Source organism: Streptomyces sp. NPDC026589, assembly GCF_040638385.1.
Taxonomy (GTDB): Bacteria; Actinomycetota; Actinomycetes; order Streptomycetales; family Streptomycetaceae; genus Streptomyces.
The window spans coordinates 397,795-441,018 of the sequence record NZ_JBEZYG010000004.1; the positions used below are offsets into that span (position 1 = coordinate 397,795).

Annotated in this window: 31 protein-coding genes and 1 pseudogene (1 of these 32 only partly in view); 18 read left to right on the forward strand and 14 right to left on the reverse strand. The window is 72.8% G+C overall.

Features of this window, described 5'->3' with window-relative positions:
• On the forward strand, positions 1 to 664 hold the 3' portion of the coding sequence (locus AB0F29_RS09945) for a polyprenol monophosphomannose synthase (protein WP_361869482.1). It extends 104 nt beyond the left edge of the window; 664 of the gene's 768 nt are visible here — the last part of the coding sequence; its start codon lies beyond the left edge, outside the window; the stop codon is at positions 662 to 664.
• A 172-nt stretch (positions 665 to 836) separates the two neighbouring features.
• Positions 837 to 1,445, forward strand: a complete 609-nt coding sequence (gene fxsA, locus AB0F29_RS09950; protein ID WP_361869484.1) for an FxsA family membrane protein — start codon at positions 837 to 839, stop codon at positions 1,443 to 1,445.
• Positions 1,446 to 1,583: 138 nt separating this feature from the next.
• Here the strand turns inward: fxsA and AB0F29_RS09955 are convergent, their stop codons facing one another.
• The 4 genes from AB0F29_RS09955 to AB0F29_RS09970 all read right to left on the reverse strand — a co-directional run bounded on the left by AB0F29_RS09955 (position 1,584) and on the right by AB0F29_RS09970 (position 5,122).
• Positions 1,584 to 1,958 (reverse strand): RNA polymerase-binding protein RbpA, encoded by a 375-nt coding sequence (locus AB0F29_RS09955; protein WP_003959706.1) that lies wholly within the window; start codon positions 1,956 to 1,958, stop codon positions 1,584 to 1,586.
• Positions 1,959 to 2,224: 266 nt separating this feature from the next.
• Positions 2,225 to 3,598: an MFS transporter gene (locus tag AB0F29_RS09960; protein ID WP_361869486.1), complete on the reverse strand. Its 1,374-nt coding sequence runs from the start codon at positions 3,596 to 3,598 to the stop codon at positions 2,225 to 2,227.
• A gap of 46 nt (positions 3,599 to 3,644) precedes the next feature.
• Positions 3,645 to 4,406 (reverse strand): glycerophosphodiester phosphodiesterase, encoded by a 762-nt coding sequence (locus tag AB0F29_RS09965; protein WP_361869488.1) that lies wholly within the window; start codon positions 4,404 to 4,406, stop codon positions 3,645 to 3,647.
• Entirely contained in the window at positions 4,403 to 5,122 is a 720-nt protein-coding gene (locus AB0F29_RS09970; protein ID WP_361869490.1) for a hypothetical protein, read from the reverse strand. Before AB0F29_RS09970 ends, AB0F29_RS09965 begins: the two co-directional genes overlap by 4 nt.
• A 102-nt stretch (positions 5,123 to 5,224) precedes the next feature.
• On the opposite strand from AB0F29_RS09970, the gene AB0F29_RS09975 reads away from it, so the two are divergent.
• Complete coding sequence (locus tag AB0F29_RS09975; RefSeq protein ID WP_361869494.1) at positions 5,225 to 6,724, forward strand: PLP-dependent aminotransferase family protein; 1,500 nt, start codon at positions 5,225 to 5,227, stop codon at positions 6,722 to 6,724.
• Between the two features lie 92 nt (positions 6,725 to 6,816).
• On the opposite strand, the gene AB0F29_RS09980 is transcribed toward AB0F29_RS09975, so the two are convergent.
• On the reverse strand, positions 6,817 to 8,502 hold the full coding sequence (locus AB0F29_RS09980) for a hypothetical protein (RefSeq protein ID WP_361869496.1): 1,686 nt from the start codon (positions 8,500 to 8,502) through the stop codon (positions 6,817 to 6,819).
• 37 nt (positions 8,503 to 8,539) lie between these two features.
• A complete protein-coding gene (locus AB0F29_RS09985) occupies positions 8,540 to 8,734 on the reverse strand; it encodes a hypothetical protein (protein ID WP_003970432.1) in 195 nt (64 codons plus the stop codon).
• A 327-nt stretch (positions 8,735 to 9,061) separates the two neighbouring features.
• On the opposite strand from AB0F29_RS09985, the gene AB0F29_RS09990 reads away from it, so the two are divergent.
• The 7 genes from AB0F29_RS09990 to AB0F29_RS10020 all read left to right on the forward strand — a co-directional run bounded on the left by AB0F29_RS09990 (position 9,062) and on the right by AB0F29_RS10020 (position 23,289).
• Positions 9,062 to 9,454, forward strand: coding sequence for an ankyrin repeat domain-containing protein (locus AB0F29_RS09990; protein ID WP_359767710.1), 393 nt, complete (start codon positions 9,062 to 9,064; stop codon positions 9,452 to 9,454).
• Between the two features lie 290 nt (positions 9,455 to 9,744).
• Positions 9,745 to 11,163 carry a HEAT repeat domain-containing protein gene (locus AB0F29_RS09995; RefSeq protein WP_361869500.1) on the forward strand — a complete coding sequence of 473 codons (1,419 nt, stop codon included), beginning with the start codon at positions 9,745 to 9,747 and terminating at the stop codon, positions 11,161 to 11,163.
• Positions 11,164 to 11,287: 124 nt separating this feature from the next.
• Positions 11,288 to 11,860 (forward strand): DUF4240 domain-containing protein, encoded by a 573-nt coding sequence (locus AB0F29_RS10000; protein ID WP_361869502.1) that lies wholly within the window; start codon positions 11,288 to 11,290, stop codon positions 11,858 to 11,860.
• 96 nt (positions 11,861 to 11,956) lie between these two features.
• Entirely contained in the window at positions 11,957 to 15,652 is a 3,696-nt protein-coding gene (locus tag AB0F29_RS10005; protein WP_361869504.1) for a hydantoinase B/oxoprolinase family protein, read from the forward strand.
• 70 nt (positions 15,653 to 15,722) lie between these two features.
• The gene (locus AB0F29_RS10010) at positions 15,723 to 17,252 is read left to right on the forward strand and encodes a hypothetical protein (RefSeq protein WP_361869506.1); all 1,530 of its coding nucleotides are present in this window, start codon (positions 15,723 to 15,725) and stop codon (positions 17,250 to 17,252) included.
• 175 nt (positions 17,253 to 17,427) lie between these two features.
• On the forward strand, positions 17,428 to 18,372 hold the full coding sequence (locus AB0F29_RS10015) for a hypothetical protein (RefSeq protein WP_361869509.1): 945 nt from the start codon (positions 17,428 to 17,430) through the stop codon (positions 18,370 to 18,372).
• A gap of 144 nt (positions 18,373 to 18,516) precedes the next feature.
• The gene (locus AB0F29_RS10020) at positions 18,517 to 23,289 is read left to right on the forward strand and encodes a hypothetical protein (protein ID WP_361869511.1); all 4,773 of its coding nucleotides are present in this window, start codon (positions 18,517 to 18,519) and stop codon (positions 23,287 to 23,289) included.
• A gap of 167 nt (positions 23,290 to 23,456) precedes the next feature.
• On the opposite strand, the gene AB0F29_RS10025 is transcribed toward AB0F29_RS10020, so the two are convergent.
• Positions 23,457 to 23,810 carry a hypothetical protein gene (locus AB0F29_RS10025; protein ID WP_361869570.1) on the reverse strand — a complete coding sequence of 118 codons (354 nt, stop codon included), beginning with the start codon at positions 23,808 to 23,810 and terminating at the stop codon, positions 23,457 to 23,459.
• A gap of 623 nt (positions 23,811 to 24,433) precedes the next feature.
• Here AB0F29_RS10025 and AB0F29_RS10030 point away from each other — a divergent pair.
• From AB0F29_RS10030 to AB0F29_RS10045, 4 genes are read left to right on the forward strand one after another with little or no spacing between them, the layout of a single operon-like run.
• Entirely contained in the window at positions 24,434 to 27,595 is a 3,162-nt protein-coding gene (locus tag AB0F29_RS10030) for a nitrate- and nitrite sensing domain-containing protein (RefSeq protein ID WP_361869514.1), read from the forward strand.
• Positions 27,592 to 28,035: a roadblock/LC7 domain-containing protein gene (locus AB0F29_RS10035; protein ID WP_018960626.1), complete on the forward strand. Its 444-nt coding sequence runs from the start codon at positions 27,592 to 27,594 to the stop codon at positions 28,033 to 28,035. Before AB0F29_RS10030 ends, AB0F29_RS10035 begins: the two co-directional genes overlap by 4 nt.
• 11 nt (positions 28,036 to 28,046) lie before the next feature.
• Positions 28,047 to 28,484: a DUF742 domain-containing protein gene (locus AB0F29_RS10040; RefSeq protein WP_018960627.1), complete on the forward strand. Its 438-nt coding sequence runs from the start codon at positions 28,047 to 28,049 to the stop codon at positions 28,482 to 28,484.
• Positions 28,465 to 29,073 carry an ATP/GTP-binding protein gene (locus AB0F29_RS10045; RefSeq protein ID WP_018960628.1) on the forward strand — a complete coding sequence of 203 codons (609 nt, stop codon included), beginning with the start codon at positions 28,465 to 28,467 and terminating at the stop codon, positions 29,071 to 29,073. Before AB0F29_RS10040 ends, AB0F29_RS10045 begins: the two co-directional genes overlap by 20 nt.
• 224 nt (positions 29,074 to 29,297) lie before the next feature.
• Here AB0F29_RS10045 and AB0F29_RS10050 read toward each other — a convergent pair whose 3' ends face one another.
• From AB0F29_RS10050 to AB0F29_RS10065, 4 genes are all read right to left on the reverse strand, one after another.
• Entirely contained in the window at positions 29,298 to 30,500 is a 1,203-nt protein-coding gene (locus tag AB0F29_RS10050) for a lipid-transfer protein (RefSeq protein WP_361869518.1), read from the reverse strand.
• Positions 30,497 to 30,964, reverse strand: a complete 468-nt coding sequence (locus AB0F29_RS10055) for a zinc ribbon domain-containing protein (RefSeq protein WP_361869520.1) — start codon at positions 30,962 to 30,964, stop codon at positions 30,497 to 30,499. Before AB0F29_RS10055 ends, AB0F29_RS10050 begins: the two co-directional genes overlap by 4 nt.
• Positions 30,965 to 31,116: 152 nt before the next feature.
• Positions 31,117 to 31,518, reverse strand: coding sequence for a DUF962 domain-containing protein (locus AB0F29_RS10060; RefSeq protein ID WP_361869523.1), 402 nt, complete (start codon positions 31,516 to 31,518; stop codon positions 31,117 to 31,119).
• A gap of 132 nt (positions 31,519 to 31,650) precedes the next feature.
• The gene (locus tag AB0F29_RS10065; RefSeq protein ID WP_361869526.1) at positions 31,651 to 32,457 is read right to left on the reverse strand and encodes a M15 family metallopeptidase; all 807 of its coding nucleotides are present in this window, start codon (positions 32,455 to 32,457) and stop codon (positions 31,651 to 31,653) included.
• Between the two features lie 319 nt (positions 32,458 to 32,776).
• Between AB0F29_RS10065 and AB0F29_RS10070 the strand changes: the two are divergent.
• Positions 32,777 to 33,989: pseudogene (locus tag AB0F29_RS10070) on the forward strand (IS110 family transposase).
• Positions 33,990 to 34,139: 150 nt separating this feature from the next.
• Positions 34,140 to 34,706: an NUDIX domain-containing protein gene (locus AB0F29_RS10075; RefSeq protein WP_361869528.1), complete on the forward strand. Its 567-nt coding sequence runs from the start codon at positions 34,140 to 34,142 to the stop codon at positions 34,704 to 34,706.
• Positions 34,707 to 34,814: 108 nt separating this feature from the next.
• On the opposite strand, the gene AB0F29_RS10080 is transcribed toward AB0F29_RS10075, so the two are convergent.
• Complete coding sequence (locus tag AB0F29_RS10080) at positions 34,815 to 37,178, reverse strand: glycoside hydrolase family 31 protein (protein ID WP_361869530.1); 2,364 nt, start codon at positions 37,176 to 37,178, stop codon at positions 34,815 to 34,817.
• Between the two features lie 219 nt (positions 37,179 to 37,397).
• Between AB0F29_RS10080 and AB0F29_RS10085 the strand changes: the two genes are divergently transcribed.
• Together AB0F29_RS10085 and AB0F29_RS10090 are read left to right on the forward strand one after the other, a co-directional pair.
• Positions 37,398 to 39,386, forward strand: coding sequence for an acetoacetate--CoA ligase (locus AB0F29_RS10085; protein ID WP_361869533.1), 1,989 nt, complete (start codon positions 37,398 to 37,400; stop codon positions 39,384 to 39,386).
• A 75-nt stretch (positions 39,387 to 39,461) separates the two neighbouring features.
• Positions 39,462 to 40,415 (forward strand): hypothetical protein, encoded by a 954-nt coding sequence (locus AB0F29_RS10090; RefSeq protein ID WP_361869536.1) that lies wholly within the window; start codon positions 39,462 to 39,464, stop codon positions 40,413 to 40,415.
• A 75-nt stretch (positions 40,416 to 40,490) separates the two neighbouring features.
• Here the strand turns inward: AB0F29_RS10090 and ptsP are convergent, their stop codons facing one another.
• Together ptsP and AB0F29_RS10100 are read right to left on the reverse strand one after the other, a co-directional pair.
• Positions 40,491 to 42,161 carry a phosphoenolpyruvate--protein phosphotransferase gene (ptsP, locus tag AB0F29_RS10095; protein ID WP_018960636.1) on the reverse strand — a complete coding sequence of 557 codons (1,671 nt, stop codon included), beginning with the start codon at positions 42,159 to 42,161 and terminating at the stop codon, positions 40,491 to 40,493.
• Positions 42,162 to 42,237: 76 nt separating this feature from the next.
• Positions 42,238 to 42,687: a PTS glucose transporter subunit IIA gene (locus AB0F29_RS10100; protein WP_018960637.1), complete on the reverse strand. Its 450-nt coding sequence runs from the start codon at positions 42,685 to 42,687 to the stop codon at positions 42,238 to 42,240.
• Between the last annotated feature and the right edge of the window lie 537 nt (positions 42,688 to 43,224).

Below are 43,224 nucleotides of genomic sequence, written 5' to 3' on the forward strand. Positions count from 1 at the left end.
GCGTACCGCCGTCCCGGATGCCGACATCCTGGTGGCCGACGACAACAGCCCCGACGGCACCGGCAAGGCGGCCGACGAGATCGCCGCGGCCGACGACCAGGTCCACGTCCTGCACCGCAAGGGCAAGGAAGGGCTCGGCGCCGCCTACCTCGCGGGCTTCGCCTGGGGCTCCGAGCACGGCTACGGCGTGCTCGTCGAGATGGACGCGGACGGCTCCCACCAGCCCGAGGAGCTGCCCCGGCTGCTCACCGCGCTGAAGGGCGCCGACCTGGTCCTCGGATCCCGCTGGGTGCCGGGCGGCCGCGTGGTCAACTGGCCCAAGAGCCGTGAGGTGATCTCGCGCGGCGGCAGTCTCTACTCCCGGCTCGCCCTCGGTCTCTCCGTCCGGGACGTCACCGGCGGCTACCGCGCCTTCCGCACCGGGACGCTCGACGGCCTCGGACTGGACGAGGTCGCCTCGCAGGGCTACTGCTTCCAGGTGGACCTCGCCCGCCGTGCGGTCGAGGCGGGCTATCACGTGGTCGAGGTCCCCATCACCTTCGTCGACCGGGAGGTCGGCGACTCCAAGATGAGCCGGGACATCCTCGTCGAGGCGCTGTGGCGGGTCACCGGCTGGGGCATCACCTCCCGCGCGAACAAGGTCATGGGCCGCAAGACCCTCTAGTACTCCAGCAGGACTCCGCTGTCTGAACTGCGGGTTTCGCGGGGCGGCTGGAGTACTAGGCCCCGCACCGGCGAACGCCGAAGCTCCGGACCGGCGAACGAGGGCGCGGCCCGACCGGCTTCATGATCACCCGCTTACGCCGTTCGCACGCCCGTACAGGCACACTGGGGACATGACGACCGGCACTCCGCCCCCGACCCGTCCCCGGCGCTCGCGCGCCCGTAGATTCCTGCCGCCGGCCCTGGCCGCCTGGCTGGTCCTGGAGATCTGGCTCCTGACCCTGGTCGCCTCGGCCGCCGGCGGCCTCGTCGTCCTGCTGATCCTGGTGGCCGGGGCCGCGCTCGGCGCCGCGGTCATCAAGCGCGCGGGCCGACGCGCCTTCAAGAACCTGACCGAGACCCTCCAGCAGATGCCGGGGCAGCCCGGCGCCCCGGCCACGCCGCCGGCCGCCCCCGCGGGCGGCAAGGGCTCCCGGGGCAACGGGCTGCTGATGCTGGGCGGGCTGCTGCTCCTGATCCCCGGCCTGATCTCGGACGCGGCCGGACTGATCCTGCTGGTGCCGCCGGTGCGCACCATGGTCAGCCGGTACGCGGAGCGCTCGCTGGAGCGCCGTATGCGGGCCGCGACGCCCGGGGGTCTCTCGGACGCCTTCCAGCAGGCCAGGATGGGCCGGCCGGACGGAAAGGTCGTCCAGGGCGAGGTCATCCGCGAGGACGGCTCCCAGGCGCCCTCCGGGCCCGACGGCGACCCCCGGGGCCCCCGCCCACCGCTCACGCCCTGACGGGGGCTCCCTGCGTGCCGGCGAGCTCTGCCGTCGGGACCATACCTCGGGGCATACCGAAGAGCCGCGGGCCGTGACACATGTTCTGTGTCACGGCCCGCGGCTCTTGGTGTTGTGCTGCTGTGCGGTGCTACACGGTCAGGCAGACTTCCTGCTGTCCCGCGGGTGCACGGCGATGTTCATGGCTCCGGAGCGCAGAACCGCCAGCCTCTCGGCCAGCACCTCCTCCAGCTCCTCGCGGGTGCGCCGCTCCATGAGCATGTCCCAGTGCGTGCGCGCCGGCTTGCCCTTCTTCTCCTCGGGGCCATCCCCGTCCACCAGGAGTGCCTGGGCGCCGCACGCCTTGCACTCCCACTCCGGCGGAATCTCTGCTTCTACCGAGAACGGCATCTCAAATCGATGTCCGTTCTGGCATGCGTACTCCACCGCCTGGCGCGGGGCCAGATCGATGCCGCGGTCCGTCTCGTAGCTGGTAACCACAAGTCGCGTGCCGCGGAGAGCTCGCTCACTCATGAATCGTGCCTCCCGGGCTTGTCGCCCACAGGACAAAATGTCGCTGTCGTCGTCATCCGGTCAACGTCCGGTCGGCGGTAAAGATTCCCGTTGCCGGTCATGCGTCGCCCGTCGTGCCGCTGCTTTATCTGGGTTGAGTACCCACGCATGCCCGGTTTGTCACCTCTGATGGAAGTTGTCACTCAACGGTCGAGCCGCTTCCACTGGCAGTAACGGTCCTCCCGGGCAGGCCAAAGACGTATACTACCGCCCTTTGACTTCAACGTCTAAATCCGTTCCGGCACGGGGTTGCCCGCAGCCTCCACCGCGCGCCTCACCGGGACCCGCGCGAGCAGCACCGCGCCGAGCGCGAAGAACACGATCAGCGAGATGATCGCGTCGCGATAGCTGCCGGTCAGCTGGTACGCCAGACCGAACACCAGGGGCCCCAGCCAGCTCAGTCCGCGATCGCTCAACTCGTACGCGGAGAAGTACTCCGCCTCCTTGCCGCGCGGCACCAGGTGCGAGAAAAGCGACCGCGACAGGGCCTGGCTGCCGCCCAGTACCAGGCCGATCGCCGCCGCCAGGGCGAAGAAGAACCCCGGAGCGTCGGCGGGCAGCAGATAGGCGGAGATCAGGATGAGGGTCCAGATCACCAGCGATCCCAGAATGGTGCGCTTCGCCCCGTACGTCCGGGCGAGCCGCCCCATGCCGAGCGCCCCCGCCACCGCCAGGATCTGCACCAGCAGCACGGCGACGATCAGCGTCGTCTGATCCAGGCCCAGCTCCTCGGAGCCGTACAGCGAGGCCTGCGAGATCACCGTCTGGATCCCGTCGTTGTAGACGAGATAGGCGAGCAGGAAGGAGAGCGTCAGCGGGTGGCGCCGCATGTCGCGCAGGGTCGCTCTCAACTGCTGCCACCCGGATCCGACCGCTCCCTCGCCGTCCGGCGCGATCCGGCGGTCGCGCAGCCGGCGCAACGGTACGAGGGTGAACGCGCCCCACCACACACCGGCCGAGGCGAGGCAGATCCGCACCGCGTCGGACTCCGCGAGCCCGAAGGACTCGTGGCCGGTGTACAGGATCAGGTTGAGGACCAGGACGACGGCGCCCGAGGTGTAGCCGAAGGCCCAGCCGCGCGAGGAGACCGCGTCGCGCTCCTCCGGCTCGGCGATCTGCGGCAGATAGGCGTTGTACAGGACCATCGACACGGAGATGGAGGCGTTCGCCACGATCAGCAGGAACGCGCCCAGCAGATAGCGGTGGCCGTCCAGGAAGAACATCCCCGCAGTCGCCGCGGCTCCCGTGTAGGCCGCCGCCGCCAGGAGCGGCTTCTTGCGCCCGGTACGGTCAGCCGCCGCGCCCACGATCGGCATCAGCACGACGGCCACCACGATGGACGCCGAGACGGAGTACGCGAACAGCGAACCCGCGCGCACCGGTATGCCCAGCGGGTGCACGAACCCGTCGGGACCGGCCGCAGCCTTGGCGATCGACGTCAGATACGGACCGAGGAAGACGGTCAGCACGCTGGTGGAGTAGACGGAGCACGCGAAGTCGTAGAAGTACCAGCCGTGCTGCTCGCGTCTGCGGGCGGCCGCCGTCCCGTCGTCCGGCGGCTGCCCGGCCGGATCGGCCTTCCCTGTGGTCCCGGTGCTCAAGCCGCGCCCCCTCGGTCGTCCCCTGTGGACGTGGACGGACCGGGCGTCAGGACCATGCCCCCCGCTCGCTCAGCACCGTACGCAGCGTCTCGATGTGATCGGTCATGATGCCATCCACGCCGAGGTCCAGGAGCGCCGCCATCCGCTCCGGTTCGTTCACCGTCCAGACGTGCACCTGGAGCCCGAGCGCGTGCGCCGTGCGGACGAAGCGGGCGTCCACCACCGGGATGCCGCCCTGCCGCTCCGGGACCTGGGCGCAGACCGCGCCCGCGCGCAGCGCCGCCCCGATGCCGTACGAACGCAGGCGCAGCCCCAGGACGCCGCGCACCCCGTACGACGTGGCCAGCCGGGGGCCCGCCAGGCGGTGGGCGCGGGCCACCCGTGCCTCCGAGAACGAGCCGACGCAGACCCGGTCCCAGGCATCGGTGCGACGGATCAGGCCGAGCAGCGGCTCCAGCGCCGATTCCGCCTTGAGGTCCACGTTCCAGCGGGCCTTCGGGAACTCCTCCAGGAGCTCCTCGAAGAGCGGCAGCGGCTCACTGCCCCCGACCCGGGCCCGCCGCACCTCGCTCCAGGGCAGCGCGGAGATCCGGCCCCGGGCATCGGTGACCCGGTCCAGCGTCGCGTCGTGGAAGGCGACGAGACGGCCGTCCGCCGTGGTGTGCACATCGGTCTCGAAGTAGCGGTAGCCCGCCGCGGACGCCCGGCGGAAGGCGGTCGCGGTGTTCTCCACGCCGTCCGCCGCCCCGCCGCGATGGGCGAAGGCGATCGGCGCCGGGTGGTCCAGGTAAGGGTGGCTCGGATTCACTGCGGCAGTATGGCCTGCCCGGATGCCGGGTCGGCAACGGGGCCGGAACCGGCGGGCGGCGCAGGGGTGGACGGCTCGCCCGAGGCGACGGTGGCACCCGGCCCGGCGGGCTCGGGGAGCGCGAAAATCCGCAGGAAGAACTGGGCCAGCGGGCCGATGGCCAGCGCGTACAGCACCGTGCCCGCCCCCAGCGAGCCGCCCAGCAGGAACCCGGTCACCACGACCGCCACCTCGATCGCCGTGCGGACCAGCCGGATGGAACGCCCGGTGACCCGGTTCAGCCCGGTCATCAGCCCGTCGCGAGGCCCCGGCCCGAACCGGGCCGCGATGTAGAGACCGGTCGCCCCCCCGTTGAGCAGGATGCCCAGGACCATCACGGGAACGCGGAACCCGAGCCCGTCCACGTCGCCGACCACGGCGAGCGTCCCGTCCATCGCCAGCCCGACCACGAAGACGTTCGAGACCGTGCCGAGCCCCGGCCGCTGGCGCAGCGGGATCCACAACAGCAGCACCACCGCGCCGATGACGATCGACACCACGCCGATCGAGATCCCGGTCAGCTCCGCGAGGCCCTGATGCAGCACACCCCACGGCTCCAGGCCCAGTTCGGCCCGCACCAGGAGCGCGGAGCTCGCCCCGTACAGCGTCAGGCCGACGTACAGCTGGACCAGCCGCCGGGTGAGGTGAGTGGTGCTCCGGCCGGTGGTCCTGGCCACGTCATGCCTCCTGCTGTAGTGGTAGTGGACTGCTTCGTGCCACTCTGTGGCAGGGGATCGGTCACCAACTATGGCCAATTCGAGGAAGGTGGACTGATTTTAATGGCGCAGTGGACATCGACGGTGGGGGCGGCCCAGCTCGCCCGGCAGCTCAGGTCGCAGCAGGCCCGGCCCATCGGACCCGGCGGCCGCAAGCCGCCCGCCTACCGCGCGCTCGCCGACGGGGTGCGGCTGCTCGTCCTGGAGGGCCGGGTCCCGGTCGCCGCCCGCCTCCCCGCCGAACGCGAGCTGGCCCTCGCCCTGGCCGTCAGCCGTACGACCGTCGCGGCGGCCTACGAGGCGCTGCGCGCCGAGGGCTTCCTGGAGTCCCGGCGCGGTGCCGGCAGCTGGACCGCCGTCCCGGCCGGCAACCCGCTGCCCGCCCGCGGTCTCGAACCACTGCCGCCGGAGTCGCTCGGCTCGATGATCGACCTGGGCTGCGCTGCCCTGCCCGCGCCCGAGCCCTGGCTGACCCGCGCTGTCCAGGGGGCGCTGGAGGAGCTGCCGCCGTACGCCCACACGCACGGCGACTACCCGGCCGGACTGCCCGCCCTTCGGCAGATGATCGCCGAGCGATACACCGCGCTCGGCATCCCGACCATGCCCGAACAGATCATGGTCACCACCGGCGCGATGGGCGCCATCGACGCGATCTGTCACCTCTTCGCGGGCCGCGGCGAACGGATCGCGGTCGAGTCCCCCAGTTACGCCAACATCCTCCAGCTGATGCGCGAGACGGGCGCCCGCCTCGTCCCGGTCGCGATGGAGGAGGGGCTCGGCGGCTGGGACATGAACCGCTGGCGCCAGGTGCTGCGGGACGCCGCGCCCCGGCTCGCCTATGTGGTGGCCGACTTCCACAACCCCACCGGCGCGCTCGCCGACGAGCAGCAGCGCCGGGACCTGGTGGACGCGGCCCGGTCCGCCGGAACGGTCCTGGTCGTCGACGAGACCATGAACGAACTGCGCCTGGACGCCGACCTCGACATGCCGCGCCGCGTCTGCGCCTTCGACCCGGCGGGCAGCACGGTCCTGACCGTCGGCTCGGCCAGCAAGGCCTTCTGGGCCGGCATGCGCATCGGCTGGGTGCGCGCGGCCCCCGACGTCATCCGCAGCCTGGTCGCCGCCCGCGCCTACGCCGACATGGGCACCCCCGTCCTGGAACAGCTCGCCATCAACTGGCTCATGGGCACGGGCGGCTGGGAACAGGCCGTCGAGGTCCGGCGCGGCCAGGCGCGGGAGAACCGGGACGCCCTGGTCGCGGCGGTGCGCCGGGAGCTGCCGGACTGGGAGTTCGCCGTGCCGCGCGGCGGACTGACGCTGTGGGTGCGCACCGGGGGCCTCTCCGGATCGCGACTGGCCGTGGCCGGCGAACGGGTCGGCGTCCGGGTGCCGTCGGGGCCCCGTTTCGGGGTCGACGGGGCCTTCGAGGGGTACGTACGGCTGCCGTTCACGGTCAGCGGGCCCGTCGCGGACGAGGCGGCCGTACGGCTGGCCGCCGCGGTGGACCTGGTGCGTTCCGGGGCGGGCGTGGGGGCCGACGCCCCGCGCAGCTTCGTGGCCTGAGCGCTTCTGGGCCGCGCACGGACACCCGCGGGCGGGAAGCGGACCGTCGATGGTCCGCCTCCCGCCCGCGGGGGTGCGGCGGTGCTTCCCGTTCAGTTCTCGGCGCCCGCCGGCTGCGCCTGCGCCAGGGGTTCGGACGGCCTGGCCTCGGCGACCACCGTCTCCACCGGGACGGCCTCGCCCGGACGGGCCGCCGCCTCCACCGCCACGGGGACCTGCTCCGTCGCGGGACCCTCGTCGGCGGGCTCCCCCGCCGGGGCCGCCTCCATCGGGGGGTGCCGGTCGGGCAGCAGGTCGAGCACCGCCTGCCGGTGCGTCTCGCTCGTGGCGTCGTCGTACGGGTCCGGGGTGGCGGGCACCTGGAGCCGCAGGACCGGGCCCGCGCCGAGGCGGACGTAACCGCGTCCCGCGGGGACCTCGGGCGGCGGCGTGGTGTGCGGTTCGGCGCCGAGGACGGCCGCGATCTGCTCGCGGGAGGCCGGCCCGAGGACCGCGCGGGCGCGGGTGTGGGTCCGTACGGTCTCGGTGAGGGTGTCCAGCGCGTCGAACTGCTCGGCCAGCACGACGGTGACCTGGGCGGCCCGGCCGTGCCGCAGCGGGATCCGGAGCAGTTCCAGAGGATCGGGCCTGCCGTCGGCCGCCGCGAGATGGCCCAGCGCGCAGGGGCGGTCCAGCAGGATCCACAGCGGGCGCCGGATGTCGTCCGGCACGGGGTGGCCGCTCTGCCGGGCCCGGTTGGCGGCGATCAGCCGGCGCTCCGTCTCGTGCGCCGCCCACTCCAGCGTCGCCAGCGCCCCGCCGAGGCCGGACTCCACGGCGAGGACGCCGCCGCGCCCCGCGAGGGCGCCGTACTCGCCGGTGCCGCTGCCGTCGACGACGATGACGTCGCCGTCCCGGAGCGCCTGGAGGGCGATCGAGCGGACCAGGGTCGTGGTGCCGCCGCCGGGCTGTCCGACGGCCAGCAGGTGCGGTTCGGTGGAGCGGCCGCCGGTCCGCCAGACCACGGGCGAGGCGTCCACCGTCATGTCGCCGTCGCGCACGGGGACGGTGCGCGAGACGGCGTCCGGGTCGGTGAAGCCGAGCACCGTCTCACCGGCGGCGGTGACGAAGCGCTGGGCGGCGATCGTTGTGGGGAGCGCGTCCAGCACGGTCATGACGAGACGGTTGGCCTCCTCGTCCCAGCCGAAGTGGTATTCGCGACCCCGGCCGGACTTGGTGTGGAGCAACTGCTCGATCCGGGAGCGGGCGGCCGGCTCGCCGTCCGTGAAGTACGCGGGGTAGGAGACCCGCAGACGGGTGAGCCGCCCGTCGGCGTCGAAGGCGTACCCGTCGAAGGCCTTCCCCCAGTCGCCGCCGTGGGCGAACAGCGGATCGGGGTCGTCGGGCGTCGAGAAGTACGGCACGAGCGCCTCGTACAGCGACCGCAGACGGGCGGTCTCCGCGTCGTCGGGCCCGGTCCGCGCCGGGGTCCGCTCCCGCCCCTTCCACGCGGCAGCGCCCATCACCGTGACCAGGGCCAGGATCGGCCCGTAGGGGACGAGCGCCACCACGAGCACGCAGGCCGCGCCGAGGAGCAGCTTGGGCCCGCGCCGCTCCTTGGGCGTCGCGACCCACTTCCGCCGGCCGGACACGGCCAGCAGTCGCAGTCCGCGGACCACGGTGATCAGCGGATGGAGGACATCGGTGGCACTGTCGGCGGCCGTGCGTGCGATCTCTCTGCCGCGAGTGATCGAAGCGCTGCCGCTGCTCAGAATGCGGGGGAGTGGTCGCCGTGCCACATCGGTCTCCTGTAGGGGTGGGAGCGGTCGCGGAGCGTCAGAACTTGATCCCGCCCAGCAGGCCGGCGAGGCTCGCCCCGCCCGCCGTGATGCTCGGAGCGATGGCGGTGCCGGCCAGGTAGAAGCCGAACAGGGCGCAGACGATGGCGTGGGAGGCCTTGAGCCCGTCCTTCTTGAAGAACAGGAAGACGACGATGGCGAGCAGTACCACGCCCGAGATGGAAAGGATCATGAGTGGTTCTCTCCTGGTCGAAGGGGACAGTCACCATGAGTCCTTCCAGGATCACGAGAAGTATCTATATGACAAAAGGTGCAATCGAGTGAATATCCTGCACTTTCACTTGACTGGCTCACAGAAGTAGGCCTCCGGGGAGCGGCATCACCTCGTCCGTGCCGGGCAGGATCAGCCGCGGTGATCCCTTGCCGTATCCGGGCCGGGTCATGTCGGCCCTGGAGCAGTACCCTGTCGATTCACTCGTACGGTCCCGTGCCGTACTCCCCACCAGGTCAACCGCGGCGGTGACAGCCGTGGCAGCAGTCAAGGAAGGCGGTCCGTCCGATGAGCGAAACCCCTGATCCCGAGGTGGTCGAGCTGGCGACCAAGGTCTTCGACCTGGCCCGCGCCGGCGACACCGAGGCGCTCACCGCGTACGTCGAGGCCGGAGTCCCCGCCAACCTCACCAACGACCGGGGCGACACGCTGCTCATGCTCGCCGCCTACCACGGGCACGCCGGGACGGTCGCCGCCCTCGTCGCCCGTGACGCCGACCCGGACCGGGCCAACGACCGGGGCCAGACCCCGCTGGCCGGAGCCGTCTTCAAGGGCGAGGACGCCGTCGTTGACGCGCTGCTCGCCGCCGGCGCCGACCCGGCCGCGGGAACGCCGTCCGCGCTGGACACGGCCCGGATGTTCGGCAAGTCCGACCTGCTGGAACGCTTCGGTGCCCGGTAGGGCGCCGGCGGGCGCGCCCCGTCGCGCGTCCGCCGTGGGCTCCGCTGACCGGTCCGTCGTAAATGTGGTCGCGGTGGCGAAATGGCTGGGTCATCATGACGTCGCGGGCCCGCTCAGGGCCACCGACGAGAGGCAGAGGAAGATGCTCTACACCAGGCGAAAGACGGCGGTCGGCCGATCATGTCACTGCGCGGCGTAACGGTGTCCCCCCGGACATCCCCGCGTGCCGAGAGGCACGGGGCACTGCACAGTCCCGGTTGCGTCGACAGCTTGATGTGAGGCTTTCTCCCATGTTCGATCCGTTCATAGCGCCGAGCGGCACCCTGCTCGGCCTGTTGCAGAGGGGCCGCGGCGACGGCACGCTCCACGCGCTCGCCGCACCGCGCCCCGAGGCCCTCGCGGCTCTCAACCACTGCGTCGTGAGCGACCCCCGTCACGACTGGCAGGTGGAGAACCGCTCCCTCTACTACGCGCGCCTCTACCTCGACCTCGACGGCGGTATCGAGGAGATCGAGCGACACCTCGCCGATCCCGACGACCTCATCGATACCGACGACTCCCGGACCGGTCTGGCGCTGTCCGTCCTCGGCCACCTCGCCTCCTACGGGCGCGACGACGCCCTGGCCCTGCTCCGCCGCTACGCGGCGACCGGCGCCAACTGGGCCTGGGCCCTGGACGAACTCGCCCTGCGTGACGACGACGCCGGCCTGCGCTCCCTCGCGCTGCCCGTCCTCGCCCGCTTCCCGGACACCCATCAGGGCTCGGCCGACCTCGCCGCCGCCGTACGGGACGCCTTCGAGCCGCGCCCCTGGCGGCTGTGGGCCGACGATCCGCGCGCGGCGGTCGGCGCCCGGGTCAGGGCCGCCGGCGAACAGGGCTCGTTCGACCGATGGCAACGCCAGATGCGCCCCGGGGGCCCCCGCCCCGGCTGGAGCGTCCAGGCCGTCTTCGACTGGGCCCAGCAGGCCCTGGAACGCGGCAGCGAACTGCACGTCCCCGCGGCCCGCTGCCTCTCCGCCGTCGCCGGACGCGACGACCTGCCCGCGATCGTCGAGGCCGCCCGCAGCGGCCCCGAAGGCGCCCGCTGCGCCGCCCTGCACTACCTTGCGGAGGCGGGCGACCCCGCCGTCCTCGACCTCATCGAGGCCGCCGCCGTCAGCCCCGCAGGCACCGTCGCCGACACGGCCATCGCCGCCTTCGAGCGGATGACCTGCGACGATGCCGTGGAACGGGCCCGGCGCTGGGCCCACCGCCCCGACACCCTCGGGGCCTCGGCCGCCGGAGTGCTCGCCTGCCGAGGCACCGCCCAGGACGCTCCCCAAGTCCTCGGCGCGCTGCGGGAGGCCGTACGCGGCGACGGACCCGACGCCCCCCGGCTGTGGACCCTCGTCGATGGAGCGGGCCGCCTCGGCATCGCCTGCGCCGCGCCCGTGCTGCGCCACGTCTACCGCGAGACGTCCTCCTCGCACCTGCGGGGCAGGGCCGCCCGCGCCCTGGCCGCCACCGACCCGTCCTACCCGACCGGGTTCGCGGTGGAGTGCCTCTGGGACTGCGAGGAGACCACCCGCGAGGTGGCCGCCCTGCACGCCGAGACCGGAGACATCCGCGTCGCCGAACGCCTGCGCCGCCTCGCCGCCGACCCGGCCGAGGAGGCCGAGGTTCAGACGGCGGTACGCAGCCGGATCGGGCCGGACGCACCGGCTCTCTGACCGCGGCAGCCCAGGAGCACGCCGAGCCCGGGAGGACGCGGCAGCCCAGGAGCACGCCGAGCCCGGGAGGCGCGGCAGCCGAGGAGGAGGGGCGTTGTCAGACCCTCCTCCTAGGCTTCTCCCCATGGACATCAACGAGTGGTGGGGGCTCGTCGAGCGGGCTCGCGACGCGGTCGGGGACCGGGCGGACGACCGGGACCCGCCCGACGACCCCTTGCCCGGAGCCCTGACCGACGTGCTCGCCTCCCTGGAGCCGGAGCGGATCGCGGCCTTCGCCGTCACCGCGGTGGCCGTGACCCGGTCCGCCTACCGGTGGCCCCTGTGGAACGCGGCCTACCTCATCGAGGGCGGCTGCGGCGACGACGGCTTCATGGACTTCCGCGACGGGCTCTCCCTGCTCGGCCGGGAGACCTTCACCCGGGCGGTGGCCGATCCGGACACGCTGGCCGGACTGCCGGTGGTGATCCGGATGAGCCGGGGAGAGCACGGCTGGATCGGATACGAGTCCCTGAACGCCCCGGTCGCCGAGGCCTACCACCGTCTCCGGCACGAGACCGCCTCCCTCGACGCCGCGGTCGAAGCGGCGCTGCGCGACCGCATACGCCCGGCGGACCCGGCGGGCGAGAACTGGGACGCCGAGGACGCCGCCGCGAACCGCCGCCGACTGCCCCGACTGGCAGCGCTCTTCCAGGACTGAACCCCCGACGGACGTTGCGCCCCGCGAGATGCCTGCGAGTTACCTTGCGGATGCTTCGGGCCTGCGAGCCCGTGGGCGCGGGCACAGAATGGCGCCATGACCGGACGCTGGGAGTTCTGGATCGACCGGGGCGGCACCTTCACCGATGTGGTCGGCCGCCGCCCCGACGGCCGCCTGATCACCCGCAAGCTTCTCTCCCACGACCCCGCCCGCTACGACGACGCGGCCGTCGCCGGAATCCGGCTGCTCCTCGGCCTGGACCCCGGCGAACCGGTGCCCGCCGACCGGGTGGCCGCCGTCCGGATGGGCACCACGGTCGCCACCAACGCCCTGCTGGAGCGACGGGGCGAGCCGACCGTGCTCCTGATCACCGAGGGTTTCCGGGACGCACTGCGGATCGCTTACCAGAACCGGCCCCGCCTCTTCGACCGGCACATCGTCCTGCCCGAGTCCGTCCACGAACGCGTGATCGAGGTCCCCGAACGCCTCGACGCCCTCGGCCGCACCGTCCGCCCTCTCGAACTCGCCCCCGTACGTGAACAGTTGCGCGCCGCCCACGCCGACGGTCTGCGCAGCGCCGCCGTCGTCCTGATGCACGGCTACCGCCACCCCGCCCACGAACGGGCCGTCGCCGAGGCGGCCCGTGAGGCCGGCTTCACCCAGGTCAGCAGCTCCCACGAGGTCAGTCCGCTGATCAGACTCGTCCCCCGCGGCGACACCACGGTCGTCGACGCCTACCTCTCACCCGTCCTGCGCAGGTACGTCGACGAGGTCGCCGCCCGCCTCGACGGCATCCGGCTGATGTTCCTCCAGTCCAACGGCGGCCTGCGCGAAGCCGCCCGGTTCCGAGGCAAGGACGCCGTCCTCTCCGGCCCGGCCGGGGGCGTCGTCGGCATGGTCCGCACGTCGCGGCAGGCCGGATACGACCGCGTCATCGGGTTCGACATGGGCGGCACCTCCACCGACGTCTCCCACTACGCCGGCGCGTTCGAACGCGAACTGGGCACCGAGGTCGCCGGCGTCCGGATGCGCGCCCCGATGATGAGCATCCACACCGTCGCGGCCGGCGGCGGTTCCCTCCTGCACTTCGACGGCAGCCGCTACCGCGTCGGCCCCGACTCGGCCGGCGCCGACCCCGGCCCCGCCTGCTACCGCCGGGGCGGCCCCCTCACCGTCACCGACGCCAACGTGATGCTCGGCCGCGTCCAGCCCGGCCACTTCCCGGCGGTCTTCGGCGAGGGTGGCGACCTCCCACTCGACGCCGACCTGGTGCGGACGCGGTTCGCGGCCCTCGCCGACGAGGTGGGGCGCGCCACCGGGCGACGGCCAAACGAGGCGGAAGCGGCGGCGGGCTTCCTGGAGATCGCCGTGCTCAACATGGCCAACGCCGTCAAGAAGATCTCCGTGCAGCGCGGCCACGACGTCACCCGCTACGCCCTGACCGGCTTCGGCGGCGCGGGCGGCCAGCACGTCTGCGCGGTCGCCGACGCCCTGGGCATCGACACGGTCCTCGTCCCCCCGCTCGCCGGGGTGCTCTCCGCGTACGGCATCGGCCTGGCCGACGCCACCGCGATGCGCGAGCAGTCGGTGGAGGAGGAGCTCGACGAGGCCGCCCGGGAGCGCGTGGAGAGGCTCTGCGCGGAGCTGGCCGACCGTACCCGCGAAGCCCTGCGCGCCGACGGAACGCCGGACTCCGCGATCACCACACAGGCCCGCGTCCTGCTGCGGTACGCGGGGACGGACGCGGCGCTGCCGGTGGACCTGGACACGGAGACCGCCATGGCCGAGACGTTCGCCGCCGCCCACCGGGCCCGGTTCGGCTTCACGATGGACAAGCCCGTCGTCGTCGAGACGGTCACGGTGGAAGCCACCGGGGCCACCGGGGCCACCGGGGCCACCGGGGCCACCGGGGCCACCGGAGCCACCGGAGCCACCGGAGCCACCGGAGTGACCGGTGATGCCGCGCCCGCCACGGGCTCCGGTCCGCGCGACGGCCACCGCGACACCCCGCCGCGCCCGGCCGACACCGTGGACCTCTACGCCGAGGGGCGGCGGCAGCGGGCCCCGCTGTACCGCCGGAGGGACCTGCGCCCCGCCGACACCGTCACCGGTCCCGCCGTCGTCGCCGAGGACGACGCCACCACCGTCGTCGACCCCGGCTGGCGCGCCGAAGCGGCCCCCACCGGACATCTCGTCCTCACGCGCCGCAGCCCCCGCCCCGAACGCACCGCCGTCGGCACCCGGGTGGACCCGGTGATGCTGGAGGTCTTCAACAACCTCTTCATGTCGATCGCCGAGCAGATGGGCGTCCGCCTGGAGAATACCGCCCACTCGGTCAACATCAAGGAACGACTCGACTTCTCCTGCGCCCTGTTCGACGCCGGGGGCAACCTGATCGCCAACGCCCCGCACATCCCGGTGCACCTCGGCTCGATGGGCGAGTCGATCAAGGAGGTCCTGCGGCGCAACGAGGGGAGACTGCGCCCCGGTGACGTGTACGCCGTCAACGACCCGTACCACGGCGGCACCCACCTGCCCGATGTCACCGTGGTGACCCCCGTGTTCGACGAGGGCGAAGCGGGAGAACCGGACCACTTGCGCTTCCTGGTGGCCTCACGCGGGCACCACGCCGAGATCGGCGGCATCACACCAGGCTCCATGCCCGCCTTCAGCCGGACGATCCACGAGGAGGGCGTGCTCTTCGACAACTGGCCGCTCGTCCGCGACGGCCGACTGCGCGAGGAGGAGACCCGCGACCTGCTCACCTCCGCCCCGTACCCCTCCCGCGACCCGGACACCAACCTCGCCGACCTGCGCGCCCAGATCGCCGCCAACGAGAAGGGCATCACCGAACTGCGGCGCATGACCGACCAGTTCGGCTCCGATGTCGTGGACGCCTACATGGGCCACGTCCAGGACAACGCCGAGGAGTCCGTACGCCGCATCGTCGCCGGACTGCACGACGGGCACTGCCGCTACGAGACCGACAGCGGAGCCCTGATCCAGGTACGGCTGACCGTGGACCGGGACGCCCGCAGCGCCCACCTCGACTTCACCGGAACCTCGCCCCAGCAGCCCGGCAACGCCAACGCGCCCCGGTCCGTCGTCATGGCCGCCGTCCTCTACGTCTTCCGCACCCTCGTCGGGGAGGACATCCCGCTCAACAGCGGCTGCCTGAAACCCCTGGAGGTGACGATCCCGCCCGGGTCCATGCTCGACCCCGCCTACCCGGCGGCGACCGTAGCGGGCAACGTGGAGACCTCCCAGGCCGTCACTGGAGCCCTGTACGGCGCGATCGGCGGCCAGGCCGAGGGCTCCGGCACCATGAACAACCTCACCTTCGGCAACGACCACGTCCAGTACTACGAGACGATCGCCAGCGGATCCGGAGCGGGGGACGGCTTCGACGGAGCCGACGCCGTCCAGACCCATATGACCAACTCCCGGCTCACCGACCCCGAGATCCTGGAGTGGCGGCTGCCCGCCCTGCTGGAGGGCTTCGCCGTCCGGGGCGGCAGCGGGGGAGCGGGGCGGTGGCACGGCGGCGTCGGCGTCGAGCGTCGTATCCGCTTCCTGGAACCGGTCACGGTCGCGCTGCTCTCCGGACACCGCCGCGTCCCGCCGTACGGAGCGGGCGGCGGCGAGCCGGGGGCGCTCGGGGAGCAGCACATCGAGCGGGCGGACGGCGAGCTGGTCCCGCTGAAGGGCTGCGACACCGCCGAACTGGACGCCGGAGACGTGCTCGTGGTGCGCACACCGGGCGGCGGAGGATACGGACCCGCACAGACCTGACCCCCGCCCGGAGCCGGTCGCATAAACGCCGTTTCGACCGTTGTCGGTGCGAGGACCTAATCTGTCCCACGTGACTTCGCCTGCCTACCCGGACGCCACCTCGCCGCAGCTCGGCGCGGGGCCGCGGCCTGCCCCGGGCCCCGCCGCCGACGAGGGGCTCTCGCGGCGGCTGCGCGCGCTCGCGTGCACGGCGCCGCTGCACGACCTCGACGTCCGCAAGGCGAATCTGGCCGGCGAGTACACGGTGTACGCCATGGCGGAGGTCGCCCTCGCCGCGATCGACCACGTCACGCTCAATATGGACTTCGACACCGGAGCCGACCACGACCAGATAGTGGCCAGACTGCTCCCCCGGGTCGGCGCCCAGGCCCCCGACCGCCCCGTCGCCGAGCACGAACGGGTCGCCCGCTGGGTCTTGGAGAACCTGATCAACGTCGGCAGCGTCGACCGCGGTTTCCGCGCGGTCTACGGCACCTTCGGCCCCGACGGCGTATACGTCCGCCGGGACTACGACTTCAAGCTCATCGAAGAGGTCCCGGGCTACGGCGGCACGGTCTACCTCCGCGCCACCGACGAAGCGGTCAACGTCCTGGTCGGCGCGTTGGACACCGATGTCACCAGCGCCCAGATCGCCGCCGAGGTCAAGCTGGAGGTCCTCATCAGCCGGGGCCGCCTCGCCGACGCCCAGCTCGCCGCCGAACAGGCCCGCTACCGCACCGTGCAGTACGCCGAGACGCTGCGCCGGACCCTGGAGGCGACCCGGCGCAACGTCCGAGCCGTCGACTGGCTCCACACCGTCCCGGACATGATCGCCGAGGCACTGGACCACGTGGCCGACCGCTACCGTCACGAGAACGCGATCCTCACCAACATCCGCAAGGCACGCGACGAGGCCGAGGAGCCCGAACACAAGCGCCGGGCCGCCGAGCTGGTCGACATCGTCAAGGACTGCATCCGCCGCCACACGCAGCTCCAGTCCCGGCTCCTGGAGGCGGGCCCCCTCTTCCGCGCGGAGCAGGACCGGCAGGCGTTCGCCCCGCCCGCCGCCCACGCGGGCCTCGATCTGTACGGGCAGCTCCTCGCCCCGCTCCTCCCCCTCCCCGTCGAACAGTCCACCCGCGCCACCGACGCCTTCTTCGCCCACGGCACCGGACTGCGCACCCCGACCTCCGTACGGGTCGGGGACCTGGTCGACCTGCTGCTCACCCCGCCGCTGGAGCGCGAGCACCTGGGCGCGGAGATGCCCGAGCCCGACCTCATCGCCACCCCTGACGACAGCCGGTTCAGCGAGGAGCAACTCGCCCGCGCCATGACCCTGCTCGACCTGGAGCACGACGCCCCGCGCCGGCTCTCCGGACTGCTCGCCGAAGCGCGCGGCACCGGAGACACCGACCTGCCGTACCTGGTCGCCCTGCTCGCCGTCCACGCCGCCAGCCCGCCGGTCGGCACCGCCTACCGCCAGGGCGAACGACGCCTGCTGTTCGCCGTGGACGACGGGGCACAGCTGGACGACCCGGAGTTCGGCGGCGCCGACCTGATCGTGGGCACCGCCCTGCTGGACGCCGTCGGCATGGCCGCCGACCGGAAGGAGGCCTCATGACCGGCTTCGCGGCGTCTGTCGTGCACCTCTCCGCCGCGTCAGTAGTGACGAGCCCTGCGGCGTCTGTCGTGCACCGCCCCGCCGCTTCTGTCGTGCACCGCCCCGCGCCTTCCGCCATGACCGGGCCCGCCCTCCTTCCGCACCCGCACGATTTCCGTACCGAGGAGTCCCAGCCGTGAGCGACCACGACGCCGAGCACCCCGACGCGTGGACCGAGCCCTCCGCGTACGCCGGGCCCGCCACCCCGCACGCGGGCGACTCCGCGCACCCCGGCGCCGCCGAGCCCGTCGGACAGACGCCCGTCACCCCGGCCGACGCCGCCGACGCCGCCCGTCTGGTCTCCTTCGGGCTCCAGCCCAAGCTGCTGCCCGCCCGCGACGCCGAGTACGCCGACCTGCTGCGGCGCTACCGCGAGGAGAGCGCCTTCGCCCGGCTTGCCGACGCCGTGGCCACCGGCCTCGGCCTCATCGTCCTGGAGGTCTCCCCGCGCGCCGGGATGGCCGTGACCGCGGGTGAGGACTCCGTCTTCGCCGTCCGCATGGGCGACTACGCCCGCCGTGCCTCGTCCGACGCCGCCGACCGCTTCCTGCACGGCCTCGCCCACCTCGCCGTCGCCGCCCTGGCCTTCCCCCGCCCCGAGGACCTCGCCGACGACGCCTACATCGGCCGCATCACGGTCAACGGCGTCGACGCCTTCGTACGCCAGGCCTGCCGACGGCTGGAGGAGCGCGCCGAGGAACAGGGCGACAACACCGACCCGGCCAGCGACGCCCCCGGACTCGAGGCCGGCTGGCGGATCTACGCCCGCCGCAGCTCCACCGGCGCGACGAAGGACGCCCGTCGGCTCGCCGGATCCACCACCGGCATCATCGGCAAGGCCGTCGCCTTCCTCACCGACTCCGGCTTCCTCCAGCGCACCGGTGACGACGCGGGCGGCGCCTACCGCACCACCGCCCGCTACCAGCTCCAGGTCCGCGACCTGGCGGGCAGCGCCGCCATGGCCGAACTGCTGGAGCTCGGCGTCGTCCCCGTCACCGACGGCTCCGCCACCCTGCTGCCGCCGCCCCACCCCGACAGCATGGAGCTGGCCGCCGACGCTGGCCTGCCCTTCCACTCCTGACCTTCCCTTCTCACCTGACCGGCCGTTCCCGACCAGACCAGACCAGACCAGACCAGACCAGACCTGACCGGCCGTTCCCGACCGGTCAGCACGCCCGCACCTGCCGCTCCGCCCCCGCTCACCGAACGACGAGAGTCCGCCGCCATGTACGAGTTGTCCCGGGTCCGCCTCTACTCCATCGGGCCTGCCGGTGCGCGCTACGCCGACACCGTCCTCGACCTGCGCGGCGTCGGCGCACCCGTTCCCAGCCCCGCCCCCGCCCAGGCGGAGTTCTTCGAGGACGAGCCGGTCGGCCCGCCCCGCCGCCCCGCCCCCGCGGGCGTCCTCTTCCTGGAGAACGGCGGCGGCAAGTCCGTCCTGCTCAAGCTGATCTTCTCGGTGATGCTCCCCGGCCACCGCAACACGCTCGGCGGCGCCAGCTCCGGTGTGCTGCGCAAGTTCCTCCTCGCCGACGACTGCGGGCACGTCGCCCTGGAGTGGCAGCACACCCTCACCGGTGAATGCGTCGTCGTCGGCAAGGTCAGCGAGTGGCGCGGCCGTCAGGTCTCCAACGACCCGCGCAAGTTCGCCGAGGCCTGGTATTCGTTCCGGCCCGGCCCCGGGCTCAGCCTGGACAGCCTGCCCGTCGCCGAGTCCTCCGCCGTGGGCCGCCCCGCCGAAGGCGCCTCGGGCGCACGCGGCAGGCGGCGCACCATGAAGGGCTTCCGCGACGCGCTGACGGACGCGGGCAAGTTCTACGCCCATCTCGACGTGCACTGGGAAGAAATCCACGACCGCTGGAACGAACACCTCGGCGACCTCGGTCTCGACCCCGAACTCTTCCGCTACCAGCGCGAGATGAACTCCGACGAGGGCGAGGCCGCCGGGCTCTTCGCGGTGAAGAAGGACTCCGACTTCACCGACCTCCTGCTCCGTGCCGTCACCGACACCCGCGACACCGACGGACTCGCCGACCTGGTCAGCGGCTTCGGCAACAAGCTGGGCCGCCGCGCCGAGCTGACCGCCGAACGCGACTTCACCGCAGGCTCCGTCGACCTCCTCAACCGGATCGTCGAGGCCACCGGCACCCGCGCCCGCGCCCGCGACATCCACGCCGGCGCCGAACGCCGCACCCGCACCCTGGCCCGCCGGCTGACCGCCCGCGCCGCCGAGGAGCGCGCCCGCACCGCCGAGCTGGCCGAACGGGTCACCGCCGCCGCCCACACCGTCACCGAGGCGGAGTCCACCCGGGGCAGCCGTTCCCTGATCGCCGCCGAACTCGCCTACCGGCACGCCTCGCTGGCCCTGACCGCCGCCGAGAAGAACGCCGCCGCCGGCCGCAAGGAGCTGGTCGAGGCCCGCACCCTGCACGCCGCCTGGCAGGCAGCCGAAGCCGTCCTGCGCCACCGGGCCGCCGCCGACCGCTCCGCCAGGGTCGCCGTCGCCATCCGCGAAGCCGAACGCGACGCCGCCCCCGCCCTCGCCGCCCGCTCCGCCGCCGCCACCGACCTCGTCCGCGCCCTGCACCGGGCCGCCGAGGAGGGCGAGCGCGTCGCCAACGAGGAGGAGGAGCGCTCCGACACCCTCCAGGCCACCGGCGAACGCGCCCACCGCGACGCCACCGTTGCCGCCACCGAGGCCCAGCGCGCCCGCAGCGAGGCCGGACACCTGCGCCAGCGCCTCGCCGAAGTGGGCCAGGAGACCGCCGAAGCCGTCAAGGCGGGCTGGCTCGACGACACCGCGCCCGACGCCGACCCGGCCCGCGCGGCCCTCGCCGCCAGCGACGCCGAACAGTCCGCCGTAGCCGCCTGGGACACCGCCCGCGAAGCCGCGCGCGCCGCCGCCGACACCGCCCGCGAGGCGGCCGCCGCCGAGAGCCGCGCCGATCTGGCCGCCGCCCGCGCCGCCGACGGCGCCAGGGCCGCCGAGCAGAGTCACGAGGACGAACTCCGCGCGGCCGAATCCATCGCCGCCGACCCCCGCCTGGGCGACCTGCTGGGCCTTCCGTCCGGCACCGGCGTCCCGCACCCCCGCAGGGAAGCCGCCGACGAACTGTCCGCCCCGGACCGGGGATCCGGCGCCCGCCCCGGCCCGGGGGCCGACGGCGCCACGGCCACCTCCGCCGAACCGGCCGCCGATCGCGCGGTGGCCCTCGCCGACCAGCCCGCAGCCACCCAACAGCCACTGACCGCCGACGAGTTCGACCGCAGCGCCGACGAGCTGCGCGACCTCCTCGACCAGTCCGTCGCCGCCGCCGAGCGCCGCCTCTTCGACCTGCGCACCGCCGCCGCCGACGACGCCCGCATCCTCGGCGCGCTCGGCGAGGGCGGGCTGCTGCCGCCCGGCCCCGACGTCCTGGCCACCGTCGAGTATCTGGGCGAGCACGGCATCCCCGCCCTGCCCGGCTGGCGCTACCTCGCGCAGGCCGTCGACCCGGCCGACCACGCCGCCGTCCTCGCCGCCCGCCCGGAGCTCGTCGACGGCGTCGTCATCACCGACCCCGACGCCCACACCCGCGCCCGTGAGGTCCTCGGCGGGGCGGCCCTGCTGCCCCGCTCCGCCGTGGCCGTCGGCACCGCCGCCGCTCTCCTCGCCCCCGTCCCGGCCGCCGGCACCGGCTCCGACGCGCAGCACGACGGTGTCTTCCTCGTCCCGCCGAACCCGGCCATGCACGACGAACACGCCGCCGACGAGGAGCGCCACGCGCTGCGCAGCCGCACCGCCGCCCGCGACGAGGACATCAGGACGCTGGCCGCCCGCCTCTCCGGGGACCGTGCGCTGGCCGCCCGCATCGGCTCCTGGCGCGCCGACTGCCCGCCCGGCATGCTCGCCGAACTGGCCCAGGCCGCCGCCACCGCCCGTACGGCGGCCGAGAGCGCCGAGGCCGTCCTCGCCGAGGCCCGCACCGCCCGCGCCGAGGCCGACGAGGCCGCCGCCGACACCGCCCGGGTCCGCGACGAGCGCCAGGAAGCCGCCCAGCGGGCCCGCCGCGCCGCCGACGCCCTCGCCGGACTCGCCCACCGGCTGCGGGAGCGCGCCGGCTGGCAGGTCCGGCTGCGCGAACTGGTCGACGAGGCCGCCGAGTCCGAGGCCCGTGCCGCCGTCTGCCTCGACCTCGCCCGCGCCGCCGACGAGGACCGCAGGGCCGCCCAGCGCGCCGGGGACGACGCGCGCCGCACCGCACGCGCCCTGCGGGCCGAGCGCGCCGAGATCGCCGGCGTCCCCGAAGTCCTCCCCGAGGAGGACGAGTCGAAGGCCCGCACCGCCCTGCCCACCCTGCGCGAGGCCTACCGGGCCGCTTCCCAGCTCTACGAGAAGGTAGGCGTCGGCGCCGACCTCCGCGCCGAACAGGCCCGCGCCGAGAGCGACGAGAGCGCCGCCCTCGCCGAGCTGGACCGCCTCACCAACAAGGTCCGCACCCGCGCCGCCCAGCTCCTGGAGGGCACCGACGGAGCCGACGGCCCCTCCCGCCAGGCCGCCGCCGCCCGCGCCGAAGCGCACGTCCAGCTCCTGGAGACCCGCGCCTCCACCGCCAGCGAACATCTGGGACGGCTCCGCGGCGAGGCCGAGCGGCTCGCCCCCGACGACGAGCGACAGCACCACACCGAACTGCCGGACGACCTCGTCCCGGCCGACGCCGAAGGAGCCCAGGCCCTCCTGCGTACCGCCAACGGCGAACTGGCCGAAGCCACCGCCACCCTGGACACCGCCCGCGCCGCCCACAGCGAGCTGCTGCACGCCCACCGCACCGCCGAGGACTCCGCCGGCGGCTTCGACGAGACCGCGGCCCTGCTGCGGGACCTCCTGCGCGACCACGGCACGGAGGACGGCACCGAACACCCCGACCCCTACCCCGGCACCCTGGAGGAGGCCCGGCAGTCCGCCGCCGAGTCCCGCCGCTCCCTGCGAGGCTGCAACACCGACCTCTCGGCGGCCGAGAGCGCCGTCCGGGATGCGAGCGACGTCCTCGTCCGGCACGCCAACTCCACCCGGTACGAACAGGTCCGCACCCCGGCCCGCCAGCAGATCCGCGAGCTGCCCGCCTCCGCACTGCCCGAGCACGCACAGAAGTGGGCCGACGCCTTCGCCCCCCGGCTCCGCGTCCTCACCGACGAACTGATCCAGCTGGAACGCAACCGCGACTCGATCGTCGACCGGCTGCGCGGCCTGGTCGACTCCGCGCTCACCACCCTGCGCTCCGCCCAGCGGCTCTCCCAGCTCCCCGAAGGGCTGGGGGAGTGGTCGGGGCAGGAATTCCTCCGGATCCGCTTCGAGGAACCCGACCAGGCCACCCTCACCGAACGCCTCGGCGAGGTCGTCGACGAGGCCACCCGGGCCGCCCTCAAGAAGAATTCCGACCTGCGCCGGGACGGCGTGTCCCTGCTGCTGAGGGGCGTCGAGGCGGCGCTGCGGCCCAAGGGCATCGCGGTGGAGATCCTCAAGCCGGACGCCGTGCTGCGCGCCGAGCGCGTCCCCGTCGGGCAGATGGGCGACGTCTTCTCCGGCGGGCAGTTGCTCACCGCCGCCATCGCCCTCTACTGCACGATGGCGGCGTTGCGCAGCAACGACCGGGGCCGCGACCGCCACCGGCACGCGGGCACCCTGTTCCTCGACAACCCGATCGGCCGCGCCAACGCCACGTACCTGCTGGAGCTCCAGCGGGCGGTGTCGGACGCGCTGGGCGTGCAACTGCTCTACACGACCGGCCTGTTCGACACGACCGCGCTCGCCGAGTTCCCCCTCGTCATCCGGCTGCGCAACGACGCGGACCTGAGGGCGGGGCTCAAGTACATCAGCGTGGAGGAGCATCTGCGTCCCGGTCTGCCGCAGCAGGACCCGGACGGAGAGACGGTCCACGGCGAGATCACGGCGACCCGCATGTTCAAGAGGAACGAGCAGGCGGCCGCCGAAACCCCGCCACCACGGCCCGGCGCCTGACCACGGGCCACCACCACCGCTGCCGGTCGGGCGGAGCCGCCCGGCAGCGCTGGCCGAACTGCGGACCGGCGCCGTCAGCGAATGACGGTCCGCGATCAGGTCCGCGGATCAACCCCGCGATCAGGTCCGCTCAACCCGCGATCGGGTCCGCGGATCAGCTCCCCGGGTCAGGCCCGGGAGAGGTCTCCGGTCTTCCGGCGGCCGTCTATGCCACCGCCTGTGCCGTCCCGCTCGGCGGCTCGCTCGGCCCGGCGGGACCGCCGCCGCTCACGACGTATCTGCCGGGCCGAACTGCTCGGCACCGACACCACGCCGTTGCGCTGGTTCCACACCTGCCGGGTCACCCAGACGTCGAGCACCGACCAGGTGGCGACCACCGTGCTGGCCACACTGCTGAGCACCATGGGGAAGGCCAGCCAGGAGCCGGTCAAGGTGCTCAGAAAAGCGACCATCGCCTGGATGATCGTCAGCGACATGATGAGCACGGCGCGTACGGCGGCCGTCCGTACCGCGTCGGGCATCCGTCGCTTCGACGCCGGCTCCTCCACCCACAACTGCCGCGGCACCCGTGCCCCGTCCGCGGCTTCTGTCCTCGCGGCCGCCGGTGCTCCGGCGCTCCCGCGTTCCTGCGTGCTCAAGGACCTTCAACTCCCCACCACTGTCCGACTTCAGGGTGGCTGCCCGGCTTGCGCCGGTTCTACGCGGGCGGAACACGTCCACCCTGCCCCGCACGACCCCACCGTGCGTCTACCCCGTACATATGGACGAACCACCCGTCCCGAAGATTCCCCTGGAAAACGCCCGCAGGGCACAGAAGGGCACGGAGCGAAGAATTCCAGCCAACTGATACGTGCTGGTGCTGACAGGTCCAGCCGGTAGCGTCTGTCGCTTTCGCGAATTTCATCTCCGGGAATACGGGGACAACTCATGATCAAGTCCAGGGTGGACGGCTGAAAATCATCCGGACGTGTCTTCGAGTTGTCTCGGTGTCGGTAGTAGGCTCGCGCCGTTTATTGACGCAGGACGGACCTCACCCGCGTCCGCCCGATGCGCGCCGGTGTACGCACGGTGCGCGGCGGGGCGGGGCCGAGGGACGACCGGGAGAAGACCACCCCCGCGGTGCGGGGCCGATCTGGGGGAGGCCATGCGCTTTCGCGGGAAGTCCATCCGCAGGAAGATCGTGGCGTTGCTGCTGGTGCCGCTCGTCTCCCTCACGGGCCTCTGGGTCTTCGCGACCTACATCACCGGCCGTCAGGCCGACGAGCTGATGAGTGCCGGTTCCATCGTGGAGAAGGTCGGCCACCCACTGGAGGACGCCGTCCGAGCCGTCCAGGACGAGCGACGGCAGACGCTGGTCTTCCTCGCCGATCCCCGGGCCTCCGAAGCGCTCCCCGTCCTCATGGGCCGGCGCGCCGCCACCGACCGCATCGTGGGCGAGGTCAGGGAGAACGCCCGGGAGCAGGGCGTCCGGGAAGCGCTGAGCGCCTCCGACGCGAGCCGCCTGGACGCCATCCTCAGCGCCGTCGACGGACTGGACGCCCTGCGCGAATCGGTGGAGAAGCGCACCATCAGCCGGGCCAAGGCGCTGGACTTCTACAACGGCCTCGTCGACCCCTCGTACCGCTTCCTCACCGGACTCCACACCCTGGAGAACGTGTCGATGGACCAGCAGATGCGGGCCCTGGTCGGGGTCTCCCGGGCCCGGGAGATGCTCTCCCGCGAGGACGCCCTGATCGCCTCGGGCCTCATCGCGGGCCGCTTCACCACCTCCGAACTGCGCCAGATATCCGGGCTCGTGGCCCAGCGTGAGCTGCTCTACGAGGTCAGCCTGGGAAACCTGCCCGCCGGGGAGCGCCGACGCGTCGAGCAGTTCTGGGGCAGCCCCGACACCGAACCGCTGCGCACCGCCGAGGATGCCCTGATCGCCGCCGGTCCGACGAAGGACCCCGGCGCCGTCGACGCCGACCACTGGGAGGAATCGGCCGTCACCGTCCTCGACCGGCTGGCGGGCGACGCCACGGAGATGGGCAACCGTTTCCAGGACCGCGCCGAGCCGGCCGCCTACCGGGTCCTCATCCAGGCCGGGATCGCCGGAGTCCTCGGCTTCCTGGCCCTGATCGTCTCGGTCTTCGTCTCCGTACGCATCGGCCGGGAACTCATCCGGGACCTCTCCCGGCTGCGCAAGGACGCCCACGAGGTCTCCGGCGTCCGGCTGCCCAGCGTCATGCGCAGGCTGGCCGCGGGCGAGTCGGTGGACGTCGAGACCGAGGCCCCGCACCTCAGTTACGAGCCCGACGAGATCGGCCAGGTCGGACAGGCGCTCAACACCCTTCAGCGGGCCGCCGTCGAGGCCGCGGTCAAGCAGGCGGACATGCGGCGCGGCGTCTCCGAGGTCTTCGTCAACCTCGCCCGCCGCAACCAGGTCCTCCTGCACCGACAGCTCACGCTGCTGGACGCGATGGAGCGCCGCACCGAGAACGGCGACGAGTTGGCCGACCTGTTCCGCCTCGACCACCTCACCACGCGCATGCGGCGCCACGCCGAGGGCCTCGTGATCCTCTCCGGCGCCGCCCCCTCCCGCCAGTGGCGCAAGCCCATCCAGCTGATGGACGTCGTGCGGGCGGCCGTCGCCGAGGTCGAGGACTACGAGCGCATCGAGGTCCGGCGCCTCGCCCGGATCGGCGTGGGCGGCCCCGCCGTGGCCGACCTCACCCACCTGATCGCCGAACTCCTGGAGAACGCCACCGTCTTCTCACCCCCGCACACCGCGGTCCAGGTGCACGGTGAACGCGTCTCCAACGGCTTCACGCTCGAAATCCACGACCGGGGCCTCGGCATGGCCCCCGAGATCCTCCTCGACGCCAACCTGCGGCTTGCCGAGACTCCCGACTTCGAGCTCTCCGACACCGACCGGCTGGGTCTGTTCGTCGTCAGCCGGCTCGCCCAGCGGCAGAACGTCCGCGTCTCCCTGCAGAAGTCGCCGTACGGAGGCACCACCGCGGTCGTGTTCATCCCCGCGGCGCTGCTCACCGACGCCCCCGACACCCACGGCACCGGGTTCCGCCTCGACCGTCGGGCCGAACGGGCGATCGGCAGCGGCCGAAGCTCCGACGCGGTGCGGGACGCGCCGAGCACGGGCGCGGAGCGCCGCGTCAACGGCAGGTCCCCGGCCCTGTCTCCGGTGCCCACCGGGCTCACCGGGCTCACCGCACCGGGCGTCCTGGACGGGCCGGTCGAGCTGGAGCCCCCGGTCGGCCCGCTGGACTTCACCGGCGACCCGCTGGACCGTTCGCCGGATCCGGATCCGGAACTGCATCCGGAACTGCATCCGGAACTGGACCCGGCCCTCGGCCCCGTCCTGGACGGCGTGTCCGACCTGGAGGACACCGAGAGCGAGCGAGGCGGCATCTTCCGCGCCCGGGACCTGCGCCGCGAGGGCGACCGTGAGCCCCGCCGCGACGAGCCCGGCTCCATGCGCAGGGCCACCGACCGGGACCAGCACCAGCAGGCCCGCGACCACGCCGACGATCCCACGGCGGAAGTGCGCCCGATGCGCCCCGCAGGACCCGTCCCGCTGCCGCGCCGTAACCCGCCGACGCTGGTCACCGACCGGGGCCGCCGGGTCGACGATCCGGGCGACGGCCCGGTCGAGACCCCCGGGAAGGCCACCGGCCCGGTCCCGCACACCGCCGACCGGGAGCCCGAGGCGGCCGACAGGTCCCGGACCACCGACGCGCCCTGGACCGTACGAGCCGCCGTGCACCGCACGACAGAGACGCACGGCACGACAGAGACGCACCGTTCGACAGCGATGGACCGCGCGCCGGAGCCGCCCCGTGCCGCGGAGCCGTCCCGTGCCCGCGCAACAGAGGCATCCCGCGCCACGGAGGCACCGCGCGTCACAGAGCCGTCCCCGACCCCCGGGGCACGGCACGACAGGACTCCGTCCCCGGCCGGCCCACCGGCGCCCGACACCGTGGGCGGACTGCCCCGGCGGGTCCGGCAGGCCAGCCTCGCCCGCCAGCTCCGTGAGGAATCCGCGGGCCGGACCCCGCAGCGGGCGCCCGTGGCCACGTTCGACGACGACGGCGAGCGCGACGCGGACGAGGTACGCGACCGCATGGCCTCCCTCCAGCGGGGCTGGCAGCGCGGCCGTCGGCAGAACGCCGCCGAATCCACCGCGGACACCGATCCCACCGCGGACACCGATCCCGCCGAGCACACCGAATCCATCGCGAACACCGAAGACACCGGCGGCCCCGGTGGCACAGCACCAGGAACCACTCCGGGAGGGGACGGTCGATGACCGCACCGAACGCCGCAGCACACAACCCCGCACGCCAGGGCTCGGGCGAACTGAACTGGCTGCTCGACGAGCTCGTCCAGCGCGTCGCGAGCATACGCAAGGCGCTGGTGCTCTCCAGCGACGGACTCGCCACCGGGGCGTCGGGCGACCTGACACGTGAGGACAGCGAGCATCTCGCCGCTGTCGCCTCCGGCTTCCACAGCCTCGCCAAGGGAGTGGGCCACCACTTCGACGCGGGCCGGGTCCGCCAGACCGTCGTCGAACTGGACGAGGCCTTCCTCTTCGTGACGGCCGCCGGCGACGGGAGCTGTCTCGCCGTCCTGGCGGACGCCGACTCCGACGTGGGCCAGGTCGCGTACGAGATGACACTGATGGTCAAGCGCGTGGGGGCCCATCTGGCCAACGCCCCACGGACGACCGGTCTGCCCGCCGGAGGGTGAGGGTGGCGGGCATGAGCGCCGACTCCCCCCGGGGCACCGGCCCCGGATCCACGGACGGGTCCGTCGACCCCCAGGTCTCGCGGTGGTACGACGCGGAGGCGGGACCGGTGGTCCGCCCGTACGCGATGACCCGCGGGCGCACCAGCAGCGCCTCCCGTCACCGCCTCGACCTGATCGCGCTCGTCGTACCGGAACCGGCCGCCGACGATCCCGGCCGGGACCAGACGCTCGCCCCCGAACACGTGGCGATCGTCGAACTCTGCAGCGACATGCCCCAGTCGATCGCCGAGCTCGCCGCCGAACTCGACCTTCCCGTAGGGGTGGTACGGGTCCTGGTCGGCGACCTCGTCGAGGACGAGCTGGTGCACGTCACCCGTCCCGTTCCGCCGGCCGAGCTGCCGGACGTGAACATTCTTCGCGAGGTTATCCATGGCCTTCGGGCGCTCTAGCCGCCGCAAGCAGCGGCACGTCGAGCCCGTCACCCTGAAGATCCTGGTGGCGGGAGGGTTCGGCGTCGGCAAGACGACCGCGGTCGGCTCGGTCAGCGAGATCAGGCCCCTGCGCACCGAGGAACGCCTCACCGAGGCGGGCCGCCCGGTGGACGATCTGGCGGGGGTCGAGTCCAAGACCACCACCACGGTCGCGATGGACTTCGGCCGGATCACGCTGCGGGAGGACCTGGTCCTCTACCTGTTCGGCACGCCGGGCCAGGACCGCTTCTGGTTCCTGTGGGACGAACTGGCCCAGGGCTCCCTGGGCGCGGTCGTCCTCGCCGACACCCGGCGTCTCGAGGACTGCTTCGCCGCGGTCGACTACTTCGAGCGCAGGCGGATCCCGTTCACGGTCGCGGTCAACACCTTCGAGGGCGCCGAGCGGTTCCCGACGGAGACCGTGCAGGCCGCCCTCGACCTCGACCCCGAGGTCCCGGTGCTCGTCTGCGACGCGCGGGACCGGTCCTCCGTCCGCGACGTCCTGGTCGCGGTCGTGGAGCACGCCCTGGAACGAGCGGCACGGGCCCGTGAACCCGTCACCACCTGAGCCAAGGGGGGCCCTGGGCCCTGACGTCGAACTCCCGTCGTCGCCCGCAGGGCAGGCGGGAGTTCGACAACAGGGCCCAGCACGCCCTGACACGCGTACGGCCCGTACCCCCGCCGACAGGGGTACGGGCCGCACGTCGTCCGGCGGGCCGGGCCCCCGAGTGTTCTGCGGCGGTGACGCCCGGTCAAGTAAAGGGCAGGGAAAACCTGGTGGGGACAGCCGACTCAGCGGACCGCCACCACCGCCGAGCCGTGCCCGAACAGCCCCTGGTTCGCCGTGATGCCGACCCGTGCGCCCGGTATCTGCCGCTCCCCGGCCCGTCCGCGCAGCTGCCGGGTGAGCTCGCAGACCTGCGCGATGGCCTGGGCGGGGACCGCCTCGCCGAACGAGGCCAGACCGCCGCTCGCGTTCACCGGAACCCGGCCGCCCAGCGCGGTCGCCCCCGTCCGCAGCAGCTTCGCCCCCTCGCCGGGACCGCAGAGCCCGATGTCCTCGTACCACTCCAGCTCCAGGGCCGTGGACAGGTCGTAGACCTCGGCCAGCGAGAGATCCTCCGGCCCGGTCCCCGCCTCCTCGTACGCGGCCCGTGCGATCGAGGCGCGGAAGCTCTCGGGGGAGGGGGCCACGGCCACCGCCGAGTCCGTGCCGATGTCCGGCAGATCCAGGACGGTCCTCGGGAACGTCGGCGTCACGGTGGAGACGGCCCGGATCCGCACCGGATCACGTACCCCGCGACGCCGCGCGAACTCCATGCTGGACAGCACCAGGGCGGCTGCTCCGTCGGACGTGGCGCAGATGTCCAGCAGCCGCAGCGGATCGGAGACCATCGCGGAGGCGGCGACCTCCTCGGCCGTCACCGGCACCCGGTAGCGGGCGTACTCGTTCAGCGCGCCCGCCGCCGCGTTCTTCACCTTGACCAGGGCGAAGTCCTCCTGGGTGTCCCCGTACAGCGCCATGCGGCGGCGGGCGTACAGCCCGAAGTACGCCGGATTCGTCGCCCCGAGCACCCGGAAGCGCAGCCAGTCCGGGTCGTCCGGCCGCTCCCCGCCCGCCGGGGCGAAGAACCCCTTGGGCGCCGCGTCGGCCCCGACCACCAGCACCACGTCCGCCAGACCCGCCAGGATCTGCGCGCGCGCCGTGTCGATCGCCTGCGCCCCGGAGGCGCAGGCCGCGTACACGGACGCCACCCGCGCCCCCTGCCACCCGAGCGCCCGGGCGAACGTCGCCCCCGCCACGTACCCCGGATAGCCCCCGCGCACCGTCTGCGCGCCGACCACCGACCGGACCTCGGGCCAGCCGATGCCCGCGTCCGCGAGGGCGGCGTGCGCGGCGATCCGCCCGTACGTGACGAACCCGCGCCCCCACTTGCCCCACGGGTGCATCCCGGCCCCTAGGACGGCCACGTCGCCGGCCCTTCCGCCGGTCATGAACCGGCCCCTGCCGCCGCGACGGGGCGCCAGTGCCAGGTCGTGTGCACGACTCCCGCCGCCCGGTCCTCGTCCAGGACGCCCGGTACGACCTCCACCACCGAGCCGACGGGAAGGTCGGCCACGCCCACCCCGGGGGCGGCCTGCCCCAGCACCACCATGCGCTCGGCGGCCAGCTCGACGGCGACCAGGGTGTACGGAGTCCAGGGCGCCCCGGGGTCGCTGACGTACGGGGGAGGGGGCCGGTAGCGCCCGTCGGTGCAGGACCACACCGTGCCCCGCTTCGACAGCGGAGCCTCCTCCAGCTCGCCCCCGGGGCAGCCGGGGTTGCGGCAGTGGACGTCCTCCCGGGGGAAGTGCACCGACCGGCAGCCGGAGCACCGGGTGCCCAGCAGCCGGAAATCCTCCTCCGCGGCGTCCTCGGTGAACCAACCGGCCACCACGGGTATGCGCGTGCGCGACAAAGCCCCTCCCGGCACTGAATCTGACGGAACGTCAGAAGTGTGCCACGGACGCCCTTGTCCGGCGAGGGGCCCGGCCCGCCGGACCTGGACGGCTCCGGCTCCGGCTCCGGCTCCGGCTCCGGCCCCGGCCCCGGCCCCGGTCGCGCCGGGCCTCAGCCGCGCCCGTCCCCGCCCTGCCCGTGCTCTCCCCCGCCGGTGCCCCCGTCCTCGCCGTGCTCCTCCAGCCACTTCGCCGCGGTCTCCGCCAGCTCCGCGTCCCGGCCCGCGAGCATCGTCCGGATCATCCGCGCGTCACCGCGCAGCGACCACACCGGATGCCCGAACGTGGCCGGGTTGTTCCTCTCGATCAGGAAATGCGCGGGCCACGCCGTGCCGTAACCGATCAGGGGCAGGGCCGCGAGACAGCGTTTCCGGCCCCGTGCGAGCCCGTACGCGGAGATCGCGAGCCCGGTCAGGGTGCCGGCGAGATGGACCCAGCGGGTGGCGGCACGGGAGTGCATCGCGACGTAGTACGGCCAGAACTCCTCGTACGTATCGAACTTCTGCTGTGGCATACGGGCACCGTAACCGCCCGGTCGGCAACCGAACACGCCCCTTTCGCGTCCGAGATGAAGAACGGGCGGCCGGAGCCCACGGGGGTGGTCCCGGTCGCCCGTTCCCCGCGCCTCGGGGCGGGCTGTTTTCGGTCAGCGCCCGGCGACCGACCGGCGGTGCACCGGGAAGTCGAAGAAGGTGTCCGGGAACGGCTCCGGCCTGAACGTGAAGTGCCACCACTCCTCCGGCAGGTTCACGAACCCCACTTCGCTCAACGTCCGCTTCAGGAACTGCCGGTTGGCGCGCTGAGGCCCCTGGATCCGGGGATCGTCCGTGTGCGACAGGGTGTCGAAGCAGTCGTAACCCGTGCCCATGTCCACCGAGTTGTCGGGGAACCGCACGTCCTTCGGCGCGAAGCAGGGAGTCAGCCGCTCGCCCGGACGGTACTGCCTGGTCGGCAGAGCGGGGAGCCGGACCAGGGTCAGGTCCACCGTGCTGCCCCGGCTGTGCCCGGACTTCTCCGCGATGTAGCCGTCCTCGAACAGCCGGTCCTTGTCGACCCGCGGATAGAACTCCCCCTTCATGGTCCGGTCGTCGAGGTCCTTCGCCCACCGCACGAAATGGTCCACCGCCCGCTGCGGCCGATAGCAGTCGTACACCTTCAGCGAGTACCCCTGACGCAACAGCCGCCGCTGCGCCAGGTGCAGGGCACGGGCGGCGGGCCGAGTCAGGATGCAGACCGGCTGCCGGTATCCGTCCACCCGCTCGCCGAGGAAGGTGTGCGCCGTGGTGTAACGCATCTCCTGGATGATCGTCGGGTCCACCGAGCGCAGCGCCACGAACTCCTCGGGAGCTTTCGGTTCGGGGCGCGCCTGTGCCGCGGGGGAGAGAGCGGTGACGGCGAGGAGGGCGGCGGCCGTGGCGGCCAGAGCACGCAGAGCGGTACGGATTCCTGTCATGGGCACACCGTCTATCAGCTTCGTGGCCTCCGGGAAAGGACACGGCGTCGCTTCCCCCGTTATGTTTTTCGCGGTCCTGCAATGGGGCCGCTGGCCTCCGGGCCCGGTATGACTGTGTCCCCTCTGTCGAACGGATGACCTGGGGGGTGGTGTCGCCGGGGCCGTGGGGTGCCGTCGGAGACGCTGATGAGAGACCCGACCACCGCCCGGCCCGGCGCAATGCCGGGCAGAAGCGTGGGCGGCAGGTCTGCATAACGTGGATGCGCGAGCACGGTGCCAACGCCGAGGCCAGCCAGGTCAACTACCCAAGAGGGGTGCGATGTCAGACACCGGCGATGTGGGCGTCTTCCTGGGTATGGACGTCGGCAAGACCGCCCATCACGGCCACGGGCTGACGCCGGCGGGCAAGAAAGTCTTCGACAAGCCGATGCCCAACAGCGAACCGAAACTGCGGGCCGTCTTCGACAAGCTGATCGCGAAGTTCGGCACAGTACTGGTGATCGTGGACCAGCCCGCATCGATCGGGGCTCTGCCGCTGACCGTCGCCCGTGACGCGGGCTGCGAGGTCGCCTACCTGCCCGGACTCGCCATGAGGCGGATCGCCGATCTCTATCCAGGCGAGGCGAAAACCGACGCGAAGGACGCGGCGGTCATCGCGGACGCCGCCCGCACCATGCCGCACGTCCTGCGGTCGCTGGAGCTGACGGACGAGATCACCGCCGAGCTCACGGTGCTGACCGGCTTCGACCAGGACCTCGCCGCCGAAGCCACCCGCACCAGCAACCGAATACGCGGCCTGCTCACCCAGTTCCACCCGTCGCTGGAGCGCGTTCTCGGGCCCCGGCTGGACCACCCGGCCGTCACCTGGCTCCTCGAGCGCCACGGATCTCCGGCCGCTCTGCGCAAAGCCGGCCGCCGCAGACTCGTCGAACTCATCCGCCCGAAAGCCCCACGCATGGCCGCCCGGCTGATCGACGAGGTCTTCGACGCTCTCGACGAGCAGACCGTCGTGGTCCCGGGAACCGGCACCCTCGACATCGTGATCCCGTCCCTGGCGGCCTCGCTCGCGGCGGTTCACGACCAGCGTCGGGCACTGGAAGCAGATCAGCAGCCTGCTGGAGGCTCACCCTCTCCACCCGGTCCTGACCTCGATGCCGGGAGTCGGAGTCAGGACCGCCGCCGTCCTGCTGGTCACCGTCGGCGACGGCACCAGTTTTCCCAGCGCCGCCCACCTCGCCTCCTACGCCGGCCTCGCCCCGACGACGAAGTCGTCCGGGACCTCGATCCACGGCGAACACGCACCACGAGGCGGAAACCGGCAGCTCAAACGCGCCATGTTCCTCTCCGCCTTCGCCTGCATGAACGCCGACCCGGCCTCCCGCACCTACTACGACCGGCAACGCGCCCGCGGGAAAACCCACACCCAGGCTCTCCTCCGCCTCGCCCGCCAACGCATCAGTGTCCTGTTCGCCATGCTCCGCGACGGCACCTTCTACGAGTCCAGAATTCCCGCCATCACCCTCGCCGCATGACCATCCCAAACGGCCCCATACCCGACACCACGTCCTTGACGAAAGACATAGAGACACCCCCCCCGGAAACGAGGGATGGCCGGAGAGCCGTACGCGCCGGAAAGCCCGAAGGGCCGGAAAGCCGGAAGGACGGTTCGATACAGTCCGCCCGTGTCCGAACCCGGCAGCAGCCCCTCCCCGACCGCCGCCCCGCAGCCGCCCCGGTACGTACGGGACTCCCACTGCGGCACCTGCGGAGCCCCGTACACCGCGCTGCCGTCCGCCGGCGCCTGGCCCCGCACCTGCCCGCACTGCGGAACCACCGCCTACCGCAACCCGCTCCCCGTCGCGGTGGCCCTGCTCCCCGTCACCGGCCCGGACTCCACCGGACTCGTCGTCATCACCCGCACCATCGAGCCGCAGAAGGGCGGTACGGCCCTGCCCGGCGGGTTCATCGACCATGCCGAGGACTGGCGTGCGGCGGTCGTCCGGGAGCTGCGCGAGGAGACCGGCATCGAGGCCGCCGCAGAGGACGTCCGTCTCGCCGACACGCTCAGCGACACCGCCGGCCACCTCCTGGTCTTCGGTCTTCTCCCGGCACGCCCCCTCGCGAGCCTCCCGCCCTCGGCCCCCACCGACGAGACATCCGGCTACGACGTCCTGTACGGCCCGCGCCCCCTGGCCTTCCCCCTGCACACGGAAGCGGCCGACGCCTGGTTCGCCGGCCGCTACAGCTGAGGCCGCCGAGCCCCGCGCGCCGGACACGCACGCGCCGGACACGCACGCGCCGGGCCCCGCCCCCTGATCCGACCCGACCCAAACGAAAGCCCCCAGGCGGGACAGCCCTCAGGCCCGTCCCCGCACCCCTCGCACCCGTACCGGACAGTCGACCCCGCCCTCCGCGCCGTCCCGCTCCACCACCACGCCGTCGCCCTCCCACCGCGACACATACCGCTCGACCTCCGCCTCCGCCCACCCGTCCCCCGGGTCCCGTACCACCAGCCCGCCCCCGGTGGCACCCGGCGCGGGCGCCCACACCTCCAGCTCCGGGCCGCCGTCCGCACCCCGCACCGGAATCACCGCGCCCGCCCTCGCCAGCACCGGCACCCGCGACAGCGGAGCGTCGACCAGGACCTGGCCCGGGCCCTCGTACGCCCGCCCGGTCGCCGTGTCGTACCACCGCCCCCGGGGCAGCCGCACCGCCCGACGCCGCGTCCCGGCCTCCAGCACAGGAGCCACCAGCAGCGCGTCGCCCAACAGGAACGCGTCCTCGCACTCCCGCAGCGCCCGGTCGCCCGGCGCACCCCACCACATCGGCCGCACATAGGGGGCACCGGCCAGCCGCGCCAGGTGCGACAGCGTCACGAAGTACGGGCGCAGCCGCTCCCGCTCCACCAGCGCCGCCCGCGCGTGCTCCAGCACCTCGGGACCGAACTCCCACGGCTCCCGCCGCCCCGCGTCGATCGCCGCATGGGTCCGGAACAACGGCAGATACGCCCCCAGCTGGAACCACCGCAGATACAGCTCCGGCGACGGGAACCCGTCGAACCCGCCCACATCCGGACCCGAGTACGGCACCCCGCACAGCCCGAGCCCCACCACCAGCGACAACGACGCCCGCAGCCCCGGCCACCCCGTCGACACATCACCGGACCAGGTGCCCCCGTACCGCTGCATCCCGGCCCAGCCCGACCGCGAGAACAAGAACGGCCGCTCCTCCGGACGGAACCGGAGCAACCCCTCATGACCCGCCCGCGCCATCGCCAGGGCGTACACGTTGTGCGCCTCCCGATGGTCACCACCCACGCCCTCCAGCACATGCCGGGCCGAACGCGGCAGCGACGGATCCCCGAACGCCGCGAACGACACCGGCTCGTTCATGTCGTGCCAGACGCCCGAGAAGCCCTGCGCAAGCCGTTCCCCGTACAGAGATCCCCACCAATCCCGCACAAGCGGATCAGTGAAGTCCGGATAGACCGAGGCCCCCGCCCACACCTCCCCGACCACCACCCGCCCCCGCGCGTCCCGGACGTACGCCCCCCGCTCCCCGACCGCCGCCCCCGCGTCGAACACCGCGTCGCCGGGCTCCGCCTTCACCGCCGGATCCACGATCGACACCAGCCGCACCCCGTCCTCGCGCAGCTCCTCCGCCAGCGCGGGCAGGGCGGGGAACCGCGCACGGTCCACCGTGAACACCCGGTGCGCGTCGTAGTGGTCGATGTCCAGATGCAGCACCGACAGCGGCAGCCCCCGCTCCCGGTACCCGTCGACCACCCGCCGCACCTCCACCTCGCTGCCGAACCCCCACCGGGCATGCTGCGGCCCCAGCGCCCAGGACGGCGGCAGCGCCGGCGCACCCGTCAGCGCCGTCCACCCCTGGAGCACCCGGGCCGGCGTCCCCGCCACCACCCAGCAGCGCAGCGGCCCGCCCTCCATCCGCACCTCGCAGCCGCCCGGCCGGTCATGCCCCGAACCGGCGCCCTCCTCGCCCTCCCGCAGCACCACCCGGCCCGCCCAGCTGTTGTCGTGGAACACCAGATGCGTCCCCGCGTCCGACACCACCACCTGCACCGGCATCGTCAGATACAGCGGATCGTCCCCCGGACCGAAACGCCCGCCCGGATCGGTGTTCCACAGCCCGTACACCCCATCCCGCAACCGGGGCCCGCCCGCCCGGCCCCCGAGCCCGAAGAACCGCGCGTCCGCCGGCACCTCCGAGCGCTGCACCCACCGCACCGGCCCCCCGCCCACCGGCTCCCACCAGCGCGGCGGCAGCTCCCGCCGCAGCAGCAACCCGCCCGGCGTCCGCAGCTCCACCGCCCCGGTCCGCGACACCACCACCGTCAGCCGCTCCGACACCACCTGCCAGCCGCCGTCCTTGTCCGGCTCCAGCACCGCCCGCGGATCCGGCGCGGGCGCCTCGCCCGCCACCGCGTACGACGGCAGCGGCTCCGCCCCGTCCCACGCCCAGAACACCGCACCGCCCACTGACACACGGATACGCAGCTCCGAACGGACGAAGCGCACCACACCCCCACCCGGGCCCGGCTCCGCACTCGTCAACGCACCGGGCACCCGGGCCCGCTCCACCCCGCGCGGCGGCAGCGCCGCCGCGTCCGCGGACCGCCGCCGCCACGCCGAACGCACCGTGCGCAGCCCCCGCACCGAACCGACCAACCTCACCCGACGCACCAGGTCACGACCGTCCATGGCGCACACCCTGCCACCCGCCCGACCCGCAGAACCTCCCGTTCAACTCCCGTTCACCCATGCCGGCCGGGGAAGGGCGGAACTCCTGACGGAGGAGCCACCCTGGTGCCGAAGACGATCACATGGCATCGTCCGTGTCAGCCGCTCACGCGCACATCCCGGCCAGTGCGGCACCGACACGCCCACCCCGCGTACCCGTACAGCCAGGGAGCAGCCCTCATGACCGCAGCCACGCCCGACGCCCCGCTCTGGCAGCCCGGCCCCGACCGCATCGAGGCCGCGGCCGTCACCCGCTTCCAGAACTGGGCCGCGACCCGGTACGGCGCCCCGGCCGAGGGCGGATACGCGGCCCTGCACCGCTGGTCCGTCGACGAACTCGACACCTTCTGGCAGGCCGTCGCCGCATGGTTCGACATCCGCTTCTCCACGCCGTACGAGAGCGTCATCGGCGACCGCGCGATGCCCGGCGCCACCTGGTTCCCCGGCGCCACCCTCAACTACGCCGAACACGCCCTGCGCACCGCCGAGGACCCGACCCGCGCAGACACCCCCGCCCTGCTGTACGTCGACGAGACCCACACCCAAACCCCCGTCAGCTGGGCCGAGCTCCGCCGCCAGGTCGGCGCGCTCGCCGCCGAACTCCGCGCCCTCGGCGTCACCCCCGGCGACCGCGTCAGCGGCTACCTCCCCAACATCCCGCAGGCCGTCGTCGCCTTCCTCGCGACCGCGGCCGTCGGCGGCATCTGGACCTCCTGCGCCCCCGACTTCGGCGCCCGCAGCGTCCTCGACCGGTTCCAGCAGATCGAACCCGTCGTCCTCTTCACCGTCGACGGCTACCGCTACGGCGGCAAGGAACACGACCGCACCGAGACCGTCGCCGAACTCCGCCGCGAACTGCCCACCCTGCGCGCCGTCGTCCACATCCCGCTCCTGGGCACCGACGCCCCCGAAGGCGCGCTCGCCTGGGCCGCCCTCACCTCCGCCGACACCGAACCGGTCTTCGAACAGGTCCCCTTCGAGCACCCCCTCTGGGTCCTCTACTCCTCCGGCACCACCGGCCTGCCCAAGGCCATCGTCCAGTCCCAGGGCGGCATCCTGCTCGAACACTTCAAGCAGATCGGCCTGCACTGCGACCTCGGACCCGAGGACCGCTTTTTCTGGTACACCTCCACCGGCTGGATGATGTGGAACTTCCTCGTCTCCGGCCTCCTCACCGGCACCACCGTCGTTCTGTACGACGGCAGCCCCGGCTATCCGGACGTCAGCGCGCAGTGGCGGATCGCCGAACAGACCGGCGCGACGCTCTACGGCACCTCCGCGGCTTACGTCATGGCCTGCCGCAAGGCCGGCATCCACCCCGGCCGCGACTTCGACCTCTCCCGCGTCCAGTGCGTCGCCACCACCGGCTCCCCGCTCCCGCCCGACGGCTTCCGCTGGCTCCACGACGAGGTGGCCGAAGACCTCTGGATCGCCTCCGTCAGCGGCGGCACCGACGTCTGCAGCTGCTTCGCCGGAGCCGTCCCCACCCTCCCCGTCCACATCGGCGAGCTCCAGGCCCCCTGCCTCGGCACCGACCTCCAGTCCTGGGACCCGGCCGGTAAACCCCTCATCGGCGAGGTCGGCGAACTCGTCGTCACCAACCCTCTCCCGTCCATGCCGATCCGCTTCTGGAACGACCCCGACGGCAGCCGCTACCACGACAGCTACTTCGACACGTACCCCGGCGTCTGGCGCCACGGGGACTGGATCACCCTCACCGACCACGGCTCGGTGATCATCCACGGACGCTCCGACTCCACCCTGAACCGCCAGGGCGTCCGCATGGGCTCCGCCGACATCTACGAGGCCGTCGAACGGCTCCCCGAGATCCGTGAATCCCTCGTCATCGGCCTCGAAGAACCCGACGGCGGCTACTGGATGCCGCTCTTCGTCCACCTCGCCGACGGCGCGACCCTCGACGACGAGCTGCGCGACGCGATCAAGCGGACCATCCGCGAGAACCTCTCCCCGCGCCACGTACCGGACGAGGTCATCGAGGTCCCCGCCATCCCGCACACCCTCACCGGCAAGCGCATCGAGGTCCCGGTCAAACGCCTCCTCCAGGGAACCGAGCTGGCCAAGGCGGTCAACCCGGGCTCCGTCGACAACCTCGACCTCCTCCACTTCTACGCCGAACTGGCCACGAAGCGAAACCGCGACAGAACCTAGGCCGCTGGACAGACCGCTTGTCAGTCCCCCTGATTACGCTGAGTGAGCAAGGATTCACCGCGCACAGGGGGACGCATGGCGCAGACCGACCACACCGAGAACGGCACCACCCACCACACCGAGAACAGCACCACCCACCACACCAAGCACGGCACCGGCACCACCATGCGACGCACGTTGCGCCGCGAAGCGCCCAGCACGATCGGCCTCCTCGCCGACGCACAGGACTTCGCGGCCATGCGGCGCTACCGCACCTTCGCCTTCGACGACCACACCGTCTATCTCCAGCAGGTCGAAGGCCTGCTCAAAGCGCTCGCGGCTCAAGGTGTGCACACCACCGTCGCCCTCTTCGACCCGGAGGACTACGCGGAGTTCTGCGCCGAATCGGGCCTCGACGCCGACACCGGAGCCAGCCGCAGCCGCTTCACCGCGGAGATCGCCGCCGCCGGAGCCACGGTCGCCTACACCGGCCAACGCCTGAGCGACCTCATCCCCGTCCTCGTCTCCCGAGCCGTCCGCCAGGCCACCTGGCAGTACGCCACCCTCCTCCTCGCCGACCTCGGCACCTGCGCCGACTGCGGCCAGGACATCGGACGCGCGGCCTTCGACCGCGCCTCGCACCTCCTCACGCGCCTGCTGGAAGCGGCGGGACCAGGCACCCACCACCTGGTGTGCAGCACCCCCACGGACAACGACCAGCTCCTGGCAGTGCTCCACACCCACCGCGACACCGCGGGACCGGCCCGCCTCGACAGCTCGGAGGGCGCGGAGTTCGCCACCGTCCTCGCGGTGGCCGTCGCCCTGGAATCGCGCGGGGGAGTCGTTCTGCGCACCAGCGCCCCCGACAGCCCGGACCGCGTCCACGGCTGGCGTCTGGCCCACGGAGCCCTCGCCCCGCTCACCGCGGGCGAGGTCTTCAACGCCTGCTGCACCGACGCGGACACCGGAGAGCCCGTCTCCCCGGAATCCGGCGTGGAGTACTGCGCGGGATTCGACATCGGAGCAGACCCGGCGGAGCCCCACCACTGACACACCACGACCACACAGCAGGAGGGGCTTCCCGCCACCCGGCGGAAAGCCCCTCCTCGACCTGCGGAATCCCTGCTACTCGCCGGACAGCACAGCCTGAGCGGCGCTGCGCGCCTCGTCGGCCGAGTCCGCCGCACGAGCGGCGTTCGCCGCCCGCTCGCACTGCGCCAGCGTGTACTTGGCCAGCGTGGCCCGCACATAAGGAATGGACGCGGCGCCCATCGACAGGGAGGTGACACCCAGACCCGTCAGCACACACGCCAGCAGCGGATCCGCCGCCGCCTCACCGCACACCCCACAGCTCTTGCCCTCGGCACGAGCCGCGTCGGCGGACAGCGCCACGAGATCCAGCAGCGCCGGCTGCCACGGGTCCTGGAGCCGCGACACCGCGCCCACCTGACGGTCGGCAGCGAAGGTGTACTGCGCCAGGTCGTTGGTGCCCAGCGACAGGAACTCCACCTCCTGAAGGATCGACCGCGCCCGCAGAGCGGCGGACGGAATCTCCACCATCGCCCCGAACTTCGCCCGCAGCCCGGCCTCGCGGCACGCGTCCGCGAACGCCTTGGCGTCGATGCGGTCGGCCACCATGGGGGCCATGACCTCCAGGTACACCGGCAGCCCCTCGGCTGCCTTCGCCAGCGCGGTCAGCTGGGTACGCAGCACCTCGGGGTGGTCCAGCAGGCTGCGCAGCCCACGGACGCCGAGCGCCGGGTTCGGCTCGTCGGCCGGCGTCAGGAAGTCCAACGGCTTGTCGGCGCCGGCGTCCAGCACACGCACGACGACACGCCCCTCGGGGAACGCCTCCAGCACCGCGCGGTAGGCCGCGATCTGCTTCTCCTCGGAAGGAGCCTGCTTGCTGTCGTCCAGGAACAGGAACTCGGTCCGGAACAGCCCGACCCCCTCCGCCCCCGCCTCGACCGCCGCGGGCACATCGCCCGGACCGCCGACGTTGGCGAGCAGCGGCACCTTGTGCCCGTCCGACGTGGCGCCGGGACCGGTCGAGGCGGACAGTGCCGCCCTGCGAGCGGCGGCGGCACTCTCCAGTTCAGCGCGCTTCTCGTCGCTCGGATCGACGAAGATCTCGCCCGTACTGCCGTCCACCGCGACGACCGTGCCCTCGGCCAGCTCACCGGCGCCGGGCAGCGCCACCACGGCGGGAACGCCGAGCGCCCGCGCCAGGATCGCGCTGTGACTGGTCGGCCCGCCCTCCTCGGTGACGAAGCCGAGCACCAGCGTCGGGTCGAGGAGCGCGGTGTCGGCCGGCGCGAGGTCGCGCGCGATCAGCACATACGGCTCGTCGCTGTCCGGCACGCCGGGCATCGGCACACCGAGCAGCCGCGCCACGATCCGGTTCCGCACGTCGTCGAGGTCCGCGACCCGCCCCGCCAGGTACTCCCCGGCATTGGCGAGCAGCGCCCGGTACGCGGCGAACGCGTCGTACACCGCACGCTCGGCGGTGCTGCCGACGGCGATCCGCCGATCGACGTCGGACATCAGCTCGGGGTCCTGCGCCATCATGGCCTGCGCCTCGAGCACGTGCTGTGCCTCGCCGCCGGCCAGGTTGCCGCGCGCGATCAGATCGGCGGCGACCGCTTCCACCGCCTGCCTGGCGCGCCCCTGTTCGCGACCGGCCTCCTCGGCGGGAATCGATTTGGCGGGCGGCTCCAGCACCGCCGTACCCATGTGCCGAACCTCGCCGATGGCCACACCGTGGCTCACGCCGACGCCTCGCAGCGTTGTCTCCATTTCACCCGTCTCCGGTTGTGCGGCGACCGAGTCACCGCGGTGGTTGTGCAACTGGCTTGTCACTGCGCCCGAGGCGTCACTGCCAGCCGAACAGCGGGTCGCCGACCTTCACGTCCCCGTCCTCACGGACATCGGAGAGCGACTCGGCGGTGGCCTCCAGGGCCACGATCGGGCAGATGGGTGACTTGCCGGCGGCCTCGACGGCGACCGGGTCCCAGCGCACGATGCTCTGGCCCCGGGTCACCGTGTCCCCCTTGTTCACGAGGAGCTCGAAGCCCTCGCCGTTGAGCTGGACGGTGTCGATGCCGAGGTGCGTCAGGACTCCGTGCCCGTCCGCGTCGACGACGACGAACGCGTGGGGGTGCAGGGAGACGACGATGCCGTCGACCGGGGACACAGCCTCGGAGGGCTCACGTACGGGGTCGATGGCGGTGCCGGGACCGACCATCGCGCCCGAGAAGACCGGGTCGGGAACCGCGGCGAGTCCGATGGCGCGTCCAGCAAGAGGGGACGTCACGTTGGTCATGGGGAGCCTCCCAGGGGGTGGAGATTCAGGTGTCGCCGCCGCGACTGATGGGGGACGGCGTACTGCTCAGCAGAGTAAGTCATATGAAGTCCCGGTTCCGCCCGAGACCTACCGCTTGGCGGACCTAGAGGTGCACCAGAAACGATTTGCCTCGATCCCCGGTGGCCTGTACTGTCGTACTCCTGCCTGACCCCAACGCGACTTTGAGTCGGGGGTCGGCGGCGACCTTCAAGCCCAGATCCTAACCTTGACCTTTCCTTCGGCATGCCCGCAGGACGTGGTCAGAGGGGCAGGAAAGGCCTGATAGAGTCGGACTCGCCGAAAGGGAGAACGCGAAAGCGAATTACCTGAAAGCGAAATGAGAGACCCGCTTCGACCGGGAATCGGACACGAAAGAGTCTGATAGAGTCGGAAACGCAGGACAGCAGGACAAAAGAAGTAGACGAAGGGAAGCGCCCGGAGGGCCCCGGTGAAACGGGACCGAAGGAAGCGTCCGTTCCTTGAGAACTCAACAGCGTGCCAAAAGTCAACGCCAGA

Excerpts from the sequence above, each read along its gene's own strand:
- AB0F29_RS10005 (WP_361869504.1), top strand. The coding sequence starts at position 11,957 with ATGACCGGACGCTGGGAGTTCTGGATCGACCGGGGCGGCACCTTCACC.
- AB0F29_RS10000 (WP_361869502.1), top strand. The coding sequence starts at position 11,288 with ATGGACATCAACGAGTGGTGGGGGCTCGTCGAGCGGGCTCGCGACGCG.
- AB0F29_RS10100 (WP_018960637.1), bottom strand. The coding sequence starts at position 42,687 with ATGACCAACGTGACGTCCCCTCTTGCTGGACGCGCCATCGGACTCGCC.
- AB0F29_RS09985 (WP_003970432.1), bottom strand. The coding sequence starts at position 8,734 with ATGATCCTTTCCATCTCGGGCGTGGTACTGCTCGCCATCGTCGTCTTC.
- AB0F29_RS09995 (WP_361869500.1), top strand. The coding sequence starts at position 9,745 with ATGTTCGATCCGTTCATAGCGCCGAGCGGCACCCTGCTCGGCCTGTTG.
- AB0F29_RS10040 (WP_018960627.1), top strand. The coding sequence starts at position 28,047 with ATGAGCGCCGACTCCCCCCGGGGCACCGGCCCCGGATCCACGGACGGG.
- AB0F29_RS10060 (WP_361869523.1), bottom strand. The coding sequence starts at position 31,518 with ATGCCACAGCAGAAGTTCGATACGTACGAGGAGTTCTGGCCGTACTAC.
- AB0F29_RS10080 (WP_361869530.1), bottom strand. The coding sequence starts at position 37,178 with ATGGACGGTCGTGACCTGGTGCGTCGGGTGAGGTTGGTCGGTTCGGTG.
- AB0F29_RS10025 (WP_361869570.1), bottom strand. The coding sequence starts at position 23,810 with ATGCCCGACGCGGTACGGACGGCCGCCGTACGCGCCGTGCTCATCATG.
- AB0F29_RS10090 (WP_361869536.1), top strand. The coding sequence starts at position 39,462 with ATGGCGCAGACCGACCACACCGAGAACGGCACCACCCACCACACCGAG.
- AB0F29_RS10050 (WP_361869518.1), bottom strand. The coding sequence starts at position 30,500 with ATGACCGGCGGAAGGGCCGGCGACGTGGCCGTCCTAGGGGCCGGGATG.
- AB0F29_RS09975 (WP_361869494.1), top strand. The coding sequence starts at position 5,225 with ATGGCGCAGTGGACATCGACGGTGGGGGCGGCCCAGCTCGCCCGGCAG.
- AB0F29_RS10085 (WP_361869533.1), top strand. The coding sequence starts at position 37,398 with ATGACCGCAGCCACGCCCGACGCCCCGCTCTGGCAGCCCGGCCCCGAC.
- fxsA (WP_361869484.1), top strand. The coding sequence starts at position 837 with ATGACGACCGGCACTCCGCCCCCGACCCGTCCCCGGCGCTCGCGCGCC.
- ptsP (WP_018960636.1), bottom strand. The coding sequence starts at position 42,161 with ATGGAGACAACGCTGCGAGGCGTCGGCGTGAGCCACGGTGTGGCCATC.
- AB0F29_RS09955 (WP_003959706.1), bottom strand. The coding sequence starts at position 1,958 with ATGAGTGAGCGAGCTCTCCGCGGCACGCGACTTGTGGTTACCAGCTAC.
- AB0F29_RS09990 (WP_359767710.1), top strand. The coding sequence starts at position 9,062 with ATGAGCGAAACCCCTGATCCCGAGGTGGTCGAGCTGGCGACCAAGGTC.
- AB0F29_RS10035 (WP_018960626.1), top strand. The coding sequence starts at position 27,592 with ATGACCGCACCGAACGCCGCAGCACACAACCCCGCACGCCAGGGCTCG.
- AB0F29_RS10065 (WP_361869526.1), bottom strand. The coding sequence starts at position 32,457 with ATGACAGGAATCCGTACCGCTCTGCGTGCTCTGGCCGCCACGGCCGCC.
- AB0F29_RS10045 (WP_018960628.1), top strand. The coding sequence starts at position 28,465 with ATGGCCTTCGGGCGCTCTAGCCGCCGCAAGCAGCGGCACGTCGAGCCC.
- AB0F29_RS10020 (WP_361869511.1), top strand. The coding sequence starts at position 18,517 with ATGTACGAGTTGTCCCGGGTCCGCCTCTACTCCATCGGGCCTGCCGGT.
- AB0F29_RS10030 (WP_361869514.1), top strand. The coding sequence starts at position 24,434 with ATGCGCTTTCGCGGGAAGTCCATCCGCAGGAAGATCGTGGCGTTGCTG.